The organism is Bacillus sp. AFS059628 (assembly GCF_002571225.1).
Classification (GTDB): Bacteria; Bacillota; Bacilli; order Bacillales; family Bacillaceae_G; genus Bacillus_A.
The window spans coordinates 1-57,671 of sequence record NZ_NVEC01000034.1; the positions used below are offsets into that span (position 1 = coordinate 1).

Below are 57,671 nucleotides of genomic sequence, written 5' to 3' on the forward strand. Positions count from 1 at the left end.
CTAAATTCTTTGCTTTCGCTGCATTTTGAGGCGTGGGTCTTACTGCCCATTAAAGCGGGATAAAAACACCCTCAAGATTTCACTCTTGAGGGTGTTTCTTATGCCTTCTTAAGCAACAGATACATAAAGTAAGGAGCACCAATTAAAGCAACGACAATACCTGCTGGGATGCCATTAGGTTCAACGATGTTTCTTCCGATTGTGTCTGCTAATAGCAATAGCCATCCACCGATTAAAACGGCGATAGGCATGAATATTTGATGTCTCGGACCTACTAAAGATTTTGCGATATGAGGAGCCATTAGTCCGATAAAGCTAATTCCTCCTGTTACGGAAACTGCTGCAGCAGCAAGTGCAACGGCTGCAACTAATAAATATCTACGCTCCTTTTCAATTTCAATTCCAACACCGATTGCAACTGGCTCGTTTAATGCTAGAATGTTTAATCGATTTGCTTTATAGAAAACGAACGGAATGAATACGATTAACCACGGGAGCATTGCTAAAACGAAGACCCAGTCATCTCCCCAAATGTTTCCGGCAATCCATTTGGCGATAAAGTCCACCTTCATACGATCAGCCGATGAAATAAGAACAATCATCATTCCAGATAGTGCAAATGAAAAACCAATACCAGTTAATGTTAGTCGGATTGGTTGAAGTCCAGTTGATTTACTGTATGAAAATACGTAAATTAGAACAGCTGTCAGAAATGCTCCGATAAATCCAACGACAGGTAGTAAGTAAAGAAATGAACCTACATCTATTGGAAAGTATAAAAAGAAAATAGCAACAGCAACACCGGCCCCAGAGTTGATTCCGAGAATACCAGGTTCAGCTAAATCATTTCGGGTAATTCCTTGCAGAATAGCCCCTGATAAAGCGAGAGCCATACCAGCTAATAATGTAATGACAAGTCTAGGTAGCCGTAAAGAGTATAAAACGAACTCCTCTTTAAAAGTCCCTTGTCCCATTAATGTTGGGAGTAATCGATCATAAGATAAAGATGCTGAACCGAGTCCCATTCCAACTACAATGGTTGTGATGGTTAGTAAAAGTAAAGCAAGTATAATAAGACGTTGTTTTCTTAGAATAGATTGCATCATGAGAATGTTTTTCCTCCTTTACGTACAATGAATAGGAAGAATGGTAACCCTACAATTGCGACAATAGCAGCAACTGGTGTTTCATATGGAGCGTTAATAGTACGTCCAATTGTATCTGCAAGTAGCATAAAGGAGGCCCCAGCAATTGCTGACATCGGTATAACAAATCGGTAATCTGGACCGACAATTGGGCGTACCATGTGAGGTATCATTAAACCGATAAATGCCATATTTCCTACAAGCGCTACAGACGCACCTGCAAGTAAGATAATAATGATAAATAGAATGGTTTTAATAACAATAATTTTTTGACCTAGTCCAATAGCCACTTCTTCACTGAAACTAAGAACCGTTAATTTTTTTGCTAGTAAGATAGCGATAAAGATGCTGATTGAAATGATTGGAATAATAATTTTTAATTGGCCCCAAGTTGTTCCAATTACGCCCCCAGCAGTCCAAAGTGATACCTCTTGTGAAATTTTGAAGTAAATGCCGACGCCTTCTGAAATGGCAAGTAGAAATGCGGAAACGGCAGCCCCTGCTAATACAATTCGAAGAGGAGAAAGTCCGCCTTTTTTCACCATACCAATGCCAAATACCATAACTGCACCAATTGCAGCACCGATAAAGCAAGCAAATGTTAAGTAAAGATAGCTGATGGAAGGGTTGAAGGCCAGCGTTAACGCAAGTGCAGCATTTGCTCCACCAGATAATCCTAATAATCCAGGATCCGCAAGTGGATTTCGTGTTAATCCTTGCATAATTGCTCCAGAAACAGCAAGTCCAGCTCCTACAAAAATAGCAGCTACTTCACGTGGTAAACGAATTTCGCGAATAATAGATAGTTTGTCCCCTTTAGCGGAAGAAGTGAGTGCTAACCATACATCTTTTATTGAAGTATCTGCAGCCCCTAATACCATTGCTACCATAAAAATAAGAAAGAATGCAATTATGCTTAAAATAAGCTTGTATGTAAAAGCTATAGAACGTGGATTGTCGTGATCTTTTGTCATTCGTTTCACATCTTTTCTGTTCATAGAATAAAGGAAGAGGAATTCTTAATTTAAGAATTCCTCATGTTTGTATTATTTACCAAGAAAGCTTTTCTTGAAGAAGTCTAGTTGGAAGTCCAATGTAAGTGGATCATTGAAATAGAATTCCATCATGTTCGCTTCGTATACACGATTATTTTTTACTGCTGGGATGTTTTTATATGATTCTGTCTCTTGGAATGAGTTATCAGTATCTTTGTTTTTACTTACGATTAAGTAATCACCAGCAAACTCAGGTAATACCTCAGTAGATAATGCGTAGTAACCTTCTTTTAATGCTTTTTCTTTTACTTTTTCAGGCATTTTTAATTTCATTTCTTGGTACAGAATTTCTGTTCCACGGCCCCAGTTCTCGCCGTATACATAAAGCTGCTTGTTGAAGTTTTCTACAACAGAAACTGTTGCATCTTCACCAATTTTTGCTTTAATTTCTTTACCAGCATCTTGTGCACGTTTCTTGAAGTCATCAACCCAAGTTTTTGCTTCTTTTTCTTTGTTTAATAACTTACCGATTTCTAAATGTTGTGTTAAGTAATCAACTTTTCCGTAAGTGTACGTTACAGTAGGCGCGATTTTCTTTAACTTATCAACATTTTTAATATTTGATAAACCAATGATTAAATCTGGATTTAGTTCAGCGATTTTTTCAACATTTTCATCTGATACTTCAGCAACATTTTTAAGTTTGCTATCAAAACGTGGGTTTTGTTTAGACCATGAATCTACCCCAACAAGATTTACTCCTAATGACATTACGTTACCAGCGAATGATGATAAAACAACAACGCGTTTTGGATTTGCAGGAACTTCTACTTTTTTACCATCTTCAGATTGGTATGTAATTGTTTCTGATTTGCTACCTTTTGCATCGTTCTTTTTGTCCGTAGAGCCATTGCTACAAGCACTCATAACAAAAACGAAAAGAACTGTTAGTGAAATAAATAACTTTTTCATCGTCTGTCTCCTTTAAATAGATGATATGTGTATACAATAAGTTGTTTAACTGCAATCTTTTTGAAAGAGTAGTGGTAATGCAAAATACTTATTAAAAATCTTGAATATGAGATTTTACAATATAGTATTAACCATAGTAATGAAAGAAGATGTAATCTCAAATTTGCTAATTATTAACAAGTTGATAATGATTATCACTATTGATTCTTTAAATAATATAATTTTATATAGGTGTATTGTCAATAGTAATTTTAATTGTAAATTTTGCGGAAACAGGTTATATTTTATTGAGAATGATAATCAATGATTAGTAGCTGAGGAGTGAAGGTTAATGAATAGAGAAGAATTATTTGATGTAACCGTGATAGGCGGGGGACCTGCAGGGCTTTATTCAGCTTTTTATAGTGGACTCAGAGAGATGAAAACAAAAATAATAGAATTTCAACCACAGTTAGGTGGAAAAATACATGTTTATCCGGAGAAAATGATTTGGGATATTGGCGGATTATTACCGATTACTGGTGAAAAGTTAATTGAGCAACTTGTACAACAAGGGTTAACATTTCAGCCGGAAGTTGTATTGAATACAAAAATAGAATCCATTATTCGTAATAAAGATGGTATTTTCACGTTAAAAACAAGCACTGGAGAAGAACATTTTTCAAAAACAGTGATCGTTGCAACAGGAAGTGGTATATTAAATCCACAAAAGTTATCAATAGAAGGTGCGGAGCGATTTGAAGTATCAAATTTAAATTATACAGTTAAATCGTTAAAACGTTTCAAAGATAAAACGGTCATTATTTCAGGCGGAGGTAACTCTGCAATTGATTGGGCAAATGAGTTAGAACCAATTGCGAAAAAAGTTTATTTAACATATAGAAAAGAAGAATTATCGGGTCATGAGGCGCAAGTAAAACAACTTATGAATAGTTCGGCAGAATGTTTCTTTAATACATCGATTACAACATTAATTGCTGGTGATAACCATGAAACGATTGAATATGTAGAATTAACAAATCATGAAACAGGTGAGGTTTCTCAGTTAGCTATTGATGAAGTTATTATTAATCATGGATATGAACGTGACATTACATTGTTGGAAAATAGTGAGCTAGATGTCGCAATTGTAGATAATTACTTTATTGCTGGTAATGCAAATAGTGAGTCTTCAGTAGATGGATTATATGCTGCGGGAGATATTTTAAAGCATGAAGGGAAATTACACTTAATTGCGGGAGCATTCCAAGATGCTGGAAATGCTGTAAATAAAGCGAAACAATTTATTCAGCCAGATGCAAGCGAGTATGGAATGGTTTCTTCGCACAATGAAGTATTTAAGAAAAGAAATCGTGAATTGATCAAGCAGATGATGAAATAATAAAAAACAAGCAACCCCCCATTTACTTCTCTATTCGAATGATAAGAGAGGCAAATGGGGGTTTTCCTGTTTACTATATTTTCAATCATTATAATGACACCGGTTTCATTAGTTCATGTGAAATGAACGTTTTATTTGTAAATTTGCCTAGAAAACAATGAATCTATGTTTTGCTGACGCAGAACAGTATTACATCATGCTGTCCCTTTAGCTTTTTCGTTAGGAAATGGCATATTTAATATAGAAGCAATGTACTGTTTGCCATGCATACGAGCTAGTGATTCTAATATTTGACGGACGCGTTTTGTAAGATGTCCTTGTTCCTTTATAGCTTCACAATATGCGTCATAGAAAGCGTATTTAGCCCAAAGGAAATCATCTTGTTGGAATAAGAAATGATTTTTGTACCATTCCCTAATTGTATGGTAACAATTGTTTTCATGTATTGCTGTGCTTTGAGAAAGAATACGATCAGATAAAGATGTAGTTAAATGAGAAATTGTGTTTTCTGTTTCAGCTTGTAATGTTTTTTCTAACATTGTAATGATGTGACGAGTAGCCATATGTTAACTCTCCTTTGTGTAAATGGGTAATACCATTCTATATTTAAAAAAATCTTTACTATATTATTATACAATAAATGGAATGCATCCACCTTCTTTTTAAATTGCATTTACAAAATCTTTTTTATTTGTTTACAAAAATAAAGTAAGATACAGTATATAGGAAAAAATGATAAAGGAATGAACGCGTTGTATATAACAGTAGAAGAAGCTGCGGAGTATTTGAATTTACCAAAGTCGTATATTGAAGAGCTAATTCAGCAAAAGAAAGTTCGTGCGCTATTTGATGGAGAGCAATATTTATTAAATAAAGAACAATTCAATACACATTTAGAACAAATGGAGAAATATAAGCAATTAGTGGAAGAAATATTAAACGAACCAATTCCAGAAGATATGGATGTTAAAGACGAAGATTAAACGATGGGAAATCCCGTATGAAGATATGCAGAAATGTATCTTCATATGGGATTTTTTGTCTAAAGCTATCAAAAGCCTAAAGAGCCCTCCGGCGTTCCATGAAATTTTGATAGGTAGTAGTCTACCATGTCAAAAGCATATTTTTTTCTAGCTAGGACAAACATAGAGAACGTAACCTGTACAGATACATATACTATCAGTGCAAAAGCTTATAAATTAATGGAAGGAGTTTTCTCGTGAGTTTATTTCATTGGGATTTTTTGAAAGACTTAATTGGATCTTATGTAAGAGTAAACAGAGGTGGACCAGAATCTCAAAAAGGAACAATAGTATCATTAGGTGCGGACTACTTCGGATTAGAGAATGAAAAAGGAGAAAACCATTATTACCAACTTCGTCATCTGAAAAGCATTACCCAAAATACGAAAGATGGTGGAATAGGTGATTTTGGATGGGCGGAAGAAGACATTGCAGAAGACTTTGAAACGTTACTTCAAAATTTTAAATACCGCTGGGTGAAAATTAACCGTGGTGGACCAGAGAAAATTGAAGGTATTTTACAAGATGTTTCTGACGAGTATGTAACATTGATTATTAAAGAAGAAGTTGTATTAATTGCACTATCTCATATTAAGAGTGTTAATTATAATGCACCAGTAAGTGGAGAGAGTGATGAGGGTAGCGATGAGAGTAGCAATGAGAAAAGTAATGAAAACAGCAATAATTCAAGTCGAGCTCGCGCACTAAGACAATCAAGTAGAGGAAGATAAAACAGAAAGGAGGGTATGAATTTGGAGGATGTATTATGTTGTGATCAAATCAAAGGGTTAGTCGGTGAGAATGTAAAAGTAAATCTTCGCGGACCGGAAAGTCGAGTAGGTGTACTATTATTGTTAGGAAAAGATTACCTTGCACTACAATTACCTCATGGAGAATTAGTGTATTATCAGCTGAAACATGTGAAGAGTCTAGTCAGAAAAGTGAAAGAAGCACAAGAAGAATATGGTTCATGTTTCTATGCGGAAGAAGATACTTTTTTAGATGTATTAAATGACTTGAAGTATAAATGGATAAAGATTAATCGTGGTGGACCAGAGTGTGTGGAAGGTTTATTAAGTGATATACATGATGGAAATATTACACTAGTAAACGGTCATGAGGTTATTTATGTAATTAATTCTCATGTTAAGAGTGTGAGTCAAATAGTTAAGAACAAAAAGAATGAAGAAGAATAATGTTTAATAAATAAAAGGGGCATTATGATTGAAAATAAAGAATGATTTCATATTTCTCTGTAATTATTTTGGGGTATATGAAAAGGGATTTCTTACTATTAAAAAACAGAGCATTGCCCCTGATTATTTTTAGAATAAAATACAGGAAAATTGCAATTTCATAGAAAGGAGGATATAGATGAACGAATTAAACAAAAATATTGGAGAAAATATATATGTTAAACTAATCGGTGAAAAAAGATTTAAAGGTGTATTAATAGACGTAGGAAATGATATCGTTGTTCTTTACAATGGACAAGACTACGTATATATATCTTTATACCATGTACAATATTATAAGTTTTTACGACCATATGATGAAGAAATCTCAAAACCAGATGTGGATTCTGTAATTAAGAGAGAATCCCCTTCCATTTCTTTGAGGAAAGTATTAAGTACTTCTAAAGGGATTTTTACAGAAATTTATGTAGCCGGAAATGCTCCAATACATGGGTATGTTACAAGTATAATGAACGATTATATCGTTTTTTATAGTCCAGTTTATAAAACTGTATATATATCTTTAAAACACTTGAAGTGGTTAATTCCGTATAAAGAGAATCAAGTGCCTTATGCCCTCAATAAAAATGAACTCCCTGTGAATCCGTTAAATATTACGTTAGCTCGAACGTTTGAAGAACAACTTATTAAAATGGCTGGAAAAATCATGGTGTTCGATTTAGGTGAGGAATCTAATAAGATCGGAAAGATGGCGAAGATTGATGAGGGGCATATTGAAATATTAAAAGCGCGTGATGCGAAAATGTATGTAAATATTCAACATGTAAAATCTGTCCACTGTCCGTAAGCGAGTTGAAAGGGCTGGCTTTTTCTTTTATATGTAGAAGAAAAGGTCGAGCCTATTTGTTTAGCTCGATTTGAATATGAGGGGAAAAATGAACTGAATATAAATATGTTAGCTTTATCTATGGAGTGATAATCTTGTGCGAAATTACAAATATATGTACGAGCTATCTTTTCATATATTCAATTTATTTTTTTGAGGGAGAACTGCTTAACTAATATATTAAAGGGGTTTTGTTGGTGGAGCAGTTTCCGAATTCGTTATCGATTACATTACTTGGTAGTGCTGGTGGAGCAGCAAAAGCAGTTTTAGCAATTTTAAATCAAGCGATAGTAAATGAAAAAGACCCGATTTATGAAACGATAAAGAATGTGACATTTCATTTAGTTGATATAAAACAAAAAGATAGGAATTATTATGATGAGTTGTTTCCAAATTTAAAAGAGCAATTGTTTTTATCTGAAATAAATCTCCAAGATGTAGTGACATTTAAACAGCATTTAAAAGAAAGTGGTACGAGCGTTGTTATTGATGTTTCAGGGGCAGATACAATTAGAGTATTAAGCTGTTGTAATGAACTTGGAATTTGCTATATTAATTCAGCTTTGGAAAATGAGGTAGTAGATCAGGACGATAGTTTAATTGGCTTTCAACTTACGGAAAGATATACGCGGTTTGAGAAGGAAAAAGAGAAATTTACAAATACAAAAGCAATTATAGGCTCAGGTATGAACCCAGGTGTTGTTCAATGGATGGTTGTTGAACTTATGAAGGAACGTCCAAATGAAAAGCCAAAAGCATGTTATATAGTAGAACATGATACGTCATTTTTACATGATGCAGCACTTATAAAGCCTCATACACTTTATGCTTCATGGGCAGTAGAGCGATTTTTAGATGAAGCGATATGGAGTTATCCGATGTATATGAGTCATCATCGTCCTCTTTATTTTTATGAAGATGTATATGCTTCAGAGTATAAAGTAAAGTTAGGGGAGAAAGAGTTCTATGGTTGTTTAATGCCACATGAGGAAGTTTTAATTTTAGGGAAAAACTTTAACATGGAAGTTGGGTTTCTTTACCGAATTAATGAGTATACAACAAATATAATTAGGGAAAATTTAGATAAGGTAGAAGATTTATGGAATTGGAATCGTAAAGTATTTAATCCAGCCGAAGAAGAGATTGCGGGCGAGGATCTAGTCGGTGTATTACTCGTTTATGAAAATAGCGAGACATATATGTATAACGTAATGAATAGCAGTCAAGTTTTTCATAAATATAAAACGAATGCGACTTACTTCCAAGTAGGATGCGGAATTTATGCTGGCTTGTGTAGTTTGCTGTTCGATGACTTTAAACAAGGTGCTTATTATGTAGAGGAATTATTATTAAATACAGAAAGTAAGTATGGAGAATATTTGAAATTATATATGAATGATTTTGTAGTTGGTAAAAATGACTTTGCGGATGGGTTGCTGCATGACCGGGTAAGATGGATATAAGTTGTGATGAAAAGGAAGGGGAGATCTCCTTCCTTTTCGTATGATAAGGTTACATATTGCCTTGAAAGCAATTTTATACTTATATGAACAACTACTTTAAAAGTTAGATATATAAGGAAAGAGGAGCTGTAAAAGGATTTACACAAATGCAAAAAGAAAGAAATCCTGCCGATACGATATTATGTTATATGTTGTACAGCTTGTGGAAAGTTATGCAGCACAATATAGAGTGAATTTTCAATTGCAAATAGATGGGAATAGGAACGAAGGTGAAGATTTTTTATCGATAGTATGATGGGCTAGAAGAAAAAATTCAGAAAAGTGTTCTTGTTGTGTAAATATAAACATTTTATAAAATGTTTCAAGAAGGGTTTTTTTTATAAAATACTTCGTTTATAATGGAGGAAAATATCGACATGAGATTTGTTATTCATGTAACGGTTCGGTAGTGTCAGAAAAAGAAGGGGTGCACGCGCATCCTTTTTTCTATGCAGATATTATGAAAGAGGTGGTATGATGGAATTAACATTAAATTCGACTGTATGCTTACACACGATTCAATTTCGAAAAGAGCAAAAGAATTATATTGTAAAAGATACAATTACAGGAGAAAAATATGAAATGCCGCCACTTTGGATTGATGCATTGGCAATGATGCGTGACGGTTTTTTATTAGGGGAAATTGAGGAGAAATTAAAAGAAGAGTATCCGGATGAAGAAATAAATATGTTAGCATTTACGAGGCAACTGTTAGAGCTAGAGCTTGTTGGAATGGTAGATGGGGAAGAAATAGCTTGTACAAAGAAGAAAGAGAAAGATTATTTAGCTTGGTTACGTCCTCGTGTCGAGCAATTCTTTCTTAGTTTAAATAAAAGAAATAGAAGCAAAGGTCAATGATGATCTTTGCTTTTTTGTATAGTTTGTTTAAAAAATTACAGCGAATGCTCTTGCAAAAGCACCGTCGCTATTTTTAATTTTTAAAGGTGCTGCTGAGAAAAAGAAACGTTTCGTGTGAATGGCATCTAAGTTTGTTAAGTTTTCGATTAAATAAATATTATTCCCAAGTAGTATGTGATGAATTGGCGATGTTTCTGTCGTTACTTCATCAGGAGAGATGAAATCTAAACCGACAGATTTTACTTTTAATTGAACGAGTTCTTCAGCTAATTCTTCCGAAAGATAAAAAGCTTCTTTCTCATATGCTTCTGTATTCCATTTAGTAGATAGATTGGAATGGAAAATGACAATATCATCTTCTCTTATGTCAGCGTTTTGTAATACTTCTTTAGGTAGCTTCCGTTCTTGTACATGAGTAACATCGATAAGAACAGCTTCACCTACAAATTGATCTAAAGGTAATTGGTCAATCGTCGTTGCGCCTGAAATGAAATGAGCAGGAGCATCACAATGCGTACCAACATGAACGACAGAATGAAAGTCTGTAACTTGATAGCCTGTCTCTTCAACACTTGTAATGGCTTCTAGATTGATTTTTGGTGTTCCAGGAAATTGAGACATACTGTTTTCAAATGTTTGCGATAGGTCAATTACTTTCACTTTAAATACCTCCAAGTATATGTTTTGAAATATAAAAAACTCACCTTTCATAGTCAAGAAAGATGAGTTTTGCACACAATAGTTACGTTTTATCTTTCAAAATGCAATGCATTTTGCAGGAATTAGCACCTATTCAGTTTGTATAAACTGAGGTTGCTGGGCTTCAAAGGGCCGGTCCCTCTGCCTCTCTTGATAAAGGTATATTTAATTTAAAGTTTGGAATTTTCTTTATAATAAAATTGTAATTCATTTCCTTTTTATGTGCAACACAAAATAGGTATTCACCCAAATAAAGTTGCTCGCATATTGTAGCTTATGTAAATAGAATGCTGCGAAGGAGTGAGTGCAGTGACAGGGAATGTATTGAATTATTATGCTGGTGGAAATACAGCTAGAGGATTTCATAATTTATACGAAGAGAATTTAAAAGGACTAAACAGATTATTTATTTTAAAGGGTGGACCTGGAACGGGAAAATCTTCTTTAATTAAGGCAATAGGTCGTGAATGGGTTGAAAAGGGATATAATATTGAATTTTTACACTGTTCTTCTGATAACAAATCGGTTGATGGTGTCATTATCCCGAAGTTAAAAGTAGGAATTGTTGATGGAACATCACCGCATGTTATTGAGCCGAAAATGCCAGGAGTTGTCGAGGAGTATATCAATTTAGGTGTTGCGTGGGATTCAGATAAATTAAGAAAGCAGAAGGTGGAAATTGAACGATTTGTTTCAGAAGCAAGCAAAGCTTTTCAAGCTGCTTACGCTCGTTTTAACGAGGCATTGGTTATACATGATGAGTGGGAGAAAATATATATTGATAATATTAATTTTGATAAAGCAAATGAACTAACAGATCAGCTCATTCAGAAATTATTTACAGATAAAGTTGGGAAACAATCGCTTGTGAAACATCGCTTTTTAGGGGCAGCTACACCGAAAGGTGCAGTTGATTTTGTTCCTAATTTAACAGAAGGATTATCACATCGTTATTTTATAAAAGGACGTCCTGGCTCTGGAAAATCAACAATGCTCAAAAAATTAGCTAACGCAGCAGAAGAAAAAGGATTTGAAGTTGAAGTATATCATTGTGGATTTGATCCAAATAGTCTTGATATGGTGATCGTAAGAGAATTAGGATTTGCAATTTTTGATAGCACTGCGCCACATGAGTATTTTCCGAGCCGCGAAGGTGATGAAATTATAGATATGTATGCATTGATCGTGACACCAGGGACAGATGAAAAGTATGCGACAGAAATTCGTGATGTGTCGATTCAATATAAAGCAAAAATGAATGAAGCAATGTCTTTCTTAGCAAAGGCAAAATCAGTTCGTGATAAATTGGAACGAATTTATATTGCTGCTATGGATTTTTCAAAAGTAGACGCATATAAAGAGGAGATTCAAAAAGAGTTTGAACGAATTGCGGTTAGTGTAACAGAAAAGAACAAGTAAAAATAAGAGGTTTTGACAAGCTGTCGGGAATTTTCTGACAGCTATTTTAGTATGTAGTAAACTTAGTAGTATATTTGTCGAATTTCCAAGGAAATAATCAAAAAATGGAGAGGGTATGAAATGAGAGAAAAAATTAAGTTGGAGTTAGACAGAATTGAAAAAGAGAATGATGTGAAAATTTTATTTGCAGTAGAATCAGGGAGTCGTGCTTGGGGATTTCCATCAAAAGATAGTGATTATGATGTTAGATTTGTTTATATGCATCCGGTAGAGTGGTATTTATCAATTCATGATAAACGAGATGTAATTGAGTATCCGATTAGTGATGATTTAGATATAAGCGGATGGGATATTAAAAAGGCATTACAACTATTCGCAAAGTCAAATCCAGCTTTACTCGAGTGGATTCGATCACCAATTTTTTATTCGAAAAACTCTAATTTCCCAGAGCAACTTCAACAAATGAGTGAAAAGGATTTTGATCCAAAAGCAACGATATATCATTACTTACATATGGCTTCAAAAAATTATCGTGAATTTTTGCAAGGTGAGAATGTAAAGTTGAAAAAGTACTTCTACGTATTACGTCCTATTTTAGCTTGTAAGTGGCTAGAGGAGAAAGAGACTTTACCACCTGTAGAATTCGATCGATTGATTACAGAATTATCATTAGAACGTAGCGTATTAGATGAAATTGAACAATTGTTAATAAAGAAAAAGGCAGGTACTGAGCTAGATATTGGATTAAAAATTGAGGTGTTGAATCAATTTTTAGAAGAGCAAATTCATTACTATCAGCAATATGTAAAAGGAATTGAAAAGGGATCAGGAATTGATATTGAGAGTTTAAATACGTTGTTTCGAGATATGTTGTTTGCAGTATATAAAACAGAGCACAAGTAAGATTGTGCTCTGCTTTATTTTGTAGGAATAAAGAAAACAGATATAGCTGCAAGAAGACCTGCAAATGAGAATAAGTAAAAATTCCATGCTAAGTCGTATTGCATTGTCATAATAATACCGACAAGAATAGGACCAGCTATTGCACCAACTCGGCCAAGTCCAAGTCCCCATCCTAACGAAGTAGCCCGAATATGGGATGGGAAGTATTGTGTTACATATGCATTTAATATTTGAGTAATGCCAACTGATCCAATTCCAGCAAGGCCAATTAAAAGATAGATGATTGTAACAGATGGTTTAATTGTTAATAGTCCAATACATATAGCTGCCATAAGATAGGAGATGCTAATAACAATTTTAGCTCCTATACGATCGGCGATTGCTCCAGCAAATAATGCACCGATAGCGGCAGTAATATTTAACATAAGTAGAAATGATAAACTAGATCCAAGAGGGTATCCCGCTTGGCGCATCATCTGCGGTAACCAAGTATTTAAACCATAAATTAAAAACATACCCATTATATAAGTGATCCAAAAAAGCAGCGTTGCTTTTCTGTATTCTTTTGAGAATAAAGTAAGGAATCCATTTTTCTTTCGTATATTAGATGGCGGTTGATGAGTTTCATCGTTTTTATGGAATTCAATTTGAAAACGATGAAGGATTTTGTCTACTTCTTCCTGGCGATTACGTGATAATAAAAATTGAATGGATTCAGGTAAATAACGAATAATGAAAGGAATGAGGAGTAGTGGAATCATTCCGATGCCAAACATAGTTCTCCATCCGAAATCTTCTAACATAAACATAGACAAAATAGCGCCTAATACGATCCCTAAAGGATAGCCAGTAAACATAAGAGCATAAATAAAAGATTGTCGCTTTTTTGGTGAATATTCAACGGTAAGTGCTGAAGCTGTTGGAATAACACCACCTAATCCGATTCCTCCGATAAACCGAGATAAACCAAATAATTCGGGAGAAGGCGCAAGTGCAGCTATACCCATTGTGATAGAAAAAAGTGCTAAACAGCATATAAGAGTCCATTTTCGTCCAATTAGATCTGTAATGGTTCCAACTAGAATAGCGCCAATAAACATACCAAATAAAGCATAGCTAGCAATTGTACCAGCGTGTGCCGGTGAAAGTGCCCAACTTTTGTCTTCTAGGAGCTTTGGCAGAACGGCACCGTAAATACCTAAATCATATCCATCAGCTAGAATAGCTAGCCAACAAATAAAAACAACAAGTTTTGTAATAGAGCTCGAAAAGATAGTTTCTGTAGATTCTAGGTGAGGTGGAGCTGAAGGTTGCATAATGTTCACCCCTTTTAATTTGTAGATGAATATATTATTTTATTTGATATTAATATTTTCCTTCTTGTATCGGGATTTACCTGAAAAGGTTTATAACAAATAAAGAAGTTCAACAGGAAACCTGTTGAACTTCTTTATTTACTCATTATCAACTCGTTTTAACGGTTGATCTGCCGGACCTTCAATAACATCTCCCTCAATTGAAAAGCGGGAACCGTGGCAAGGACAGTCCCAAGTACAATCACCATTATTCCATTCAACTTCGCAGCCGAGATGTGTACAAGTTGTATCAACAATATGTAATTTTCCATCTTTGTCTTTATAAGCACCTGCTCGTTTCCCGTTAACATGTACGACAGATCCTTCACCAACTTCGAGGTCTTCTGGTTTACGTAATGCAGTTTCAATCTTTCCTTCAATTAAATGTTTCGCAACATCAAGGTTTTGGGAGAGGAACGTTTTTATATCTGGATTTGCATGGAAGCGTGATGGTGCATACAGTTCTTTATACGGACTGTGTACTTTTAGAATGGAATCCTTCAGTAAATGAGCGGCAGCAGTTCCAGTTGTCATTCCCCATTTACGATATCCAGTTGCAACAAATATATTTGGATTGCTCTCGTTAATATGTCCAATATAAGGGAGCTTATCTAGCGTGATTAAATCTTGTGTTGACCATCTATAAGGAACTTCATCTATTCCAAACGTTGCTTCCGCAAAAGAATAAAGTGCTTCGTAATGAAGCATCGTGTTTATTCCTTGTCCTGTTTTATGACTTTCTCCGCCAATTAAAATTAATTTTTCCCCATTGTTTGTTGTGTAACGTAAGGAGCGTTTTGGGTCATCAATACTTAAATACATGCCACCTGGATAATCTGTTTTTGCTTTAATAGCAAGAGCATAAGAGCGTTCTGCGTACATTCGCGTAAAGAAAAAGCTATTCGCATCATAAAAAGGAAAATGTGAACAAGAGACAATATATTCACAAGTGATGCGATGTCCGCCTTTTGTAATGACTTGTGGATAATTACCCTTTTCTACATCAATAGCTGTAGTTTGTTCATAAACTTTTCCGCCCATCTCCACAAACTTTTCTAAAAGTGTTTTCAAATAAAGAAGGGGATGGAATTGTGCTTGATTTTTCATGACAAGTGCAGATTGTACTGGAATTGGAATCGATAGAGATTGAACATAGTCACAAGGTATATTTAATTTTTGATAGGCTTCATATTCTTTCGATAAATTTCTTAATCCATTATCGGTAGTTGTATATAAATATGAATCTTCATTTGAGAAATTACAGTCGATTTTATATGTTTGCACAGTTTCATTAATAAATTGTAGAGCATGATTATTTGCTTCATAGTAAAGACTGGCTTTTTCCAAACCGAAATGATTTATGAATTCATCATAAATTAGATCATGTTGAGCTGTTACCTTTGCTGTTGTATGCCCAGTTGTTCCGTTTAAAATAAGACCAGAATCAATTAAAACAACATCGATGCCTTCTTTCGCAAGTAAATAAGCAGTAGTAATACCTGTAATACCAGCACCGATAACAGCGACTTTCGTCTTTACATTTTCGGATAAAGGGGGAAAAGCAGGGATTTGAGTAGATTCAATCCAATAAGATAATGGAAATTGTGGAAATGTATCGCTTGTCATTATAGAAACCTCCCGATTTTAGAACAATTTTCCTTTTAATATTTCCATAAGATATGAAATTCATGTGTGCTGTTTTAGAGAGGGCCTATTTTTATTAAAAGAAAGATAAAATTATTTTAATATAATTTTAAGTGTTGTCGGTATGAAGAGATAGGAGTTGTGCAAAGCTAGATTCAGGTGAGTTTATTTGTTATTTACACAGAGAGTTATTGAATAAGATAGAGTCTATAGTATATAAGTGTATGTATATAGATAATGGATGAAACCTTATAAAGTCTATGTTTTTTCTTTAGTGAAATAAAATATAATTATAAAAATATAACCAACTTTTATTACTAGGTCATAAAAGTTGTTGACAATATGGAAATTCTATTGATATGATTTATCATGTGGAAAGGTTGATAGAGAGTAAAAAGAGAAATGTTTTTCATTGATAATAAAAGCGAAAAAATAAGTGACGATAGAGTGAGTATATTTTCCTTATACATAGATGCTTTTTAATCAGCTAGTAAAATCAATCTGGAAGCAAGAATTGATATATGTAAGTTGCGTAAGACGCGGCATAAGAAAGGGGCAAAAGGATGAAGGAGCTTCATACGTTTGGGTGGTATGCAGCACGTGTATCACCACATTTGCCGAAAAAAGCATTCAAACCAGTTCCTACTCGTTTATTTGGTGGACTGGCTTATTTGCTTGTGGCATTGGCGGGATTAATATCGATTGGTGTATTTGAATTGAATGTGTGGGCGAATCTAGGAATTGCGATTGTTCTTGGATTATGTTTTGCTTCACTTGGGTTTTTAGGGCATGAAATTTTACATGGAACTGTTGTAAGAAAGGCATGGCTTCGAGATTTCTTAGGAGCAATTGCGTTTATGCCATTATCGACGGGTCCTAAACTTTGGAGAAAGTGGCACAATGCAACGCATCACGTTCATACACAACATGAAGAGAATGATCCAGATGCATGGCCTACACTTGAGAAGCTGAAAAAGAGTAAGTTTTTGAGCTGGGTATATCGTATGCCTCTTCATGTACGTTCATTCTTTAGTTTTCTGTCACTAACCATTCAATTTACATTACATTCGACTCGAATGTTCTTTCATTTTATAAAAGAATTTAAGTCATCCAATCAAAAATCTGTATGGCTTCAACTTCTTTTGCCTTGGACAGTTTGGATTAGTTTATTGTTTATTATGGGACCAGGAAAATGGTTATTTGCATATGTGATTCCGTTGTTAATTGCTAACTTTATTGTAATGGCATATATCGCAACAAATCACCGCTTAAATCCAATTGTTCCAGTAAATGATCCATTAGCAAACTGTTTGTCAGTAACAGTGCCGCGTTGGGTAGACGTTTTACATTTCAATTTCTCATATCATACAGAACATCATCTGTTCCCTGCTATGAGCTCTAAATACTATCCATTAGTAAAAGAGAAAATTAAAGAAATGTGGCCGGAACGCTATCATGAGATGCCAATGACAAAAGCTTTGGCAGCGCTATGGAATACACCACGTGTGTATTATCAAGGAAGTGAATTAGTGGATCCGCATAGAGAGCATTTCTATGGTTCTTTAGGAAATGGACTAGATCCTCATAATATTTCATATCGTGAGGAACATATAGAGGAAGAAGAAAGTATTAAAAAAGTAAATCAGTAAAAATAGATATATGTTGCAGTGAAAAAGCAAGCCATCTCAGGCTTGCTTTTTCTTATAAAGAAACTGCCTTTTTCTTCTTTGTATGGACCTGGACAGAGTTAGTTTCTTTTCTTTGTAGTCGTTTTTCCAAAAGGTTAACAAGGTAAGTGAATAGGAGAACAAGCACGAGATAATATAAACCAACGATTATGTATGTTTCTAATTGTTGGAAGTTACCTGCAGCAATAGATAAACCTGATCCCCATAATTCGGACATTCCTACGTAAGCAACAAGTGAAGAATCTTTTAATCCAATAATAAATTGATTTCCTAAAGGAGGAAGAGATTGACGAAATGCTTGCGGTAGTACAATACGGCGCATTGCTAAAGGATAAGGCATACCTAGAGAACGAGCAGCTTCCAATTGTCCACGGTCAATAGATTGGATGGATCCGCGGAAAATTTCAGTAATATATGCACCGTTATGGATTGCTAAAGCAATTGCTCCTGCCCAAAAAGGAGTAAAAACAACAACGGATGTAATCCCGAAATAGAGAATGGCAATTTGAACAATTAAAGGTGTACCACGAATAATGGCGATATATACATGAGCAATACTATTTAAAACTTTATTGTTAGAAATCCGAAAAAAAGCGAATAGTAATCCAATTAGTGAACCCAGTAATAGGGATGTTAGTGTTAATTGTAATGTGACAATAGTAGCTTTTAAGAGTGTGGGATAAGTAGACATAAAAATTTCAAACATATGTGTCACCTCATATTGTATGGATTTTGGTAGGGAATGAAATACCCCACTGATTAGTATCTCGCACTAATTGGGAGTTTTACTGCCCATAAATAGCGGGATAAAAAGTGGGGTGTAATGGATGAAACTTTTGAATAACTAATTTACTTCGTTTTTTCCTCCTCACCAAGAATATTACGTCCAAACCATTTTTTACTAATCTTTTCATACGTACCATCTTTAATAATTTCATCTAAAGCTTTATTTACTTTCTCAACCATTTCTTTATCATCTTTACGAATAGCAATTCCCATTTCATCAAGATTTAATGGTTTTCCAGCTTCTTTTATATTTGATTTACCTTCTTTAATCATTCTTAAACCAACCATTTGATCAGTGATTACCGCATCAATACGTCCAGGCTCTAAATCCATAAGTGCAGTAATATCGCTATCGTATTCTGTAATTTGATCTGTATGTTTTGCAACAAGGTTTTTAAAGGTACTGGCTTTTACAACACCAACTTTCTTACCTTTCAAATCCTCTGGAGAAGAGATAGATGCATTCTTTTTAGCCACAAAAATTTGGGCACCAGAACGGTAATAAGGATTGGAGAAATTAACAGCTTTTAAGCGTTCTTCTGTAATTGCCATACTTCCTAGTATTACATCATACTTTTTCGCCTTGAGACCTTGGATTAGCGTTTCCCATGGATTTGTAATAGGAGTGGGTTTCATATTCATTTTTTTCGCAAGTGCCTCACCTATTTCTACATCAAAGCCGACAAGCTTTCCGTCATTTTCTTTATAGTTAAAAGGTTTATATAAGCCACTCATCGCATAACGAAATTCTTTTTCACCATTTGAAGAAGTAGTAGAGCTTTCCTTACTACATGCTCCTAGTATGAAAGATGTACATAATGTAATACTCGCAACAATGGTTAATAGTTTTCTTTTCATAAAACCCCTCCTATATATTGATCATACGGATGGCTTTAAGTATGTTATTGAAATATTGTATTTAGATGATTAGTTGTGCACCGTATGAATGTATTTCTTTTCGTTTGAAACAGAAGTTACACTATAAAACGTTGCGTAAAAATTGTTTTGCTCGTTCGTGTGATGGAGCTGAAAAGAATTGCGCTGGCGGAGCGTCTTCTACAATTTTTCCGTCGTCCATAAAAATGACGCGATCAGCTACATCTCTCGCGAAATTCATTTCATGAGTAACAATAACCATGGTCATTCCTTCTTCAGCAAGTTCTTTCATAACTTGCAGTACTTCTCCAACAAGTTCAGGGTCTAAGGCTGAGGTAGGTTCATCAAATAGCATAATTTTAGGATTCATAGCAAGAGCCCGTGCAATAGCAATGCGCTGTTTTTGACCACCTGAAAGGAGGTGGGGCGTTACATCTGCTTTGTCTTGTAAGCCGACTTTTTGCAGGAGCTGATTTCCGATTTCCTTTGCATTTGCTGTTTCTAATTTTTTCACATGAATAGGTGCTTCTATGATGTTTTCTAATGAGGTCATATGGGGAAAGAGGTTAAAGTGCTGAAAAACCATACCGACATTTTCACGGACTTTATTTAAATTTGAGTGCTTGGGATCGATTTGTTCACCTTGTAAGTGAATTTCACCTTCATCGTACATTTCTAAAAAGTTAAGACAGCGAAGTAATGTACTTTTACCAGAACCACTGGCACCAATTAAAACAACAACTTCTTTTTCTTGTACTTCTAAATCAATTCCTTTTAAAACATCAAGTGAGCCAAATGATTTTACTAGATTTCGAACCTGAATCATACAAAACCCCCAGTCAAAAATATATTTTACAAATGTTGCTCCTTATTTCTGTTATTAGTCACAAATTGTCAGAATCCTTTATTTTTTTTAGTGGATTTGATATTCAAGGAAATAATAATTTTTTAAATCCCTATATCCTTCTATAATGAAAATATGGATAATAATATATAGGTAGTACTTATATTACTTATAAAAAGGGGGAAAGAAGAGATGGAAAAAGAAAGGAAGACATTTTCCTTTGGCTTACGTACACAACTTATGCTATTCACTACAGTTTTAGCTTTAATTACATATTCAACAAGTATATTTTTTATTTATGTGATATACGATTATTTTCAAAGTTATGTAAGTCAAACTGCATATAATATTATCGTTATGTTATTAGGGGTAGTATGGTCTGGAATTTTAGCATATGGAGCAGCGGTATTTTTAATTAAACCGCTTCGAAAGTTAGAGGAGGCGGCGAGAAAAGCGGCTGAAGGAGATATTCGTGAAGATGTTCCATTACCAAACACTGATGATGAAATTAAATCTTTAAGTGTTGCATTTAATATGATGCTAGGGAACTTAAGGGGCATGGTAAAAAATATTGATACAACATTTTCATATACAAACAATCAAGTACAGCAAATTAGAAAACAAACAGGCGAAGCAACGAAACAAGCACAAGGTGTTTCTGAAACACTTGCAGAGATTTCTTCTGGAGCTGAGCAATCAGCGGCATCCATTCAGGCAATTGTTTCTGCTGTTGATACAACAACATCAATTGCAAGTGAAGTAGAAGAGAAAGCGAAACAGTCTGATGAGTTGTCTTCAGAAATGGTTCAAGCTTTAGGGCATAGTACTCGTGTCTTTACGTCTTTAATTCAAGGTATTCAAACATTGGCGAAAGAAAATGAAGATTCAATGCAAAATGTACAGAAGTTAGAGGAAAGAATGAAACAAGTAGAACACATTGTATCTGTTGTGAGTGAGATTGCTAGCCAAACAAATTTATTAGCACTAAACGCTTCTATTGAGGCTGCTCGTGCAGGAGAGCATGGAAGAGGCTTTGCGGTTGTTGCTGAAGAAGTACGGAAACTTGCTGATGAAAGTGATCATTCTGCAAGAAACATATCGCAGTTATTACGAAATATGCAAGAGGAAGTACAACAAGTTGCAATGAAAATGACAGAACAAGTGAAAATAGCTAAAGAAGAGGCGAAACGTGGGGAAGCTACGGAATTAATTTTAAAAGAAATGTCATCAAGCATTATGGAAGTTGCTGATGCAACGAAGCAAATTAGTGGCTATATGAACGAACAAGTGAGCCACATTCATCAAACAGGAGCACAGACGAAAGCTGTGGCAGCAATTGCTGAGGAAACATCAGCTGGTTCACAAGAAGTGGCGCGTGTGACGTTGCAACAATCTAAAAATATGGTAGTAATTGATCAATTATTAAAGGATTTAGAGCAACAAGCAGAGGACTTGAAACAAACAATTGAACGATTTTCAATGTAAAAGAGAAGAACAGAATACTGTTCTTCTCTTTTTTAGCTAGATTTAATATCTATAGTTAAAAGATATAAACTATGAACGTTTCCGCAACATTCTTTTCTGTCCCTTTCGGATGAAAATTATAGCGAGCTATAATATTAAAAGGGGTGTCTTTTATGAAAAAAGAAAAAAGACAACGATTAATTAAACAATTTGTAAAAGAGTATGAAATAGAGAAACAAGAAAGATTAGTAGAATTGTTAGCAAAAAAGGATGTATTAGTAACACAAGCTACGGTTTCTCGAGATATTCGTGAGTTAAACTTAACGAAGGTACCTTCTCAAGAAGGATTGATGATATATAAAATTTTCTCAGAAGAGCATTTACAAACTGATATAAAGTTAAAGAAAAAATTACGAGAGGTTGTTGTGAAAATTGATTGTGTAGATCAATTAATAGTTATTAAAACATTACCTGGAAATGCACATGTTATTGGTGCTTTGTTTGATGAGTTAGATTGGAAAGAAAAAATAGGATGTATATGTGGAAATGATACATGCCTTATAATTTCTCAGTCGAAATCAGATAGGGAGATTTTAGAAGAAAGATTAAATTTAATTATTTAGATGCAAAGTCCTGTTTTTAATTTTTATTAAAAACAGGATTTTTGTGTAAATACGGAAGGTAAATATTCAACATATATGCGTAATATATGTATTTTCTATTGAAAAATCGGGATGGATTATTATAAAAATACAAATTAATATGATTTTAAAAAAATAACTTGTTTAATATTTCACAATGATAATGTGGATGATTTCACAAAGGTGAAAGAGCGTAACATTTATTATGTACTTGTAAGACATCAAACATATTTAAAAGGAGGTACAACAAATGAAGCATCCGATACATGTTACGTCAGAAATTGGGGAATTACAAACGGTTTTATTAAAACGACCTGGTAAAGAAGTGGAAAACTTAACACCAGATTATTTGCAGCAATTATTATTTGACGATATTCCATATTTACCAATTATTCAAAAAGAGCATGATTACTTTGCACAAACGTTACGCAATCGGGGTGTTGAAGTTCTTTATTTAGAAAAACTAGCCGCTGAGGCGTTAGTAGATAAAAAACTTCGAGAAGAATTTGTTGATCGTATTTTAAAAGAAGGACAGGCCGACGTAAATGTTGCACATCAAACTTTAAAAGAATATTTACTTTCCTTTTCAAATGAAGAATTAATTCAAAAAATTATGGGCGGTGTACGGAAAAACGAAATTGAAACAAGTAAGAAGACACATTTATATGAATTAATGGAGGATCACTATCCGTTTTACTTAGACCCAATGCCTAATTTATATTTTACTCGAGATCCAGCAGCTAGCGTGGGTGATGGCTTAACGATAAATAAGATGAGAGAACCAGCGCGTAGACGTGAATCATTATTCATGGAGTACATCATTAAATATCATCCAAGATTTGCAAAACATAATGTACCAATCTGGTTAGATCGTGATTATAAATTTCCAATTGAAGGTGGCGACGAGCTAATTTTAAATGAAGAAACAATTGCGATTGGAGTATCTGCTCGTACTTCAGCTAAAGCAATTGAACGTTTAGCTAAAAATCTCTTTAGTCGACAAAATAAAATTAAGAAAGTATTAGCAATAGAAATTCCAAAATGCCGAGCATTTATGCATTTAGATACAGTATTTACAATGGTTGATTATGACAAGTTCACAATTCATCCAGCTATTCAAGGGCCAAAAGGGAATATGAATATTTATATTTTAGAAAAAGGACCAGATGAGGAAACCCTCAAAATTACACATCGTACTTCTTTAATGGAAGCATTAAAAGAAGTATTAGGCTTAAGTGAATTAGTTCTTATTCCATGTGGAGGAGGAGATGTAATTGCTTCTGCTCGTGAACAATGGAATGATGGCTCGAATACATTAGCAATCGCGCCAGGTGTGGTTGTTACATATGATCGCAACTATGTATCTAATACGTTATTACGGGAACACGGTATAGAAGTGATTGAGGTGCTAAGTTCGGAATTATCTCGTGGTCGTGGGGGTCCACGTTGCATGAGTATGCCAATTGTTCGTAAAGATATCTAGTATAAATAATGGAGAAAGTAGGGATGAAGTATGTTAATGACGAGACCAAATTTAAAAGGAAAAAGCTTTCTAGCAGAAAAAGATTTTACACAAGAAGAATTGTTATATTTTCTAGATTTGGCAGCAGAATTAAAAGAGAAAAAGAAAAATGGTATCCCTCATCATTATTTAGAAGGTAAAAATGTAGCGCTCTTATTTGAAAAAACTTCCACTCGTACGCGTTGTGCATTTACAGTAGCATGTACAGATTTAGGAGCGAATCCTGAATATTTAGGGAAAGGTGATATTCAGCTTGGGAAAAAAGAATCTGTAGAGGATACAGCAAAAGTGTTAGGGCGTATGTTTGACGGAATTGAGTTTCGTGGATTTAATCATGAAACTGTAGAATCTTTAGCACAAAATTCTGGTGTGCCAGTTTGGAATGGATTAACAGACATGTGGCATCCAACACAAACATTAGCAGATTTATTAACAATTAGAGAACATGTAGGGAAATTGAAAAATGTGAAGCTCGTTTACGTTGGAGATGGACGAAATAATGTTGCTAATAGCTTACTAGTTGGTGGCGCAATCGTTGGAATGGATGTACGTATTTGTACACCGGAAACTTTATGGCCTGCACAAGAAGTAATAGATTTAGCAAAAAAATATAATGAACAGGTAATGATAACAAGTAATGTGGAAGAAGCTGTTGCGAATGCAGATGTAATTTATACAGATGTATGGGTGTCTATGGGGGAAGAAGAAAAATTTGCTGAACGTGTCGAGTTATTGAAACCTTATCAAGTAAATATGAAAATGATTAAAGAAACAGGGAATGAAAACGTGATTTTCTTACATTGTTTACCTGCATTTCATGATGTCGAAACGATGTATGGCGAAGAAGTTTATGAGAAATATGGGTTGAAAGAAATGGAGGTAACTGACGAAGTATTCCGCAGTAAACATTCAAAAGTATTTGATCAAGCTGAAAATAGAATGCATACAATTAAAGCGGTTATGGCAGCTACTTTAGGAAACATGGAGTAAAGAAGAAAGGGAGTATTCCTTTCTTCTTTCTCCTCCTTTAGACACTATCATTCACTATTGCTTTTGTATTGTTATTGCAATTAAAGAGAGGTGAGTGGAATGGGTGAAGATAAGAAACTAGGATTGTTTACATTAACGGCTCTTGTAGTGGGGTCTATGATTGGCGGTGGAGCCTTTAATTTAGCGAGTGATATGGCAAAAGGAGCTGGAGCTGGAGCCATTATTATTGGCTGGGCTATAACAGGAATTGGGATGATTGCACTTGGATTATCTTTTCAAAATCTAACTGTAAAACGGCCAGATTTAGATGGTGGTATTTTTAGCTATGCAAAAGCAGGGTTTGGTAATTTTATGGGGTTTAATAGTGCGTGGGGATACTGGCTATCTGCTTGGCTTGGGAATGTAGCTTACGGCACATTATTGTTTTCTTCATTAGGATATTTCTTCCCGATCTTTGAAGGCGGGCAAAATGTAGCGTCCATTATTGGTGCAAGCGTATTATTATGGTGTGTTCACATGTTAATTTTACGTGGAGTTCAATCAGCAGCACTTGTGAATTTAGTAACTACAATCGCAAAATTAGTACCTGTATTTGTATTTATTGTCATAGGAATCTTCGCGTTTCATATTGATACGTTCTTAGATGGATTTTGGGGGCAAACTGGTTCTTTTTCATGGGGAGCAGTTGGCAGCCAAGTTAAAAGTACAATGCTTGTAACTTTATGGGTATTTATTGGGGTAGAAGGTGCTGTTGTTTTATCCAGTCGAGCAAAAAATAGAAGTGATGTAGGGAAAGCAACGGTTATTGGCTTAATTGGTACACTCATCATTTACATTTTAATCACATTATTGTCTCTTGGACTTATGCAGCAAGCAGATATTGCTGGTTTGAAAAATCCGGCTATGGCTTATTTATTTGAAAGTGTTGTTGGAAAATGGGGTGCTATCTTTATTAATTTAGGTTTAGTCATCTCTGTATTAGGTGCTTGGTTAGGTTGGACTTTGCTCGCTTCTGAAATTCCATATTTAGCGGCTAAAGATGGAGTATTTCCAAAATGGTTCGCAAAAGAAAATAAAAATAAGGCTCCAGTAAATTCATTATGGATAACAAATGGTTTAATTCAAATGTTCTTGTTAACATTCGTCGTTTCTGATCAGGCGTATAACTTTGCATTCTCTTTAGCATCTTCAGCTATTTTAATTCCATATGCTTTTTCAGCATTTTATCAACTGAAGCATAGCTTAAAGTCTGAGGAAATAGATCGAAATAAAAATATAGTAATTGGCTTGATAGCAAGTATTTATGGCGTTTGGTTAGTTTATGCAGCTGGTTTAGAGTATCTACTATTAACAATGACTTTATATGCGCCAGGTATTTTTATTTTTTACAATGTTCAAAAGCAAAAGAGTTCGAAGCAAATATTTACTCGAGTGGAATTAGCATCATCCGTAGCAATTGGTGCTTTAGCATTTTTTGCGATTTATGGATTAATTACAGGCAGCATTACTTTATAAAGCTCTGTGAAAACGAAATAAACTGGAGGGCTGAAATATGGCACGAAGAAAAATTGTAGTTGCACTAGGGGGAAATGCGATACAGTCTGGAAAAGCTACTGCGGGAGCGCAGCAAGAAGCGTTGGAAAAAACAGCGGAACAACTTGTGAAAATAATGGAAAATGATGTAGATATAGTAATTGCACATGGAAATGGCCCACAAGTGGGGAATATTTTATTGCAGCAAAAAGCTGCAGAAACGGAAAAGACACCTGCAATGCCATTAGATACTTGTGGGGCAATGAGCCAAGGAATGATTGGATATTGGATGGAAAATGCGATTGAAAAGGCATTGAAAAAACGGAATATAAAAAAAGATGTAGCAACGGTTATAACACGCGTTGTTGTGGATAAAAAAGATGAGGCATTTAAAAATCCAACTAAACCAATTGGTCCTTTTTATACAGAAGAAGAGGCCAGAAGATTAATGGAAGAAACAAAAGCAGTGTTTAAAGAAGATGCGGGTAGAGGGTGGAGACGTGTTGTTCCATCACCGAAGCCTGTAAGTATTCATGAACATAAAGTGATTAATTCTTTGGTCGAAGATGGAAATATAGTGATAGCTGTTGGTGGTGGTGGAATTCCAGTAATTGATTCTGAAGAAGGACTAAAAGGAACTGAAGCGGTTATCGATAAAGATTTCGCTGCGCAGAAATTAGCAGAATTAGTAGATGCCGATACGCTCGTTATTTTAACTGCAGTTGATCATGTGTATGTAAATTATAATCAACCGAATCAAAAAAAATTAGAGCATGTCACAGTGAATCAATTAGAAGAATACATTGAGGAACAGCAATTTGCTGCGGGAAGTATGCTTCCAAAAATTGAAGCTGCTATCAATTTTGTTAATACAAATCCAGAACGAAAAACAATTATTACGTCTTTAGAAAAAGTATATGAAGCATTAGAAGAAAAAGCTGGTACTATTATTTCAAAACAGAATGTATGCATGTATGTTTAAGTAATTATGTACGCTACTTATTAGTAAAAAGAATGAAGTTAGTAACTTCATTCTTTTTATTTATTAATATTTTTTGTGCTCATTGTTCATAAAGTTTTCATGATGAAATCCGAATATATAAGTTAATTGTGATAAAATTCAAATTGAATGCGCTTTCTTGATTTTTCGATCCAACATACAGCAAGAGAGAGGGAATTTTATGAATAGACGCAACGTAGTTAAAGATTTAAAGCAGTTTGAATTATTTGCTCATTTAACAGAAAAGAAATTGAAAGGTTTGACGGAGTTTGTCTATTGGCGAACTTATAAAAAGGGTCAATTTTTATTTTTAGAAGGGGATTCAAGAGAAAGAATTTACTTCATGTTAGATGGATTTGTAAAGTTAGAGCGGGTAAATCAAAGTGGGAATTTATTATATGATGACTATGTAAAGAGGTATTCTATTTTTCCTTATGGTGGTATGTTTACAGACAGAGGATATAACTATACAGCAGAAGCGATGACAGATGTAGAGGTCTATTATATTCCGACAGTAATTTTTGAAGATATGGTGAAATCTAGTAGGACACAATTAATGTATGTTGTTCAGCAATTATCATCCATATTAAAGCTAAACGAAAATCGAGTACAAAATATTACAATTCCTAATGCACAAGATCGGGTCATTCAAACATTAAATTATTTAATGCAGGATTTAGGAGAACAGAGTGGCGAAACGATTGTAATTTCCTGCCCACTTACAACAATTGAAATATCGAAAATATCTGGTACGTCTCGAGAGACGGTTAGTAGCGTATTAAAACAATTAAAAAATGATAGTATTGTTACAATTATAGATAAAAAAATTACAATACATAATCCAACATATTTTGAGGAAATCTCTATGTGAAAATTGTAGATTGATTTTTTAATTCATATTGTATATTAATAAGGTTCTTTATATATTTATAAGGAACTTTTTTACGTTATCCTCTATAAAAAGATTGTATAGTATAGTAATAATGGCTAAAATCGATAATAAAAACAAAGTGAAGGGGAGAAGGAATGATTCGCATTGAGTATGATCGATTAGTAGCTATTTTTTACAGTATAGGGGTTATATTATTATTAAAAATTCCAAATGATAATGAATTAATAGGGGAAAAGCTATTTAATCTCTATAAGGTTCCGATACATACGGATATTTATATGAATTACAAAGTTTCAAATATATTGATTGTTTCTTTCTTACTACATGTAATTGCATTTATATTATTTTTAAAATGGCTAGGAAAAAAGGAGCCTAGTACATTTAGAAAAATGAATAAGATAAAAGTAGTAGGTATTAGTATTTTGATTTTAATGATGCCGTTTATTTTAAATAACATCCTCCAGACATTGAATAAAACATGGTACTACGCAGGAAAAACAGGCTTAGAAGCAATAGAATATAAAAAAGACGATAGCCAGTGTAGAATGGAGAAAAATGGAGAGGATATCGAACGAAAGTGCATTGTTACTTTAAAAAATTATCGTAATCATTCACAAGCATTAAAAGTTGTTTTATATGAGGATTCAAAAAGTTATCCAGTACCAAATCCAATCTATTTACAAAAACATGAGACAAAGCAAGTCGAATTTCAAATTCCTGTTGTTTATAGTAGCGGTATTGAAAAAGATGAAGTTCCCAATATTAAAATACATTCATTGCATGAAAATGATACGAAATAAAATTAATCCGTAAGTAAAAGTTTATGAGTAGGAGCAATAATTTGAAACGATATAGAAAATCAACTTGAATCATCCGACATGCTACGAGGTAATGGCATATTGGATGATTTTTTATTTTATACCCTTTTTACGTATGAAAAGGTGGGATACAAAAGAGAAAAATTTTCGTAACTATGATGTAAGCTTCTTAACCGAAATGGTATACGACGTTCGCGTGCTCGTTTTAAAGTGTTACAGATATCATTTTTATTTTGACAAAAAACAATAATACAAGGTAGTTTTAGAATCCTTAAATTTAAATTCATTTGGGCTACGTCATAGCAGGGTCTGAGAGAACAATGTTACGACCTGTTAATTTTGTTTGTTTGAATTTATCGATACTTTCTAAAATCAGCAGTTCTTTTTATTAATGTATGAAAATCGTATGTAACGTGCGTGGACAAGAGTAGGTGAGGAATGAGATTTGCTTTTGTGAGAAATAAATAAGGCATAAGAATAAGGAATCTACATAGAGTTCAATGAAAACAGTTGCAAACTATTCATATTTTGTTATGATAGTGTTACGAAAACGTTTGCATAAAATTATGATGAGATGCAAAAGGAGAGAATGACTATGAATAAGACATGGTGGAAAGAAGCGGTTGCTTATCAAATTTATCCACGTAGCTTTATGGATTCAAATGGCGATGGTATTGGAGATTTACAAGGTATTATTGCAAAACTGGATTATTTAAAAGATTTAGGTATAGATGTAATTTGGATTTGTCCAATGTATAAGTCACCTAATGATGATAATGGTTATGACATTAGTGATTATCAAGATATCATGGATGAGTTTGGTACGATGGAAGACTTTGATGCTTTACTAGATGAAGTTCATAAGCGTGATATGAAGCTTATTATTGATTTAGTTATTAATCATACAAGTGATGAACATCCATGGTTTATTGAGTCTCGTTCATCTAAAGACAATCCGAAGCGTGATTGGTATATTTGGCATGATGGTAAAGATGGTGCGGAACCAAACAACTGGGAAAGTATTTTTAACGGTTCGGCATGGGAATATGATGAAGTAACAGGACAATATTATTTACACTTATTCTCGCGTAAACAACCAGATTTAAACTGGGAGAATAAAGAAGTTCGCGAAGTGTTATACGATACAGTTAATTGGTGGCTTGATAAAGGAATTGATGGTTTCCGCGTGGATGCAATCAGCCATATTAAAAAAGAAGATGGCTTCAAAGATATGCCAAATCCAAAAGAACTGAAGTATGTACCATCTTTTGATAAACATATGAATGTAGATGGTATTCAACCTTTACTAGAAGAGTTAAAAGAAAATACATTTTCGAAGTACGATATTATGACTGTTGGTGAAGCGAATGGCGTTAAGATTGAAGATGCTGAGCTTTGGGTTGGAGAAGAACAAGGCAAGTTCAATATGGTATTCCAATTCGAACATTTAAGCTTATGGGATGCAGAAAAGAAGAAAGATCTTGATGTTGTAGGACTGAAAAAAGTATTAACGAAATGGCAAAAAGGTCTAGAAAATAAAGGATGGAATGCTTTATATATTGAGAATCACGATAAGCCACGTATCGTTTCAACTTGGGGAGATGATAAACAATATTGGCGTGAAAGTGCAACAGCTCTAGGGGCAATGTATTTCTTTATGCACGGTACACCATTCATTTACCAAGGACAAGAAATTGGGATGACAAATGTTCAATTCCCAAATATTGAAGATTACGATGATGTAGCAATTAAAAATTTATATCGCGAGAAAATTGCAGAGGGCGTATCACATCAAGATATGATGGAAATTATATGGGCTTCTTGCCGCGATAATTCACGTACACCTATGCAGTGGAACGATGAGATGAATGCTGGCTTCACAACAGGTGCACCTTGGTTTGGTATGAATCCAAACTATAAAGAAATTAATGTTGAAAAGCAAAAGAATGAAGAGAACTCTATTTTCAATTTCTATAAGAAAATGATTGCCTTGAAAAAAGAGTACGATGTACTGAATTACGGTACGTACGATTTACTTTTAGAAGATGATCCGCAAATTTATGCATATACTCGTACATTAAGCGATGAAAAAATCGTTGTAATTAGTAATATCTCAAAAGAGGAAGCTGTATATAATGAGGGTTTATTCGCACTAGAACGCAAACGTTTGCTTTTAAATAACTACGAAGTTGCGGAACATGAACAAGTAACTACAATCACGTTAAAGCCTTATGAAACAAGGGTTTATCGCATTTCATAATAAAAAAGGATGCTCCTAGAGCATCTTTTTTATGAAAAAAAATAAATTTCTATTGCAAAGTGAAAACGCTTTTATTAAAATAGATTTATGAAAACGGTTGCGTAAAGATAAAAATGAAGTAACATAAGGAATCGTTTTCACAATAGAAACAGAGATTATAATTTAAATTATTATGTTGTTATAAATAAAGGGGAGGAAGAACAGATGAAAATTACGTCTTTTGATTTTTGGCAAAAGTTCGGGAAAGCATTATTAGTTGTTGTAGCTGTAATGCCAGCAGCTGGTTTAATGATTTCTATCGGTAAGTTAATTGGGATGTCTGCTGGGGATATTAACGCAGTTCATACGATCGCTCGCGTAATGGAAGACATCGGTTGGGCAATTATTACAAATCTGCACATCTTATTCGCGGTAGCAATTGGGGGATCTTGGGCGAAGGATCGCGCAGGTGGTGCATTCGCAGCGCTACTAGCATTTGTCTTAACGAATAGAATTACAGGAGCTATATTTGGCGTAAACGCTGAAATGTTAGCGGATTCAAAAGCGAAAGTTTCTTCAGTATTAGCAGGAGATTTAATTGTAAAAGATTACTTTACTTCTGTACTTGGTGCACCAGCATTAAACATGGGAGTTTTCGTAGGGATTATCACAGGTTTCTTAGGAGCTACTTTATATAACAAATATTATAACTATAACAAACTGCCACAGGCATTAGCATTCTTTAACGGAAAACGATTCGTACCATTCGTTGTAATTGTTTGGTCTACAGTCACTGCAATTGTATTATCACTTTTATGGCCATTCATCCAAAGTGGATTAAATGAATTTGGTCGCTGGATTGCAGCTTCAAAGGATAGTGCACCAGTTGTTGCACCATTTGTATATGGAACATTAGAGCGTTTACTATTACCATTCGGTTTACATCATATGTTAACGATTCCGATGAACTACACAGAGCTAGGCGGAACATATACGATGTTAACTGGCTCAAAAATTGGACAAGTTGTAGCAGGACAAGATCCTTTATGGCTTGCATGGATTACAGATTTAAATAACTTATTAGCAAATGGAGATACAAAAGCATATAACGATTTATTAAATAATGTTGTACCAGCCCGATTCAAAGCTGGACAAGTTATCGGTTCATCAGCAGCGTTAATGGGTATTGCATTCGCAATGTTCCGTAATGTTGATAAAGAAAAACGTGCAAAATATAAACCAATGTTCTTATCAGCAGCGTTAGCAGTATTCTTAACAGGTGTAACAGAACCAATTGAATTCATGTTCATGTTTATTGCTCCAGTATTATATGTTGTATATGCAATTACAACAGGACTTGCATTCGCATTAGCGGATTTAATTAACTTACGTGTTCACGCATTTGGATTTATTGAATTAATTACTCGTACACCGATGATGGTTAATGCAGGACTAACAAGAGATTTAATCAATTTCGTTATCGTTTCATTAGTATTCTTCGGTCTGAACTTTACATTATTCAATTTCTTAATTAAAAAGTTCAACTTACCAACACCAGGACGTGCAGGTAACTACATTGATAATGAAGATGAGTCATCAGAGGGAACAGGAAATGTACAAGATGGTTCATTAGCAACAAAAGTTATTGATTTATTAGGTGGAAAAGAAAATATTGCTGACGTAGATGCTTGTATGACACGTTTACGTGTAACAGTAAAAGATTTAGATGTTGTTGCACCAGAAGCGCAATGGAAACAAAATGGTGCTTTAGGACTTATCGTAAAAGACAAAGGGGTACAAGCAGTATATGGTCCGAAAGCTGACGTATTAAAGTCAGACATTCAAGATATGTTAGGTGCGTAATAATATGAAATTGCTAACTTTAAACTGTCACTCTTGGCAAGAAGAAAATCAAATAGAAAAGATAAAATATCTTGCTAAAGTCATTCAAGAAGAAGAGTATGATGTCATCGCATTGCAAGAAGTAAGTCAGTCGATAGGGGCTAAAAATGTATGCGGTAACAAGAAAGAAGATAATTTTGGACTTTTACTATTAGAAGAGTTAAAAGCGTTACATGTAAAAGATTACAATATTACTTGGGATTTCTCTCATATTGGTTATGATGTGTATGAAGAAGGATTAGCGATTGTAACGAAACATAATGTTATAAAAGAAGATACGTTCTTTATTTCAGAAAATAAGGACACGGCGTATTGGAAAACACGCAAAATTGTAAGTGCAACAATTGCTTATAATGGTAAGAACATCACGTTTTACTCTTGCCACCTCGGTTGGTGGAATGATGAAGAAGAATCATTTGAAGGTCAAGTTAATCGTTTGATGGAGCGTGTAGATAGCAATGAACTATCCTTCTTAATGGGTGATTTTAATAATAACGCCCGTTTGCAAGGTGAGGGTTATGAATATATGATGCAAAAAGATTTGTATGACACATATGAACTAGCAATAGAGAAGGATGAAGGAACAACTGTCCAAGGTGAGATTGCTGGTTGGGATGAAAATAAACATAATCTACGAATCGATTTAATATTGTGTAACCAAAGTGAAAAAGTTCGTTCTTCAAAAGTCATTTTTAATGGTACAAACCGAAATGTAATTTCAGATCATTTCGGTGTAGAAGTACAAGTAGATATATAATAGAAGAAATCCTCACAGATGATGAAAAGCTGTGAGGATTTTTTTGAGGAATACAAGTATTTCCAAGAGAAAATACTTGTATTTTTTATGACATTTCCTATATATTTGTTATTATTGAATGTAAAACCAATTTGGTCATTTTGTATTCATACTTTGACTGACTTCGTTATATAATGTAGTAAGTCAAAGTTAATGGGAAAAATAGTTCGTTTTTGGTTAATCCACGATGTAGAAAGTGATATAATTGCAAAATGTATGTATCATTTTCTAAAGAAGGAAAAATATATAATTAGGTGATAACTTCTATGAAACAAATTTGGCGTATTTATAAGACAGATTTACGGAATGTAGCTAAACATTGGGCTGCAATTGTTATTGTTGTAGGATTAATGATTTTACCATCGTTATATGCATGGTTTAACATTAAAGCTTCCTGGGATCCGTACGGAAATACAAAAGAGGTTCCCATTGCAGTTTCTAACCAAGATGCTGGCTCTAATTTAAGAGGAAAAGACATCAATATTGGTGACGAGATTGTAGATTCTCTTAAGAAAAACAAAAATCTTGGGTGGAAATTTGTAGACGAAAAACAAGCAATTTACGGAGTTGAGCGCGGGGATTATTATGCAAGTATTACAATTCCAAAAGATTTCTCTGAAAAGATTGCAACTGTTCTGGATGAAAATCCACAGAAACCAGAACTGGATTACTATGTAAATGAAAAAGTAAATGCAATTGCACCAAAAATTACAGCAAAAGGTGCATCAGGTATTACAGAAGAAATTAGTAAAAACTTTGTTAAAACAGCAAACGGTGAGATTTTTAAAGTTTTTAATGATCTTGGAATCGATTTAGAAACAAACTTACCAAGTATTGAGAAAGTAAAAGATCTTGTATTTAAGTTAGAAGCGCAGTTCCCAGAAATGAATACATTGATGGATAAGGCGTTAGATGATGCGACTCGAGCAGAAGATGTTGTGAAAGTGGCGCAAAAAGAGTTGCCGGTTGTAGAGAGTGTTATTAATGATGGGCAGGATACACTTAAGAGTTTAGATGCGTTCTTTGCGAGAAATGATGAAACATTGAATCGTGCTCCGGGAACTATTAAGAATAATTTAATTGTAACGAAGCAGGGCTTGGATGCTGCAGCGAAAATTACGGATTACTTAAAAAATCCTTCATTTGATTTTAATCTGACACTTCCAGATCCAGCTAAATTACCAGTGTTACCTAATATAACTCTTCCACAAATACCGCAAATACCAGAAATTCCAGCGTTACCGCAAGTGAATGGTGATGGGTATAAGAATATTGCTAAAAATATTGATCAAACTGTAAATAATGTTTTCAGCTCAATACGTGTTGGAACAACTTATGCACAAGGTGTTATAAACGGGTTACAAAATGGTAATTTTGATCCAGAAAAAGCGAAACAAGATCTTAATAATGTTTCTGAGACGCTGCAAGGACGTGCGGATAGTGTTTCATATGTAATTGATGTCTTTACTAAATTTAAAGAGTCGGCATCAACTGATTTTGGAAAAGAATTCTTCCAAAAGAGAATAGAAAGATTAACAAACCTTAAATCAGCTATCGAAAATGCAAATGGTGGCGTTAAAGATATTGCTAATATTATTGGTACAGGGCAAGAAGTGAAACAAGATGTAAGAGATGCTACTAATAAAAAGTTAGATGCAATAAATAACTTGGTAAATCAAGCAGAAGCAGATTATAATGCAACATTCGTAACTGATTTTGAAAAAGCAGTAAGTACAGCCGAGCAATTGAAAGATAAGGCTGAAGGTGTAAAAGAAGATGCGCAACAACTTAGAGGTAATTTAAATCAAGATATAAAAAAAGCGAATGAGTTAGTAAATCAAACAAATGAGGCATTAGACAATGGTAGAGAAAAGTACGATAAGGCTGTAAGTGATTACAGCAGAGTAAAAACAGAACTTGGAAAAGCAAGAGAAGACTTAAGCAACGCAGGTGTTAATGGATTAGACTCTACAAAAGTAGCCTTAAATGATTTAAATGGACAGTTCAAAGCAGCATGGAATTTAGTTAATGATATGATTCCAGTTCTGGAAAATACAAATAAAGTTTTAGCAGATGTAAATAGTGATAAGAACACGAATAACACTATTTCTAAATTAAATAAAGTAAAAGATGGTCTTCAAAAAGGAATCAATTTAACTGATAAAGGAATTGACTCTATTAATAAAGGGCAAAAACCAGCAGCAGATGTTATTGAGAGTATTAATGAAGTATCTAAGAGTGTTTCGGGTCAAATTGGTGACATTTTAGCTAAATATGATTCAGAAATCACTCCAAATTTCAATGCGGCTATTGCTCGTACGAAAGAGATGTCTAAAAACACATCTCAAATTTTAAAAGAAGCAGACAAAAAGCTTCCGGATGTTAAAAAAATACTAGAAGATTCATCAAAAGGCTTAGTAGATGGTAAAAAGAAATTAGCAGACATTAAAGCTGAAATGCCAGCTACTGAGAAAAAGATTAAAGAATTGGCAGATAAAATTCGTGATTTTGAATCTGAAGAGGATTTAAAAGACATCATACGCTTATTGAAAAACGATGTTGAGAAGCAAAGTGATTATTTTGCGAATCCAGTAAATTTAAAAGAGAATAAATTATTTGCGATGCCGAACTACGGTTCAGCAATGTCACCATTCTATACAGTGCTTGCATTATGGGTAGGCGCATTATTAATGGTTTCATTATTAACAGTAGAAGTACATGAAGAGGGCGCGAATTATAAGAGCCATGAAATTTACTTCGGACGTTTATTAACATTCTTAACGATAGGTCTTTCACAAGCGTTTATCGTATCGATGGGAGATATATTCTTACTTGGTACGTACGTAGTCGATAAGTTCTGGTTTGTGTTATTTAGTTTATTTATTGGTGGAGTCTTCGTTTGTATCGTATACTCACTCGTTTCTATTTTCGGAAACGTTGGGAAATCGATGGCGATCATTTTACTTGTACTGCAAGTAGCAGGATCGGGCGGAACATTCCCAATTCAAATGACACCAGCGTTCTTCCAAGCAATTTATCCATTCTTACCGTTCACATATGCAATTAGTGCAATTCGTGAAACAGTAGGCGGAATGCTGTGGGATATCGTAACGCGAGATTTACTTGTATTAAGTGCTTTCGTAGTAGTTATGATTGTTGCTGCGTTATTACTGAAAACACCAATTAACAAATCGAGTGAAAAATTCGTTGAGAACGCAAAAGGAAGTAAAATCATTCACTAAAATAAAAGGTTCCTACCGATAGAGGTAGGAACCTTTTTGTTTAATCAAATTTTAATTTCTTTAATGCTTCTGCGAACGGATTGTTTAATGGTTCTTCTTCTTTGTTCTGTTGTTTCATATATTTTTGAACGTCGCGCTTATCAGCTTTGTTTCCAGATTCTTTTTTACGTCTCTCTTGGAACGTGGAAAGTTTTTCGCGATAGCCACATTTACATGCGAAGATTTGTCCTGCACCTTCACCACGTAATTCTAATTTCTTCTTACATTGCGGACAACGAGCGTTTGTTGTACGAGATACATTTTTACGATGACCACATTCACGATCTTGGCAAACGAGCATCTTTCCTTTTTTGCCGTTTACCTCTAGCATTGGTTTACCGCAGTCTGGACAAGACTTTGTTGAAATGTTGTCATGTTTATATTTCTTATCACTCGATTTAATTTCAGATACAATTTCTTTCGTATAGTTCTTCATTTCTGAAATGAACACTTCTTTTTTTAGTTTACCTTTTGCGATAGCTTCTAGCTTTTGTTCCCACTCACCAGTTAGTGTAGGTGATTTTAACTCTTCTGGTACTAAATCAAGTAACTGACGGCCTTTTGAAGTAATGTGAATATCTTTACCACGTTTTTCAATTAAGAATGAATTGAATAGCTTGTCGATAATATCAGCACGTGTCGCTACAGTACCTAATCCACCAGTTGATTTTAGTGTATCAGCAAGTTGTTTGTTTTGCGTATCCATATATTTTGTAGGATTCTCCATTGCTGAAAGTAAAGTCGCCTCGTTAAAACGTGCTGGTGCTTTCGTTTGACCTGATGTTTGCATAATTAATTTTACAGTTAATGTATCGCCTTTTTCGATGCGAGGTAGAAGTTGCTCTTTTACGTCATCTGTTACATCATCATCTTCAAAGCGATTTTCGTATACTTCCTTCCAGCCGGCATGTAAAATTGTTTTTCCGCGTGCAATGAACGTTTCATTGCCAACTTTTGTGCGTAACGTTAGTTGTTCGTATTCGAATGCTGGGAATAAAACGGCTAAGAAACGTTTTACAACTAAATCATAAATTTTACGTTCTTTATCTGTGAAGGCAGAGAAATGAACGTATCCTTCTGTCGGAATAATTGCGTGATGATCGCTTACTTTACTATCATCAACAAATGACTTATTAGCCTTGATAGGCTTTTGTAATACTTTATGTGCTAAAGAACGATATTCTCCAACTCCGCACGCCTTTAGACGTTCTGGAAGTGTTCCAACGATATCAGATGAAATATAGCGTGAATCTGTACGAGGGTATGTTAGCACTTTATGTTGCTCATACAATTTCTGCATAATGTTTAATGTTTCTTTCGCAGAGTAACCGAACTTTTTATTTGCATCACGTTGTAATTCAGTTAAATCGTAAAGGCCAGGAGAGAATGACTTCTTCTGTTTTTTATCAATTTCTACAACAGTAGCATTTTGTTTATCTAGATTTTTTACAATACCGTCAATTTTGTCTTTATTAAAACTACGGCTATTACCGTTTGCATCTTGCCAAGTTAATTTTAACTTATCAGTTGTTTGCGCTTCGATACCGTAGTAAGTTTGAGCTTTGAAGTTCTTTATTTCATCTTCGCGATTAGCAATCATAGCGACAGTAGGTGTTTGCACACGGCCGCAATTCAGCTGGGCATTAAAGCGAGTCGTTAAAGCGCGAGTCGCGTTAAGACCGATATACCAGTCAGCTTCTGAACGTGCAACTGCTGAAGCGTATAAATTGTCATATGCTTTACCTGGTTTTAAATTTGCAAAACCATCTTTAATTGCTTTATCAGTAACGGATGAAATCCATAGACGTTTAATTGGTTTGTTAATTCGAACCTTATCAATAATCCAACGAGCGACTAATTCTCCTTCACGCCCAGCGTCTGTTGCTACAATAATTTCATTTACATCTTTTCTAAGTAGCTGACTTTTTACAGCATTAAATTGTTTCCCAGTTTGTTTAATAACCGTTAATTTCAAACGCTCAGGTAGCATAGGTAAATCTTCTAAATTCCACTTTTTATATTTCACATCATAGCTTTCTGGATCTGCTAATGTAACAAGATGACCTAAAGCCCAAGTTACAATATATTTACTACCTTCAAGGTAGCCATTTCCTTTTTTATCACACTTCAGTACACGCGCAATATCTCGTGCAACAGAAGGTTTTTCAGCGATTACAACGCTTTTTGACATATTAAAAACATCCTTTCAAATTTCCATACGTTAACTATAGCATACATCTTCTTGAGATTCAGTTTCGCTCTAGATTTGAACGTTTTTTAATGGGGTAACATCTGTTTGAAAGTGAATGATGGTGACAGAACATAATATGCACCATGATGAGACTGTGAGAAATAGATAGTTATTATGCGTATTGTTTTATTAGTTGCTTCTATATTGAATAGAAAAGTAAAGAACTTGTTATTTTACTAGAATAAGAGTAGACTTTGAAGTAGAAGAATACTAAACACATGGGAGTTTGTGGATGCAAACTGAGAGTATGACTAATCCGTCATTGACCATTTGAACCTGTTGGATAATGCCAGCGTAGGGAGAGTGTAAAAACACATGTTCAGGCACTTTGCGTACGCGCAAAGTGTCTTTTTGTGTATCTCCCATCACTATAGTTAGGAGATGAGAAGGATGAATATGAAAGAAATTAGTAAAGTAGTGGATTTGGTGAGAGAGTCTAATCCGCTCGTTCATAATATTACAAATGTTGTTGTCACAAATTTTACAGCTAACGGTTTGTTAGCGTTAGGAGCATCGCCTGTAATGGCATATGCAAAAGAAGAAGTAGCAGAAATGGCTAGCATTGCTGGGGCGCTTGTTTTGAACATGGGTACACTTCGTCCTGACGAGGTAGAAGCGATGTTACTTGCTGGTAAATCAGCAAATGTGAACAATGTACCAGTACTGTTTGATCCAGTTGGTGCAGGAGCAACATCGTATCGAACAGAAGTTGCGAGACATATTCCGGCTGAAATTGAGTTAGCGATTATCCGCGGAAATGCAGCTGAAATAGCGAACGTTATTAATGAGAGATGGGAAATTAAAGGAGTAGACGCTGGTGCTGGAAATGGTAATGTCGTAAGTATTGCAAAGCAGGCAGCCGACGAATTGAATACAGTAGCGGTAATTACTGGAAAAGAAGATGTTGTTACAGATGGAGAGCGAACGCTCCTTATTCGAAATGGTCACTCTATTTTAACGAAAGTTACGGGAACTGGTTGTTTACTAACTTCTGTAATAGGAGCATTTGTAGCGGTAGAAAAGGATTATGTAAAGGCAGCGGTAGCAGCATTAGCGTTTTATGGTGTAGCTGCAGAACTGGCAGCTGCTAAGACAGTGGAGAAGGGACCGGGTAGTTTCCAAATTGAATTTTTAAATCAGTTAGCGAATACTACTTCAGGTGATATAGAGAAGTATGGGAAGATTGAGGTTATATAGTAAGGAGGGAAAATAAATGTCGCGTATTTCAAAGGCAGAAATGTCTAGGTTGTTATCAGTATATTTTATTATGGGAAGTAACAATTGTACCAAGGATCCACTGCAAGTATTGAGAGATGCACTTGAAGGCGGTATAACAATTTTTCAATTTCGTGAAAAGGGAGAAGGCGCTTTGACAGGAGAGGAACGCATTTGTTTCGCAAAAGAACTACAAGCAACTTGTAAGGAGTACGGTGTACCGTTCATCGTAAATGATGATGTGGAACTAGCTCTCGAGTTAGATGCAGATGGCGTGCATGTTGGACAAGATGATGAAGGGATTACTTCTGTTCGTGAAAAAATGGGGGATAAAATTGTTGGTGTATCTACACATACAATTGAAGAAGCACGCTGGGCGATTGAAAACGGAGCTGATTATTTAGGTGTCGGCCCTATTTTCCCAACGAGTACGAAAAAAGATACGAAAGCTGTGCAAGGAACGAAAGGCTTAGCTCATTTTAGAGAACAAGGAATTACAATACCAATCGTCGGGATTGGCGGCATTACAATTGACAATACAGCTTCAGTTATAGAAGCGGGTGCAGATGGTGTTTCCATTATTTCTGCGATTAGTTTAGCGGAATCTGCGTATGAAAGTACGAAGAAGCTAGTAGAGGAAGTAAGTAAGAGTTTGTAGAAGAAGGCTATGTAGTATTAAAATGCTGCATAGCTTTTTATTTTTTGATATTGATATTTAGAAAAAGGGAGGGGATTGTTTGAAGCGGAAACAGTTTGTAGAGTTGCAAAATGAGTTGTTTCGTTTATTTAAACAAACATTTGATTAAAAAAGCACAAACCCTTTAAAATTGTCGGTTTGTGCTTTTTCTTTAAAACATAATTGATATTAAGAGCATTCCAATTCCGATAGAAGTGAATGTTGCGATTAGGCCTGGAATCATAAAGCTATGATTTAAAACATATTTACCAATGCCAGTTGTACCAGTGCGATCAAAGTTAATGGCAGCAACGATTGTTCCATAGTTTGGAATGAAGAAATATCCATTTACTGCAGGGAACATCGCGATTAGTAGTGCTGGTGGAATACCGAGTGATAATCCAAGTGGCATTAAAGCACGTACTGTTGCGGCTTGGCTATATAGTAAAATAGATAGAATGAATAATGCGATGGCAAATAGCCATGGTGCACTTGTTACTAGGTGCTGAATTGATCCTTGAATCATATTTAAGTTTCCGTTAAAGAAAGTATCTCCCATCCAAGCGATACCGAAAATAGCAACAACTGCTGTTGCCCCTGCTTTAAAGACGTTACCAGATACGATGCTTTCTACATTTGGTTTACAGAAAATAATAATAAGAGCTGCGATCGTTAACATAACCATTTCAATTGTGTTTGGCATGGAAAGACGAACTAACTTCCCGTCGACCATCCATCCTGGACGAAGTACTTCAAATGAACCGAGAAGTACGACAAGAAAAGTTCCTACTAGGAAAAGAATAACTGATAATTTAGCGCCTTTTACACCGGTAAATCCTTTTTTCTCTTCAATATTAGGAATCATTCCTTCTTTTAATCGTTTTAAGTATTCAGGGTCTTCATTTAATTCTTTCCCCATTTTGCTAGCAACAAATGCAGCTATCATACAAGCGATAAAAGTAGAAGGGATACTTACTTTTAAAATATCTAATAAGGTGATTTTATAGTCAGCTAGCATTGCTAAAAGTGCAACCGTTGCAGCTGATATAGGACTAGCTGTAATTGCTTGTTGAGAAGCAATTACGGCAATTGACATTGGTCGTTCCGGTCTAATCCCCGATTCGCGAGAAACTTCTGCGATAACAGGAAGTACAGAATAAGCAACGTGACCAGTTCCTGCGCAGAGTGTAAATAAATAAGTAACAATTGGAGCAAAGAATGTAATGCGCTTTGGATTTTTTCGTAATGCTTTCTCAGCCAGATGAACAAGGTAGTCCATTCCTCCAGCAGCTTGAAGTGCACCGGCAGCTGTAATCACCGCTAAAATCATAAGCATTACATCAATAGGAGGAGCTGTAGGTTGTAAGTGGAAGACGAAAACAAGTATTGCCATACCAACGCCACCCATCACTCCTAGACCAACTCCGCCTAGACGTGCGCCAATAAAAATGCAGAGTAGTAACGTAAGAAATTGTAGCCAAAACATGATAAACTACCTCCGAAATTCATTAGTTAAGATATATTTGAATAATTTAATTTGAACGAAAATTAAAATAAATACTCAAAATAATCCTTGTATTTCATACATTTTTTATTATATAACACAAGAAATGTAACATTCACATACTTTGTTAAATTATTTCGAAAAAATAATTCATTGAAACTATACATCTACATCTCTAAATAGGTAGACATTTTAATTTTTATGTTGTAATCTTTGATAGAGAATAATTTAATTCTCATAGAACTCCCATATCGTTCAACTCGTTCAGCGAGAAAGGCAAACTGATGGAAACATTAGGACGCAAAACTACAGGAGCTAAGGTCGAAAGGCTATGCTAGCCAGTTACCGGACGGATAGGGTTGGTCTTGACCAATGCTCTTTTCATTGGTCTTTTTTTTATTTACAAACAAATGAGAACCTTAATCAATTATTAATAAGGTTTATATTTTAATAGTTTCACTTTATATTAAGTTAATTAAGAAAGGTGATGGTAATGAAAAAATATTGGCACAAGCTATCATTTCTTCAAAAAAATGTATTGTTAACTGTGTTAGTTATTTTGACGCTTGTTGGTACTATGGGAGCGTTAAGTTTTAACATGTTTCAAAATAGTATGATGTCTATGTTTGAAAGGCATTCTTTTGAAACAGGAGATACGGTATTACATAAATTAGACGAAGAAATAGTGAGAGATGTTACAAAAGACCCAGTGGCACAAAGAGAAAAGAGAGAGAAGTTAACAGAGAAATTAGATGAAGCAACGGAAGAATTGAATAGTGTTGGACAAACGTATATTGTTGGAGCAAAAAAAAATGAAAAAGGTGAGTTACTAATCGTCGACTTGTCTACAGACTTAGCGAGTGTTGTTGAAGTAAGGCCGGGAGAATATTATAAACAACCAGATCTTTGGATGAAAGCATACGATAAGGTAATGAGCACGAAAAAAGCAAACATGACAGTAGTATATGAAGATCTATTAGGAACATGGGTAACGATATTAGAGCCAATTAAAGATGGAGATGGAAATATTGTGGCAATTGTTGCAGCCGATGTAGATGCTTCTATTGTTCCTATTACAAAAGAAAAATTCATTATACAAGGTTTAATGTTTATTTGTATTTCTGTTTTAATTGCAACTGTTATTCAATTTTTGATTGTACGTAACGCACTTGCTCCATTACGGGATTTACGTGAAGGATTGCGCAGAATCGGTGAAGGTGATTTGAGTATTAAATTGGAGGAAAGACCAGATGATATTGGTATTATTAATTCGTATTTTAATAATACTATCGAGAAGTTTAAAGGAATTATAGATAAAGTGAAGCAGACAGCAGAACAGGTTTCCTCATCTTCACAAGAATTGTCAGTGAGTACGAAAGAAAATAGCATGGCAGTCCAAGGAATCGTAAGTTCTATAGTCGAGTTAAGGGCTGGCGTTCAATTACAAGAAACGTCAGTACCAAAGTATTTAGATATTGTATATGAAATGGAAGATAGGATGGAAGAGATAACTAATATTGCAAAACAAATGACGAAAGAGTCTGAAGGTACTAAGCATCATTCAGTAAAAGGAAATGGTATTATTGAACAGACGATGAATCAAATGAACATAATACAAAATGCAGTACAAAATTTATCTTCTATCATTCATTCTTTGGAAACGAGATCAAAAGAAATTAGTGATATTGTAAATGTAATTACGAGTATTTCAAATCAAACGAATTCGCTAGCTTTACATGCTTCTATCGAAGCTTCACATGGTGAGGCAACCGGAAAGGGATTTGCCGTTGTTGCTGATGAAGTACGTAAATTAGCAGAGCAGACGGAAGTATCAGCAAAAGATATAGCGAAATTAATAGAGGAAACACAAGTTGAAACAGAAGAAGCTGCTGTTTCAATACAAAAAGCTTCAAAAGAAGTAGAATCCGGAATGAAACTTTTTCAAAGTAGTGGTGCTTTCTTTGAAAAAATTTCAAAATCTGCACAATCTGTTACAAATCAAGTTAGAGTTGTTTCTAGTAATTCAAGTGATATATTGCAAAATAGCCAAAATATTGTTCGTGTTGTAAATGAACTATCACTTATTGCAAAAACGTATGCAAATAGTAGTAATAATATTGAAGAAAGTATGAAAGAACAGGAAATGTCTGTACAAGATATTGCTGAATTAGCTAGTTCTTTAAGCTGGCTTTCACAGGAGTTACAAGAGTTAATAGGGGAATTCAAAAGTTAATTGAAATGATTATACGTGCTTTTGTTTGTTCAATAAAATAAATCATGCTACAATGAAAACGAATTAAGGACCGGGGAGCCAATTGGCTGAGAGGATGTAAACAAACATCGACCCTCAACCTGATCTGGATAATGCCAGCGTAGGGAGTTACTTAAAGTAATGTAGCATATGTTATTCTATAATAACTTGCATACAAGGCTTTCCTACGCAGTAGGAAAGCCTTTTCTTGTTTTAATATTTCATTTTATAAGGGGGATTTTACTATGTCACAACAAGTTACAATTTCATTTTCAGTAGTACCACAAGCGAAGAACAAAGATGTGTATTCTGTTGTTGATAAAGCAATTGAGGTTGTACAACAATCGGGAGTTCGTTATGAAGTAGGGGCAATGGAAACAACGCTGGAAGGAGAATTAGATGTACTTCTTGATGTCATTAAACGTGCACAACAAGCATGTGTGGATGCTGGAGCAGAAGAAGTAATTACTTCTATTAAAATCCACTATCGTCCAAGCACTGGTGTAACGATAGATGAAAAAGTTTGGAAGTACCGTGATGAATATGCAAAACCAGAAGCAATCTAAACTAATTACAACAATTTGGCTTATCCTTCTCATTGCGATATGGGAAGGATCTGTTTCATTATTTAAAATTGAACCTTGGATTTTACCGAAGCCTTCAGCCATTGTTCAAGAATTAATTGGAATGAAAGATTTACTATTACCAAATACGATACAAACGCTGCAAGAGGTTATAATTGGACTGTTCTTTGCGATTTTAATTGGAACAAGTATTGCAATTATTATGGATGTTATCCCTTTATTTCGTATTTTAATAAATCCGTTGCTTGTTATTTCACAGACAATTCCAATCGTTGTACTTGCACCGTTATTTATTATTTGGTTTGGATATGGAATGCTACCGAAAGTAATGGTAGTCATACTCGTTTGTTTCTTTCCGATTGCGCTTAGCATTTTAGAAGGTTTTCAAACGGTAGATAAAAATATGTTGAAGTTGTTGCAAACGATGAAGGCAACGAAATGGCAAGTTTATCAGAAAGTAAAGTTTCCAGCAGTGCTTCCATACTTTTTCTCAGGGCTAAAAATTGCAGTTACATATAGCGTAATGGGAGCGATTATTGGAGAATGGCTCGGTGCCAGTGAAGGATTAGGAGTTATGCTTACGAGGGCTACGAAATCCTTTTTAACAGCCCGAGTATTTGGTGTTGCAGCAATTATTGTTATCGTGACATTATGTCTGTATTTTATCGTGGAGTTTATGGCAAGAATAACAGCACCATGGATATATAGAAAGGACGGCAGAAAATGAAAAAAGGTTTAAAAGTTATGTTGGCTGCCTTATTAGCGGTAGGTGTGGTTGGATGTAATCCGGCCAAGAAAGAAGAAAGTGCAAGTAAAGATCAAAAAGTAAAAGTAGTATTAGATTGGTTTCCGAATACGAATCATACTGGCTTATATGTAGCGCAAGCGAAAGATTATTATAAAAAACAAGGATTAGATGTAGAAATTATTCAGCCTGGTGATAATGTGACAGCGGAGCAAATGATAGCTTCAGGAAAAGCTGACTTCGCAATAAGCGCACAAGAAAATGTAACGCTGGCTCGTGTGGAAGGTATTCCTGTTGTGTCTGTAGGAGCGATTATTCAGCATAACACTTCAGCTTTTGCATCGCTTAAGAAAGATAACATGACTTCACCGAAAGATTTTGAAGGCAAACGTTACGGAGGCTGGGGAGGACCAGCAGAAGAAGCTACATTAAAGACAATTATGGAGAAAAATCAAGCTGATTTTAATAAAGTTGAAAAAATCATCTTAGGACAAACAGATTTCTTTAAATCAATCGGTCGAGATGCAGACTTTGAATGGATTTATTACGGATGGGATGGAATTGAAGCGAAGCGCCAAGGAAAAGAGTTAAATACGATTATGGTGAAAGACCTAGATCCAGCGCTTGATTTCTATAGTCCTGTTATGATTACGAGTGAAAAACATACGAAACAAGATAAAGACTTTGTGAAAAAATTTATGAGTGCAACGACAGAAGGTTATAACTTTGCAATTAAAGAACCGAAAGAAGCTGCTGATATTTTAATTAAAGCTGTTCCAGATGTAAATAAAGACTTAGTACAAGAAAGTCAAAAGTGGTTAAGTACGAAGTATCAAGATGATGCAAAAGCATGGGGAGTACAGAAGGAAGAAGTTTGGACGAATTACATGAATTTCTTATATGATAACAAAGTTATTAAGAAGAAAATTGATGTGAAAGATGCCTTTACAAATGAGTTCCTTCCAAGCGAAAAATGAGCGGATTACAAATAAAAGATATTGTAAAATCTTTCGATGGAAAGAATGTATTAGCAAATATTAGTGCTTCTATACAAGAAGGAGAGTTTGTTTCCTTTGTAGGACCGAGTGGTTGCGGGAAAAGCACATTATTAAATATGATTGCAAATGTTGAAAATCCAACAAGCGGGAATGTAACGTATAAGGATAAGCACGTACAAGAGCAAGATGTCGTAAGTTATATGCCCCAACAAGATTTATTACTACCGTGGCGATCAGCTTTGCAAAATATAGTGCTGCCATTGGAAATCGAAGGGAAACCGAAAAAACAAAGGCTCACAGAAGGAATGGAAGCATTAAAGCAGTTTCAGCTAGATGAATATGCAGACCATTATCCAGATGAATTGTCTGGTGGTATGCGCCAAAGGATTAGTTTTCTGCGCACATATTTATGTGAAAAACCAATTATGCTACTTGATGAGCCTTTTGGAAAATTAGATGCCTTTACAAAAATGGAAGTACATAGCTGGCTTTTGAACTCTTGGTATCAAGAGAAGCAAACAATTGTTATGGTTACACATGACTTAGATGAGGCAATCTTGCTTTCGGATCGCGTATTTATTTTATCTCAAAGACCAGCATCGATAGTTGGTGAGGTACAAGTGAAATTACCTAGACCACGAACGATGGATATGTTAACATCACTGGAGTTAAAGAAGGATAAGGAAGAAATTCTGAGGGTATTAGCTCCTTATATGAAAAAATAGAAAAAGTCTTTTAACAGTTTTTGGTATAATTACTGTTAAGAGGCTTTTTTTATAGGGGGAGAAAGATGAAATCTATAGAGCAAATAGTTGATTCGTTAACAGCTGATAATCTTGAAGAAGGAAAGTCCTTATTAAAAAATTATATTTTATTAATGAAGTATGGTATGGAACATCATGAATTAAAAGAAGAAGAAATGATAGAAGTTTTAAAGTGGGTTCAAGGCCGGGATCAATTGAGAAAAGATGTTCCAGAATTATGTGATTTACATTTAGTTAAAAAGTTTCAAGCGTTATTAGATGAATTTATTCATTCTATAATTACAAATGGTTATGTGGAAGATGCGGTAGAAATTCTAGAGAGTGTATTAAAAAGTATGGGAGCAGTCGCTCATATTGTAAAAATTATGTTTGTTGGCAAAAGAAAAGTTAATAGAAATTCTTTAGAAATGGTAGAAGAGTTAAAACGAGAGTGCTACAACTTAATGGAAAAGCGTGCTGCTGTCGGGTTGCATGCTCAAATCTTTCACGTTTTAGGTTTCGTTCATTCGATTCAGTTTGATTTAGAAGAAAGGTCACAGGAACATGGGCGAAGTGTAATAGGATTTTTAACAGATTTTAAAACGAATGAATTGAAGTCTGTGCAACAATTTCAAACTGAAGATCATATCCCAGAAGTGAAAAATATAGTGAGTAAAGAGTATGGGATAGAATTACAAAGAAGAATTTATATGTGGAAATCGTTAACAATTATCTTTACAAGTCCATATGCATTAGAAAAGATGTATAAAGAAATTTATGCAGAGAACGATAAAACGGAGAAGGAACAAAAAGAACAATAGAGAATAGAATATAAAAGAGTAGTTTATACTCTTAATATAACAAATGTTAAAGGAGTGAAAGGATAAAATGACTTTATCAACTGTTCTTCAAATGGTTTTAGCTTGATAAGGGAGAAGTCTGCCCATTTTTAACGATTAAGCTAAATTGAAGACAGCAGGTAAAGAACCTTAATCCTTTTTTACGATAATATGTAATGGGTAAGGTGTATTCACCTTACCCATTTTTTATATGCACAATTAAATAAGGCGTTATACTGTTGCTTTCTCTATTTAGCTTATGAACCATAAGTAAAGGAGAGAAAAACATGAGTATATTAACAGTAGAAAATTTAAGTCATTCGTATGGTGAGAAGACCATTTTATATAATGCGTGTTTCCGACTATTAAAGGGTGAGCATGTTGGGTTAGTAGGTCAAAATGGAATTGGAAAATCAACATTGTTAAAAATTTTAACAGGAGAACTTATACATGATGATGGGAACATTGAGTGGTTTCCGCATGTGAAGGTAGGTTTCTTACAGCAGCATATGGATTTACAAGAGGGAATCACAGTTGAAGGATATTTACAAAGCGCATTTTCGGATTTGTATACGATTGAATGCGAAATGTTAAAAATTGCAGAAGAAATGGATGGAGCAGAAGAAATAGAAAAACTGTTAGTAAGGTATGGAGAATTACAAACTATATTGGAAAGTTCTAATTTCTATCAAATTCATACAGAAATTGATGAAGTAGCAATCGGTTTAGGTTTACTTGAAATAGGTTTGAAAAAGGATGTTTCACAGTTAAGCGGAGGACAACGAACAAAGTTATTACTTGGGAAGCTCCTTTTAGAAAAAGCTGATATTTTATTGCTAGATGAGCCAACAAACTATTTAGATACAGCTCATATAGAATGGTTGCAATCGTATTTGAGATTGTATGAAAAAGCTTATGTGATTATTTCTCATAATGAAGTATTTTTAAACAGTATTACAAATATTATTTATCATCTAGAAGGAGGGAAAGTGAAGCGATACGTAGGGAATTATGAACAGTTTATGCAAAGTTACCAAGTGCAAAAGAAACAATTACAATCGGCGTATGTGAAACAACAAAAAGAAATCTCTCAGTTAGAAACATTTATTCAAAAAAATAAAATTCGAAAAGCGAAACAGGCTAAAAGCCGAGAGAAAGTATTGGAGAAAATGCAGAGGGTTGAAAAGGTTAATCCTGTAACTCGATCACGTTTTGATTTCAATGTTTATGAGGAGCCAGTGAGTCGTATACTACAAGCTGAGAAACTAAGGATAGGTTATAGTGATCCGTTATGTCCAGAGTTGAATTTACAAGTGAAAAAAGGAGAAAAGATAGCGATTGTTGGTCATAATGGAATTGGAAAAACGACGATGTTAAAAACGTTATTAGGCCAAATAAAACCGCTAAGTGGTTCAATTTCTATTGGAGAACGAGTAAATCCTGCTTATTTTGCCCAGGAAGAGTTTGCTTCAGAAATAACAACATTAGAGAAAATTTGGGCAGAACGACCAGATATGACAAAGAAAGAAGTGCGCCAAGCATTAGCGAAGTGTGGATTAAAAGAAGAACACGTATTAAAACCGATTCGTTTATTAAGCGGCGGGGAACAAACGAAAGTACGTTTATGCGAACTGATTGTAACGAAAAGCAATGTTTTAATTTTAGATGAACCAACTAATCATTTGGATATAGAAACAAAGAAGTCTTTACAAGAAGCGTTACAACAATATAAAGGAACAGTTTTACTTGTCTCACATGAGCCTTCTTTCTATGAAGCGTGGATAACAAAAGTATGGAATATAGAAGAATGGAACGCTGAAAAATATGAATAAAGAAAAGGCATTAGCTTGTATAAGCTAATGCCTTTTCTTTGTGATTAACATGATTTTCGAGAACTCTTACATGAGAATTGTATGAAGAAGCACTCTTATGGTGCGCTTATAAGCGTGCTTTTTCTTTTGTTATGTTTATATTTATAATAATACTAGATGCCTTTCCCTAATAGGCGACTATCTTTTTTTATATATGTAGATAGTTTGAAATGGAATAAAAATAATTCCTATATGTAAAGGATAATGTGATTAGTATAGGAAGACAATAGAAATTAAAGGAAATTCATGTAAAATTCAGATGAACTTCACGCAAACTTCATATTGGAAACTAAATATGATTATAATAGGTTATTATAATGTTCATTTGTGATTTTTCATAAAATTAAAAGTTTGAATTTAGGATAGAGTACTTAAACCTAAATTCAAACTTTAGTGAAATAATTAATGGAGGTTACGTTTAGTTTTCGCTAATGGATACATTTACAAGTTCAGCAGGATTGCCTGTTCCTGCCCCTCCGATTGTAACGGATCCTCCAGGAGGAATTTCACCATTCCATCCTGCATTCGTAATTACGTAATGATTATTTATTTTACTACTAATTTTAGAATCCCAAACTTGTGTTAAATTGCCGTTGTAATCAAATTCTAATTTCCAATTTTTAATAGGGGTCGTTCCACTATTTTTAATTACAATCGAGAAGTTGTAACCACTTCCCCAGTTTGAAGTGACTGAAAAGGTAGCAGTCCCATTTCCATCAGGAGGTGTTGTGTTCGTATCATCTGTTTTTACAAGAATAGAAGTAGGCTGTGATTTATTCCCAGCAGCATCTTTTGCTATTATTGAAAATGTGTATTCTGTATTAGATTTTAAGTTTTTAATTGTAATGCTATTTGTTGTTGTACTCCATTTCTCTTCTCCGGCAGTAATTTCATATTCCGTAACTCCTACGTTATCAGTAGATGCAGTCCAATTTAATTGAACGGAGTTTGAATTTTTATTTGTAACAGCAATATTTTTTACGTTTGTTGGTGATTCAGTATCTTTTTGAGTAATAGGTCCACCAAGTAGCTCTTTTACTAACGTATCAAGTAATTTAGGTCCACTACAACTATATTTTGGACTTGTACGGCAATCCCCGCTTAGCTCCCAAAACATTGCGCCACTTAAACCCTTTGTTTTTATATAGTCTGTTTTATATTTCATAGATTCGCTGTCATCATAGCTAATAAAGGTTCCTGTAGTCGCATTATATAAATAAGGTACCTTCGCTACATCGTTCCAATAGCGAACAAAACCATTCTTATTAACATAATTAGCTGCTAAATCACCATAATCGTACACACCTGTGTCACCGGTAGAATAATCATCCCAAGTACCTTTAGAAGCGAGTTTTCCATCACTACCTGGTTTACAAGGTTGGTATTGTCCGTTATTTTCTTTTCCGCAACTTTTCCATCCACGCCCGTAAAAAGGTACGCCTAATACGAGTTTATCTGCTGGAACACCTTCATTTGTATAAATATCTATTGCACCATCTACGTAAAAATTCGTATCCGCAGCTGGGTCATTTGGGTCTTTGTATAGAGCTGCATTATGGTTAGAAGTAGCTTCCCATCCACCGTGGAAATCATATGTCATAATATTAATCCAATCCAGTATTTGAGAGATTTTCTTTAGCTCTGTATGATCCGCATAACGTTGGCTTGCACCTGACGCGATTGTTAGTAAATATTGTTTCCCATCTTCTGCAGTAGCTTTCGTTAATGCATTTCGAACATCTTGAAGGAGTAGGGTGAAGTTTTGCTTATCTTCAGGACGGTAACTACCACCAGGAATCGTCTCAACGCCCGGGTATTCCCAATCTAAATCAACACCGTCAAATCCATATTCGCGAAGAAAAGCAACTGTGGATTCAGCGAATACTTTTCTTGTTTTTTCATCAGCGGCCATATCAGAAAAGCGGTTAGACCAAGTCCAGCCACCAACGGAAATAATTGTTTTTAAGTGAGGATACTTAGCTTTTAATCGTTTCAGTTCTCCAAAATTTCCACAGCGGGCGTATTTATCACAATCTTCCCAAGTTGTACCTGATCCCGGATAAGATTTTGTGACATCAGCCCATGGTTCACCGAGTACGAGAGTACCATTAGGAACCTCTTTATTTTGCAGTGGTACACCAGATTCTTTACAGTTCCACGTTTGTTTATTTGGATTATCGGGGTGAGTAGAAGGGTTTCCATGTTTTCCATTCCAGCAAATATCAGCGAAAGCATAGTTTAAATGAGTTAGCTTTGATGCATCAATGTCTGCAACTTGATAATTACGCCCGTAAATGCCCCAAGAAGGAAAATACCCAACAATTTTTTGACCTTGCTTTGGTGAATCTGCTAATGCGAAATTTGGATTAATAAAGTTTGTGAGAAAAAGAGGTAAGAAGAGTAGTAGGGATAGTAATAGCAGCGTGAATTTTTTTGATCTCATAGTCATTTCTCCTTTCAAAATAAAAGATATATTTAAAGGCTTACGCCAATAAACCAAAATGAATCTAGACGTATGAAACGTCTAGATGAAAATGATCAGACATCACGAAGTCTATACAAGGGAGCTGGGGATGATTAAATCGTAGCAAATGTAAGATTTTGTGTAAACGCTTTATTGGATTCGAAAAGACTTTCTCAATATGAAGTGGCTCTAATACGGATTACACATGAAAATAAAATATTGATTAGGGAGGAAAAGGCTTCTTGGAATTAAATTTGAGAAAAAATTGTATGAAATCAATTTGTAATAGCGTAGCGAGATGAGAAAATATCATGTAAAATAATAGTAAAAATATGTAAAGGAGCGAATGGTGTGGATGTCTTTTTGAACATTGCTGAAGAAAAAATTCGACAAGCAATACGGAATGGAGACCTTGATCATATTCCGGGAAAAGGAAAACCACTACAATTAGAAGACCTTTCAACGGTACCTCCAGAACTGAGAATGAGTTATAAAATTTTAAAAAATGCGGGCATGATTCCGCCAGAAATGGAACTACAAAAAGATATATTAAAAATAGAAGACTTAATTGCGTGCTGTTATGATGAAGCGGAGAGAAAAAAATTACAAGAAGAGTTAACAGCAAAAACGCTGCGTTTTCAGCAGGTAATGGAAAAGAGAAAAATTAAAGATAGTTCGGCTTTTCGTATGTATCAAGATAAGGTATTTCGTAAATTACGTTAAGAGGGATAAGATGAATACATTTGAAACGATAGAAGAATTAGCAACATATATTGAAAGACAACAATTAGTACTGCTCTTTATTAAAACAGAAAATTGTGGTGTCTGTGATGTTATGCTAAGAAAAGTAAATGGTGTATTAGAGAATTATGATTACGTAGAGAAAGTAGAACTATTACTACAAGACATGCAAGAAATTGCAGGGCGATATGCAGTATTTACAGGACCAACAGTTTTATTATTTTATAATGGAAAAGAGATCCTTCGTGAATCTCGTTTTATTTCACTTGAAAATTTAGAGAGAACAATTCAATTATTCGAAGATTAAGGGAGGTTTTTATATGGAATTTATTATTTTCATACTATTATTTGTTGTAGTTGGAATAATTGTAACAGCAGTTCGATCGAACAAAAAGAAGGTAAATCTTACGAAACAAAATAACATTCATAATTCATCTAACAATTCATCACCATTATTTTTCTTTGCTGGATCTGATAATGATAGCTCGCACGATGGAGGCTCACATGATTGCGGAGGATCTTTCGGTGGAGATAGCGGAGGGAGCTGCGATGGAGGCGGAGGTGGCGGTGATTGATGAAAATGCGCTTTATATAGGCGTATTTCTTTTTAAAACAAACGTTTGATTAGTTGGCTTACATATGCATAAAAACAGTTAAACAAACGTTTGATTACATATCTTTAACGTACTAAGGGGAATGGAAATGAAAAGGGAACCGAAAGTGAAAAACAAGGGGAAAGTAATGTTGTTTTTATTAGCTGCGGGAGGTGTATTTCTTGTTAAATTAGGATTTAAAATTGGAATAATACATATGATTCGAACGTGGTTTGAAAGTACGTTTTCTTAAATAAGGAATATAGCCTCTTGCGATAGAGGTTTTTAATTTGTTATCATTAGACTGAACGGTCGGTTTAAAGAGGTGTAAATATGAGAAGAAGCGCAGAAGAGATAAAGAAAGAAATTGCATATAAAGCAGAAAGTCTGTTTTCACAGAAGGGCTATGCAGCTACATCTATGGAAGAAATTTGTGAAATTACAGAGAGAAGTAAAGGAAGCATTTATTATCACTTTAAAAGTAAAGAAGAATTATTTTTATTTGTAGTAAAACAGCATACGTATGATTGGCTTGAAAAATGGAATGAAAAAGAGAAGTTGTATAGTACGAATACTGAAAAACTATATGGTCTCGCGGAATATCATGTAGAGGACATACAGCAACCCATTTCAAATGCAATAGAGGAATTCTCTATGAGCCAAGTTGTAAGTAAAGAGATTTTGGATGAACTATTGGCTTTAACTAGAGAGTCATATGTTATGTTTGAGAAACTAATTGAAGCAGGCATACAGTCTGGAGAGTTTCGTGAAGATAATACGCGCGACCTTATGTATATTGTGAATGGATTATTATCGGGGCTTGGAGTACTTTACTACGAGTTAGATTATAAAGAGCTACAACGTATTTATAAAAAGGCAATAGATGTATTGTTAAAGGGAATGGCAGCTGAATAATAAGTCGGTTGCTTTTCTTACAAAATAAATTAGACCGAACGGTCGGTTTATGGAAGGGGAATGAAAATGAACGCTTTATTTAAAAACCGAGCATTTATGCTCGTTATGGCATCTGATATTTTACAACAATTTGCAATTTGGATCAGAAATATGGCTCTTTTATATTTCATAATGGAGCGAACGAATAATGATCCAGTTTCAGTTTCGTTGTTATCGGTTATGGAATATGCACCTATTTTTATTTTCTCGTTTATCGGTGGTGCACTAGCTGATCGCTGGAACCCGAAAAGAACGATGGTTGCTGGAGATGTATTAAGCGTACTGTCTATTATAGGAATTGTCTTGTTGTTAAAGCTAGATTATTGGCAGGCTATATTTTTTGCAACACTCATTTCCGCGATTGTAGGTCAGTTTTCTCAGCCATCATCTTCTCGTATATTTAAGCGCTACGTAAAAGAGGAACAGGTAGCAAATGCGATTGCATTTAACCAAACATTACAGTCATTATTTCTGATTTTTGGACCAGTGGTAGGATCGCTTGTGTATACACAACTTGGTTTATTTACGTCACTATATAGTTTAATCATTTTATTTTTGTTATCTGCTATCGCCCTTTCGTTCTTACCAAAATGGGTTGAAAAAGAGCAAGTGGCGAGGGATTCATTAAAAAATGATATAAAAGAAGGTTGGAAATACGTTCTTCATACAAAAAATTTACGTATGATTACGATCACTTTCACCATTATGGGCTTAGCTGTTGGACTAACGAATCCATTAGAAGTGTTTCTTGTAATAGAACGGCTTGGAATGGAAAAGGAAGCAGTTCAATATTTAGCCGCAGCTGATGGGATAGGTATGTTAATCGGTGGTATTGTTGCTGCAGTTTTCGCTTCAAAAGTGAATCCGAAAAAGATGTTTATATTCGGTATGAGCATATTAGCGATGTCATTTTTAGTAGAAGGGATATCTACATCATTTTGGATTACTAGTTTTATGAGATTTGGAACAGGTATTTGTTTAGCTTGTGTTAATATCGTTGTCGGTACGCTTATGATTCAACTTGTACCAGAAAATATGGTTGGAAGAGTAAATGGAACAATCCTGCCACTGTTTATGGGGGCAATGTTAATTGGAACTTCACTAGCTGGAGGATTGAAGGAGATGACCTCACTAGTTACTGTATTTTGTATAGCGATGGCACTTATTTTATTTGCTATAGGACCGGTTCTACGCATGCAAATAAATAAAGAAGATGTCGAGAATAAAGAGGAACTAACAAGTTCGTTAGCCTCGAAATAACTATTGTAAGGGAGCAAAATTGCTCCCTTTTTTTGTGGTAGTCTTTTGACAATGAAATGTCCCGATTATATACTAATGTTGTAAAAACGATTTTACATGTTAGGAGAAAAGATGTGAAAAATCAAATTTATGAATTACGCACTGAAAATAATATTTCACAAGGTGCATTAGCTGATAAATGTAAAGTTTCAAGACAAACGATAAATGCAATTGAGAATAATAAATATGATCCAAGCTTAGCATTAGCTTTTCGTTTAGCGGAAGTATTAGGAACAACTGTTGATAAACTATTTTTGTATAAGATGTAGCGTCTTTCATTGTGGGACGTTATTAATAAAAGTATAGAAAAGATCCTCTTCTTATGTGAAGAGGATCTTTTTCTTATAGTGTTTTAGTCTTTGGATTAGGTGGTGTAACGGATGTATGATTTTCTGGAACTCTAGTTAGTAAGAATCCCCCGATAAGGAACAGTACAATAATGCTAAGGACACCAGCGTTTGTTTTTCCTGTTAATTGCGTTGTGACACCGACTAATACTGGACCCATAATTGCGGCAAACTTGCCAAATATGTTATAAAATCCGAAGAATTCATTTGCCGATTCTTTAGGTACTAGTTTTGCAAAATAGGAACGGCTAAGTGCTTGAATCCCCCCCTGAGAAGTGGCAACTAACATTGCTAAAATCCAGAAATCGAGTGTCGTTTTTAAGAAATAAGCATATGTGCAGATAATG

General features: G+C 34.6%; 52 protein-coding genes, 3 pseudogenes and 4 riboswitches (1 of these 59 running past the window's edge). Of the genes and pseudogenes, 40 read left to right on the top strand and 15 right to left on the bottom strand.

Annotated elements, in window-relative coordinates:
- Positions 1 to 98: 98 nt before the first annotated feature.
- The 3 genes from COL05_RS11955 to COL05_RS11965 are packed head-to-tail and all read right to left on the bottom strand — an operon-like array spanning position 99 to position 3,112.
- Positions 99 to 1,106, bottom strand: a complete 1,008-nt coding sequence (locus COL05_RS11955) for a FecCD family ABC transporter permease (RefSeq protein WP_098668767.1) — start codon at positions 1,104 to 1,106, stop codon at positions 99 to 101.
- On the bottom strand, positions 1,103 to 2,143 hold the full coding sequence (locus COL05_RS11960; protein ID WP_142337446.1) for a FecCD family ABC transporter permease: 1,041 nt from the start codon (positions 2,141 to 2,143) through the stop codon (positions 1,103 to 1,105). The genes COL05_RS11955 and COL05_RS11960 overlap by 4 nt, the downstream gene beginning before the upstream one ends.
- 48 nt (positions 2,144 to 2,191) lie before the next feature.
- Complete coding sequence (locus COL05_RS11965) at positions 2,192 to 3,112, bottom strand: iron-hydroxamate ABC transporter substrate-binding protein (RefSeq protein ID WP_098668769.1); 921 nt, start codon at positions 3,110 to 3,112, stop codon at positions 2,192 to 2,194.
- Between the two features lie 331 nt (positions 3,113 to 3,443).
- On the opposite strand from COL05_RS11965, the gene COL05_RS11975 reads away from it, so the two are divergent.
- The gene (locus COL05_RS11975; protein WP_098668770.1) at positions 3,444 to 4,493 is read left to right on the top strand and encodes an NAD(P)/FAD-dependent oxidoreductase; all 1,050 of its coding nucleotides are present in this window, start codon (positions 3,444 to 3,446) and stop codon (positions 4,491 to 4,493) included.
- Positions 4,494 to 4,687: 194 nt separating this feature from the next.
- Here COL05_RS11975 and COL05_RS11985 read toward each other — a convergent pair whose 3' ends face one another.
- Positions 4,688 to 5,056, bottom strand: coding sequence for a hypothetical protein (locus COL05_RS11985; RefSeq protein WP_000235467.1), 369 nt, complete (start codon positions 5,054 to 5,056; stop codon positions 4,688 to 4,690).
- 180 nt (positions 5,057 to 5,236) lie between these two features.
- Here COL05_RS11985 and COL05_RS11990 point away from each other — a divergent pair, with 180 nt between their 5' ends.
- The 7 genes and pseudogenes from COL05_RS11990 to COL05_RS12020 all read left to right on the top strand — a co-directional run bounded on the left by COL05_RS11990 (position 5,237) and on the right by COL05_RS12020 (position 9,957).
- Positions 5,237 to 5,476 (top strand): helix-turn-helix domain-containing protein, encoded by a 240-nt coding sequence (locus COL05_RS11990; protein ID WP_000993177.1) that lies wholly within the window; start codon positions 5,237 to 5,239, stop codon positions 5,474 to 5,476.
- Positions 5,477 to 5,712: 236 nt separating this feature from the next.
- Positions 5,713 to 6,246, top strand: coding sequence for an LSm family protein (locus tag COL05_RS11995; RefSeq protein WP_098668771.1), 534 nt, complete (start codon positions 5,713 to 5,715; stop codon positions 6,244 to 6,246).
- A gap of 21 nt (positions 6,247 to 6,267) precedes the next feature.
- Positions 6,268 to 6,711, top strand: coding sequence for a hypothetical protein (locus tag COL05_RS12000; protein ID WP_000390383.1), 444 nt, complete (start codon positions 6,268 to 6,270; stop codon positions 6,709 to 6,711).
- Positions 6,712 to 6,889: 178 nt separating this feature from the next.
- Positions 6,890 to 7,558, top strand: coding sequence for an LSm family protein (locus tag COL05_RS12005; RefSeq protein ID WP_098668772.1), 669 nt, complete (start codon positions 6,890 to 6,892; stop codon positions 7,556 to 7,558).
- A 236-nt stretch (positions 7,559 to 7,794) separates the two neighbouring features.
- Positions 7,795 to 9,060, top strand: a complete 1,266-nt coding sequence (locus COL05_RS12010) for an S-adenosylmethionine decarboxylase related protein (protein ID WP_098668773.1) — start codon at positions 7,795 to 7,797, stop codon at positions 9,058 to 9,060.
- 125 nt (positions 9,061 to 9,185) lie between these two features.
- Positions 9,186 to 9,319, top strand: a pseudogene (locus COL05_RS12015) (ATP-binding protein); the annotation flags it as partial.
- 257 nt (positions 9,320 to 9,576) lie between these two features.
- Entirely contained in the window at positions 9,577 to 9,957 is a 381-nt protein-coding gene (locus COL05_RS12020) for a hypothetical protein (RefSeq protein WP_097844133.1), read from the top strand.
- A gap of 27 nt (positions 9,958 to 9,984) precedes the next feature.
- Here COL05_RS12020 and COL05_RS12025 read toward each other — a convergent pair whose 3' ends face one another.
- A complete protein-coding gene (locus COL05_RS12025; protein WP_000862993.1) occupies positions 9,985 to 10,617 on the bottom strand; it encodes a cyclase family protein in 633 nt (210 codons plus the stop codon).
- A gap of 86 nt (positions 10,618 to 10,703) precedes the next feature.
- Positions 10,704 to 10,816, bottom strand: a riboswitch (SAM riboswitch).
- Between the two features lie 149 nt (positions 10,817 to 10,965).
- On the opposite strand from COL05_RS12025, the gene COL05_RS12030 reads away from it, so the two are divergent.
- Both COL05_RS12030 and COL05_RS12035 read left to right on the top strand, forming a co-directional pair.
- The gene (locus tag COL05_RS12030) at positions 10,966 to 12,075 is read left to right on the top strand and encodes a PRK06851 family protein (RefSeq protein WP_098668774.1); all 1,110 of its coding nucleotides are present in this window, start codon (positions 10,966 to 10,968) and stop codon (positions 12,073 to 12,075) included.
- 120 nt (positions 12,076 to 12,195) lie between these two features.
- Positions 12,196 to 12,978 carry a nucleotidyltransferase domain-containing protein gene (locus COL05_RS12035; protein ID WP_098668775.1) on the top strand — a complete coding sequence of 261 codons (783 nt, stop codon included), beginning with the start codon at positions 12,196 to 12,198 and terminating at the stop codon, positions 12,976 to 12,978.
- A gap of 14 nt (positions 12,979 to 12,992) precedes the next feature.
- On the opposite strand, the gene COL05_RS12040 is transcribed toward COL05_RS12035, so the two are convergent.
- Together COL05_RS12040 and COL05_RS12045 are read right to left on the bottom strand one after the other, a co-directional pair.
- Positions 12,993 to 14,294, bottom strand: coding sequence for an MFS transporter (locus tag COL05_RS12040; RefSeq protein ID WP_097844129.1), 1,302 nt, complete (start codon positions 14,292 to 14,294; stop codon positions 12,993 to 12,995).
- 138 nt (positions 14,295 to 14,432) lie between these two features.
- Positions 14,433 to 15,959, bottom strand: coding sequence for an FAD-dependent oxidoreductase (locus COL05_RS12045; protein ID WP_098668776.1), 1,527 nt, complete (start codon positions 15,957 to 15,959; stop codon positions 14,433 to 14,435).
- 581 nt (positions 15,960 to 16,540) lie between these two features.
- On the opposite strand from COL05_RS12045, the gene desB reads away from it, so the two are divergent.
- Positions 16,541 to 17,626: a Delta(10) desaturase DesB gene (gene desB, locus COL05_RS12050; RefSeq protein ID WP_000661225.1), complete on the top strand. Its 1,086-nt coding sequence runs from the start codon at positions 16,541 to 16,543 to the stop codon at positions 17,624 to 17,626.
- A gap of 52 nt (positions 17,627 to 17,678) precedes the next feature.
- Here desB and COL05_RS12055 read toward each other — a convergent pair whose 3' ends face one another.
- The 3 genes from COL05_RS12055 to COL05_RS12065 all read right to left on the bottom strand — a co-directional run bounded on the left by COL05_RS12055 (position 17,679) and on the right by COL05_RS12065 (position 20,153).
- The gene (locus COL05_RS12055; RefSeq protein WP_098668777.1) at positions 17,679 to 18,371 is read right to left on the bottom strand and encodes an amino acid ABC transporter permease; all 693 of its coding nucleotides are present in this window, start codon (positions 18,369 to 18,371) and stop codon (positions 17,679 to 17,681) included.
- A 143-nt stretch (positions 18,372 to 18,514) separates the two neighbouring features.
- Positions 18,515 to 19,309: an ABC transporter substrate-binding protein gene (locus COL05_RS12060; RefSeq protein ID WP_000823758.1), complete on the bottom strand. Its 795-nt coding sequence runs from the start codon at positions 19,307 to 19,309 to the stop codon at positions 18,515 to 18,517.
- 121 nt (positions 19,310 to 19,430) lie between these two features.
- On the bottom strand, positions 19,431 to 20,153 hold the full coding sequence (locus tag COL05_RS12065; RefSeq protein ID WP_000616941.1) for an amino acid ABC transporter ATP-binding protein: 723 nt from the start codon (positions 20,151 to 20,153) through the stop codon (positions 19,431 to 19,433).
- Between the two features lie 375 nt (positions 20,154 to 20,528).
- Between COL05_RS12065 and COL05_RS32440 the strand changes: the two are divergent.
- The 9 genes and pseudogenes from COL05_RS32440 to COL05_RS12105 form a co-directional block, all read left to right on the top strand.
- A pseudogene (locus COL05_RS32440) lies at positions 20,529 to 20,714 on the top strand (HAMP domain-containing protein); the annotation flags it as partial.
- A gap of 15 nt (positions 20,715 to 20,729) precedes the next feature.
- Positions 20,730 to 21,656, top strand: a complete 927-nt coding sequence (locus tag COL05_RS12070) for a methyl-accepting chemotaxis protein (RefSeq protein ID WP_483861167.1) — start codon at positions 20,730 to 20,732, stop codon at positions 21,654 to 21,656.
- 152 nt (positions 21,657 to 21,808) lie between these two features.
- The gene (gene argR, locus COL05_RS12075) at positions 21,809 to 22,258 is read left to right on the top strand and encodes an arginine repressor (RefSeq protein WP_098668779.1); all 450 of its coding nucleotides are present in this window, start codon (positions 21,809 to 21,811) and stop codon (positions 22,256 to 22,258) included.
- A gap of 268 nt (positions 22,259 to 22,526) precedes the next feature.
- Positions 22,527 to 23,759, top strand: a complete 1,233-nt coding sequence (gene arcA, locus COL05_RS12080; RefSeq protein WP_097844125.1) for an arginine deiminase — start codon at positions 22,527 to 22,529, stop codon at positions 23,757 to 23,759.
- A 30-nt stretch (positions 23,760 to 23,789) separates the two neighbouring features.
- The gene (gene argF / locus COL05_RS12085) at positions 23,790 to 24,788 is read left to right on the top strand and encodes an ornithine carbamoyltransferase (protein ID WP_097844124.1); all 999 of its coding nucleotides are present in this window, start codon (positions 23,790 to 23,792) and stop codon (positions 24,786 to 24,788) included.
- 99 nt (positions 24,789 to 24,887) lie between these two features.
- A complete protein-coding gene (gene arcD, locus COL05_RS12090) occupies positions 24,888 to 26,303 on the top strand; it encodes an arginine-ornithine antiporter (RefSeq protein ID WP_098668780.1) in 1,416 nt (471 codons plus the stop codon).
- 37 nt (positions 26,304 to 26,340) lie between these two features.
- Positions 26,341 to 27,303, top strand: coding sequence for a carbamate kinase (arcC, locus tag COL05_RS12095; protein ID WP_070805138.1), 963 nt, complete (start codon positions 26,341 to 26,343; stop codon positions 27,301 to 27,303).
- Positions 27,304 to 27,502: 199 nt separating this feature from the next.
- Positions 27,503 to 28,192 (top strand): Crp/Fnr family transcriptional regulator, encoded by a 690-nt coding sequence (locus COL05_RS12100; RefSeq protein WP_098668781.1) that lies wholly within the window; start codon positions 27,503 to 27,505, stop codon positions 28,190 to 28,192.
- Positions 28,193 to 28,347: 155 nt separating this feature from the next.
- The gene (locus tag COL05_RS12105) at positions 28,348 to 29,013 is read left to right on the top strand and encodes an ABC transporter permease (RefSeq protein ID WP_098668782.1); all 666 of its coding nucleotides are present in this window, start codon (positions 28,348 to 28,350) and stop codon (positions 29,011 to 29,013) included.
- A 149-nt stretch (positions 29,014 to 29,162) separates the two neighbouring features.
- Here COL05_RS12105 and COL05_RS12110 read toward each other — a convergent pair.
- Positions 29,163 to 29,392 (bottom strand): annotated as a pseudogene (locus COL05_RS12110) (FAD-binding oxidoreductase); the annotation flags it as partial.
- 234 nt (positions 29,393 to 29,626) lie between these two features.
- Here COL05_RS12110 and COL05_RS12115 point away from each other — a divergent pair.
- The 4 genes from COL05_RS12115 to COL05_RS12130 all read left to right on the top strand — a co-directional run bounded on the left by COL05_RS12115 (position 29,627) and on the right by COL05_RS12130 (position 37,210).
- Positions 29,627 to 31,291, top strand: coding sequence for a glycoside hydrolase family 13 protein (locus COL05_RS12115; protein WP_098668783.1), 1,665 nt, complete (start codon positions 29,627 to 29,629; stop codon positions 31,289 to 31,291).
- Between the two features lie 204 nt (positions 31,292 to 31,495).
- Positions 31,496 to 33,133 carry a PTS transporter subunit IIBC gene (locus COL05_RS12120; RefSeq protein WP_000705540.1) on the top strand — a complete coding sequence of 546 codons (1,638 nt, stop codon included), beginning with the start codon at positions 31,496 to 31,498 and terminating at the stop codon, positions 33,131 to 33,133.
- A 4-nt stretch (positions 33,134 to 33,137) separates the two neighbouring features.
- Complete coding sequence (locus tag COL05_RS12125) at positions 33,138 to 33,929, top strand: endonuclease/exonuclease/phosphatase family protein (RefSeq protein ID WP_098668784.1); 792 nt, start codon at positions 33,138 to 33,140, stop codon at positions 33,927 to 33,929.
- A gap of 305 nt (positions 33,930 to 34,234) precedes the next feature.
- Positions 34,235 to 37,210 carry a YhgE/Pip domain-containing protein gene (locus COL05_RS12130; protein WP_098668785.1) on the top strand — a complete coding sequence of 992 codons (2,976 nt, stop codon included), beginning with the start codon at positions 34,235 to 34,237 and terminating at the stop codon, positions 37,208 to 37,210.
- Between the two features lie 40 nt (positions 37,211 to 37,250).
- Here the strand turns inward: COL05_RS12130 and topB are convergent, their stop codons facing one another.
- A complete protein-coding gene (topB, locus tag COL05_RS12135; RefSeq protein ID WP_098668786.1) occupies positions 37,251 to 39,440 on the bottom strand; it encodes a DNA topoisomerase III in 2,190 nt (729 codons plus the stop codon).
- Between the two features lie 268 nt (positions 39,441 to 39,708).
- Positions 39,709 to 39,818, top strand: a riboswitch (TPP riboswitch).
- Positions 39,819 to 39,890: 72 nt separating this feature from the next.
- On the opposite strand from topB, the gene thiM reads away from it, so the two are divergent.
- Complete coding sequence (gene thiM / locus COL05_RS12140; RefSeq protein ID WP_098668787.1) at positions 39,891 to 40,697, top strand: hydroxyethylthiazole kinase; 807 nt, start codon at positions 39,891 to 39,893, stop codon at positions 40,695 to 40,697.
- 16 nt (positions 40,698 to 40,713) lie between these two features.
- A complete protein-coding gene (gene thiE / locus COL05_RS12145) occupies positions 40,714 to 41,373 on the top strand; it encodes a thiamine phosphate synthase (RefSeq protein ID WP_098668788.1) in 660 nt (219 codons plus the stop codon).
- Between the two features lie 190 nt (positions 41,374 to 41,563).
- Here thiE and COL05_RS12150 read toward each other — a convergent pair whose 3' ends face one another.
- The gene (locus COL05_RS12150; RefSeq protein WP_098668789.1) at positions 41,564 to 42,877 is read right to left on the bottom strand and encodes an anaerobic C4-dicarboxylate transporter family protein; all 1,314 of its coding nucleotides are present in this window, start codon (positions 42,875 to 42,877) and stop codon (positions 41,564 to 41,566) included.
- Between the two features lie 283 nt (positions 42,878 to 43,160).
- A riboswitch (cyclic di-GMP riboswitch) is annotated at positions 43,161 to 43,245 on the top strand.
- A 143-nt stretch (positions 43,246 to 43,388) separates the two neighbouring features.
- Here COL05_RS12150 and COL05_RS12155 point away from each other — a divergent pair.
- From COL05_RS12155 to COL05_RS12185, 7 genes are all read left to right on the top strand, one after another.
- Positions 43,389 to 45,128, top strand: coding sequence for a methyl-accepting chemotaxis protein (locus COL05_RS12155; RefSeq protein ID WP_098668790.1), 1,740 nt, complete (start codon positions 43,389 to 43,391; stop codon positions 45,126 to 45,128).
- Positions 45,129 to 45,189: 61 nt separating this feature from the next.
- Positions 45,190 to 45,291: riboswitch (TPP riboswitch) on the top strand.
- Positions 45,292 to 45,391: 100 nt separating this feature from the next.
- Positions 45,392 to 45,712 (top strand): MTH1187 family thiamine-binding protein, encoded by a 321-nt coding sequence (locus COL05_RS12160; RefSeq protein WP_000082898.1) that lies wholly within the window; start codon positions 45,392 to 45,394, stop codon positions 45,710 to 45,712.
- Positions 45,684 to 46,457, top strand: a complete 774-nt coding sequence (locus COL05_RS12165) for an ABC transporter permease (RefSeq protein WP_142337451.1) — start codon at positions 45,684 to 45,686, stop codon at positions 46,455 to 46,457. The genes COL05_RS12160 and COL05_RS12165 overlap by 29 nt, the downstream gene beginning before the upstream one ends.
- The gene (locus COL05_RS12170; RefSeq protein WP_098668792.1) at positions 46,454 to 47,452 is read left to right on the top strand and encodes an ABC transporter substrate-binding protein; all 999 of its coding nucleotides are present in this window, start codon (positions 46,454 to 46,456) and stop codon (positions 47,450 to 47,452) included. The genes COL05_RS12165 and COL05_RS12170 overlap by 4 nt, the downstream gene beginning before the upstream one ends.
- Entirely contained in the window at positions 47,449 to 48,198 is a 750-nt protein-coding gene (locus COL05_RS12175) for an ABC transporter ATP-binding protein (RefSeq protein ID WP_098668793.1), read from the top strand. The genes COL05_RS12170 and COL05_RS12175 overlap by 4 nt, the downstream gene beginning before the upstream one ends.
- Before the next feature lie 65 nt (positions 48,199 to 48,263).
- Positions 48,264 to 49,037, top strand: a complete 774-nt coding sequence (locus COL05_RS12180) for a hypothetical protein (protein ID WP_098668794.1) — start codon at positions 48,264 to 48,266, stop codon at positions 49,035 to 49,037.
- A 305-nt stretch (positions 49,038 to 49,342) separates the two neighbouring features.
- Positions 49,343 to 50,887 (top strand): ABC-F family ATP-binding cassette domain-containing protein, encoded by a 1,545-nt coding sequence (locus COL05_RS12185; protein ID WP_098668795.1) that lies wholly within the window; start codon positions 49,343 to 49,345, stop codon positions 50,885 to 50,887.
- Positions 50,888 to 51,344: 457 nt separating this feature from the next.
- On the opposite strand, the gene COL05_RS12190 is transcribed toward COL05_RS12185, so the two are convergent.
- Positions 51,345 to 53,369, bottom strand: a complete 2,025-nt coding sequence (locus COL05_RS12190; RefSeq protein WP_098668796.1) for a glycosyl hydrolase family 18 protein — start codon at positions 53,367 to 53,369, stop codon at positions 51,345 to 51,347.
- A gap of 372 nt (positions 53,370 to 53,741) precedes the next feature.
- Here COL05_RS12190 and COL05_RS12195 point away from each other — a divergent pair, with 372 nt between their 5' ends.
- The 7 genes from COL05_RS12195 (at position 53,742) to COL05_RS12225 (ending at position 57,246) form a co-directional block, all read left to right on the top strand.
- Positions 53,742 to 54,113 (top strand): DnaJ family domain-containing protein, encoded by a 372-nt coding sequence (locus COL05_RS12195; RefSeq protein WP_098668797.1) that lies wholly within the window; start codon positions 53,742 to 53,744, stop codon positions 54,111 to 54,113.
- A 10-nt stretch (positions 54,114 to 54,123) separates the two neighbouring features.
- The gene (locus tag COL05_RS12200; RefSeq protein WP_098668798.1) at positions 54,124 to 54,438 is read left to right on the top strand and encodes a thioredoxin family protein; all 315 of its coding nucleotides are present in this window, start codon (positions 54,124 to 54,126) and stop codon (positions 54,436 to 54,438) included.
- Positions 54,439 to 54,451: 13 nt separating this feature from the next.
- Positions 54,452 to 54,706 carry a hypothetical protein gene (locus COL05_RS12205; RefSeq protein WP_071729602.1) on the top strand — a complete coding sequence of 85 codons (255 nt, stop codon included), beginning with the start codon at positions 54,452 to 54,454 and terminating at the stop codon, positions 54,704 to 54,706.
- A gap of 127 nt (positions 54,707 to 54,833) precedes the next feature.
- On the top strand, positions 54,834 to 54,977 hold the full coding sequence (locus COL05_RS12210; protein ID WP_000817976.1) for a hypothetical protein: 144 nt from the start codon (positions 54,834 to 54,836) through the stop codon (positions 54,975 to 54,977).
- A gap of 80 nt (positions 54,978 to 55,057) precedes the next feature.
- Complete coding sequence (locus COL05_RS12215; RefSeq protein ID WP_001254436.1) at positions 55,058 to 55,639, top strand: TetR/AcrR family transcriptional regulator; 582 nt, start codon at positions 55,058 to 55,060, stop codon at positions 55,637 to 55,639.
- Positions 55,640 to 55,705: 66 nt separating this feature from the next.
- Positions 55,706 to 56,938 (top strand): MFS transporter, encoded by a 1,233-nt coding sequence (locus tag COL05_RS12220; protein WP_098668799.1) that lies wholly within the window; start codon positions 55,706 to 55,708, stop codon positions 56,936 to 56,938.
- 56 nt (positions 56,939 to 56,994) lie between these two features.
- On the top strand, positions 56,995 to 57,246 hold the full coding sequence (locus COL05_RS12225; RefSeq protein ID WP_098668800.1) for a helix-turn-helix transcriptional regulator: 252 nt from the start codon (positions 56,995 to 56,997) through the stop codon (positions 57,244 to 57,246).
- Between the two features lie 73 nt (positions 57,247 to 57,319).
- Here the strand turns inward: COL05_RS12225 and COL05_RS12230 are convergent, their stop codons facing one another.
- Positions 57,320 to 57,671: the end of an MFS transporter gene (locus COL05_RS12230; protein ID WP_098668801.1), read on the bottom strand. The gene runs 932 nt beyond the window's last position; 352 of the gene's 1,284 nt are visible here — the last part of the coding sequence; the start codon falls outside the window, past its right edge; its stop codon occupies positions 57,320 to 57,322.

Excerpts from the sequence above, each read along its gene's own strand:
- COL05_RS11955 (WP_098668767.1), bottom strand. The coding sequence starts at position 1,106 with ATGATGCAATCTATTCTAAGAAAACAACGTCTTATTATACTTGCTTTA.
- COL05_RS11960 (WP_142337446.1), bottom strand. The coding sequence starts at position 2,143 with ATGAACAGAAAAGATGTGAAACGAATGACAAAAGATCACGACAATCCA.
- COL05_RS11965 (WP_098668769.1), bottom strand. The coding sequence starts at position 3,112 with ATGAAAAAGTTATTTATTTCACTAACAGTTCTTTTCGTTTTTGTTATG.
- COL05_RS11975 (WP_098668770.1), top strand. The coding sequence starts at position 3,444 with ATGAATAGAGAAGAATTATTTGATGTAACCGTGATAGGCGGGGGACCT.
- COL05_RS11985 (WP_000235467.1), bottom strand. The coding sequence starts at position 5,056 with ATGGCTACTCGTCACATCATTACAATGTTAGAAAAAACATTACAAGCT.
- COL05_RS11990 (WP_000993177.1), top strand. The coding sequence starts at position 5,237 with ATGAACGCGTTGTATATAACAGTAGAAGAAGCTGCGGAGTATTTGAAT.
- COL05_RS12005 (WP_098668772.1), top strand. The coding sequence starts at position 6,890 with ATGAACGAATTAAACAAAAATATTGGAGAAAATATATATGTTAAACTA.
- COL05_RS12020 (WP_097844133.1), top strand. The coding sequence starts at position 9,577 with ATGGAATTAACATTAAATTCGACTGTATGCTTACACACGATTCAATTT.
- COL05_RS12035 (WP_098668775.1), top strand. The coding sequence starts at position 12,196 with ATGAGAGAAAAAATTAAGTTGGAGTTAGACAGAATTGAAAAAGAGAAT.
- COL05_RS12040 (WP_097844129.1), bottom strand. The coding sequence starts at position 14,294 with ATGCAACCTTCAGCTCCACCTCACCTAGAATCTACAGAAACTATCTTT.
- COL05_RS12045 (WP_098668776.1), bottom strand. The coding sequence starts at position 15,959 with ATGACAAGCGATACATTTCCACAATTTCCATTATCTTATTGGATTGAA.
- desB (WP_000661225.1), top strand. The coding sequence starts at position 16,541 with ATGAAGGAGCTTCATACGTTTGGGTGGTATGCAGCACGTGTATCACCA.
- COL05_RS12055 (WP_098668777.1), bottom strand. The coding sequence starts at position 18,371 with ATGTTTGAAATTTTTATGTCTACTTATCCCACACTCTTAAAAGCTACT.
- COL05_RS12060 (WP_000823758.1), bottom strand. The coding sequence starts at position 19,309 with ATGAAAAGAAAACTATTAACCATTGTTGCGAGTATTACATTATGTACA.
- COL05_RS12065 (WP_000616941.1), bottom strand. The coding sequence starts at position 20,153 with ATGATTCAGGTTCGAAATCTAGTAAAATCATTTGGCTCACTTGATGTT.
- COL05_RS12070 (WP_483861167.1), top strand. The coding sequence starts at position 20,730 with ATGGTAAAAAATATTGATACAACATTTTCATATACAAACAATCAAGTA.
- argR (WP_098668779.1), top strand. The coding sequence starts at position 21,809 with ATGAAAAAAGAAAAAAGACAACGATTAATTAAACAATTTGTAAAAGAG.
- arcA (WP_097844125.1), top strand. The coding sequence starts at position 22,527 with ATGAAGCATCCGATACATGTTACGTCAGAAATTGGGGAATTACAAACG.
- argF (WP_097844124.1), top strand. The coding sequence starts at position 23,790 with ATGTTAATGACGAGACCAAATTTAAAAGGAAAAAGCTTTCTAGCAGAA.
- arcD (WP_098668780.1), top strand. The coding sequence starts at position 24,888 with ATGGGTGAAGATAAGAAACTAGGATTGTTTACATTAACGGCTCTTGTA.
- arcC (WP_070805138.1), top strand. The coding sequence starts at position 26,341 with ATGGCACGAAGAAAAATTGTAGTTGCACTAGGGGGAAATGCGATACAG.
- COL05_RS12100 (WP_098668781.1), top strand. The coding sequence starts at position 27,503 with ATGAATAGACGCAACGTAGTTAAAGATTTAAAGCAGTTTGAATTATTT.
- COL05_RS12105 (WP_098668782.1), top strand. The coding sequence starts at position 28,348 with ATGATTCGCATTGAGTATGATCGATTAGTAGCTATTTTTTACAGTATA.
- COL05_RS12115 (WP_098668783.1), top strand. The coding sequence starts at position 29,627 with ATGAATAAGACATGGTGGAAAGAAGCGGTTGCTTATCAAATTTATCCA.
- COL05_RS12120 (WP_000705540.1), top strand. The coding sequence starts at position 31,496 with ATGAAAATTACGTCTTTTGATTTTTGGCAAAAGTTCGGGAAAGCATTA.
- COL05_RS12125 (WP_098668784.1), top strand. The coding sequence starts at position 33,138 with ATGAAATTGCTAACTTTAAACTGTCACTCTTGGCAAGAAGAAAATCAA.
- COL05_RS12130 (WP_098668785.1), top strand. The coding sequence starts at position 34,235 with ATGAAACAAATTTGGCGTATTTATAAGACAGATTTACGGAATGTAGCT.
- topB (WP_098668786.1), bottom strand. The coding sequence starts at position 39,440 with ATGTCAAAAAGCGTTGTAATCGCTGAAAAACCTTCTGTTGCACGAGAT.
- thiM (WP_098668787.1), top strand. The coding sequence starts at position 39,891 with ATGAATATGAAAGAAATTAGTAAAGTAGTGGATTTGGTGAGAGAGTCT.
- thiE (WP_098668788.1), top strand. The coding sequence starts at position 40,714 with ATGTCGCGTATTTCAAAGGCAGAAATGTCTAGGTTGTTATCAGTATAT.
- COL05_RS12150 (WP_098668789.1), bottom strand. The coding sequence starts at position 42,877 with ATGTTTTGGCTACAATTTCTTACGTTACTACTCTGCATTTTTATTGGC.
- COL05_RS12155 (WP_098668790.1), top strand. The coding sequence starts at position 43,389 with ATGAAAAAATATTGGCACAAGCTATCATTTCTTCAAAAAAATGTATTG.
- COL05_RS12160 (WP_000082898.1), top strand. The coding sequence starts at position 45,392 with ATGTCACAACAAGTTACAATTTCATTTTCAGTAGTACCACAAGCGAAG.
- COL05_RS12165 (WP_142337451.1), top strand. The coding sequence starts at position 45,684 with ATGAATATGCAAAACCAGAAGCAATCTAAACTAATTACAACAATTTGG.
- COL05_RS12170 (WP_098668792.1), top strand. The coding sequence starts at position 46,454 with ATGAAAAAAGGTTTAAAAGTTATGTTGGCTGCCTTATTAGCGGTAGGT.
- COL05_RS12175 (WP_098668793.1), top strand. The coding sequence starts at position 47,449 with ATGAGCGGATTACAAATAAAAGATATTGTAAAATCTTTCGATGGAAAG.
- COL05_RS12180 (WP_098668794.1), top strand. The coding sequence starts at position 48,264 with ATGAAATCTATAGAGCAAATAGTTGATTCGTTAACAGCTGATAATCTT.
- COL05_RS12185 (WP_098668795.1), top strand. The coding sequence starts at position 49,343 with ATGAGTATATTAACAGTAGAAAATTTAAGTCATTCGTATGGTGAGAAG.
- COL05_RS12190 (WP_098668796.1), bottom strand. The coding sequence starts at position 53,369 with ATGAGATCAAAAAAATTCACGCTGCTATTACTATCCCTACTACTCTTC.
- COL05_RS12200 (WP_098668798.1), top strand. The coding sequence starts at position 54,124 with ATGAATACATTTGAAACGATAGAAGAATTAGCAACATATATTGAAAGA.
- COL05_RS12205 (WP_071729602.1), top strand. The coding sequence starts at position 54,452 with ATGGAATTTATTATTTTCATACTATTATTTGTTGTAGTTGGAATAATT.
- COL05_RS12210 (WP_000817976.1), top strand. The coding sequence starts at position 54,834 with ATGAAAAGGGAACCGAAAGTGAAAAACAAGGGGAAAGTAATGTTGTTT.
- COL05_RS12215 (WP_001254436.1), top strand. The coding sequence starts at position 55,058 with ATGAGAAGAAGCGCAGAAGAGATAAAGAAAGAAATTGCATATAAAGCA.
- COL05_RS12220 (WP_098668799.1), top strand. The coding sequence starts at position 55,706 with ATGAACGCTTTATTTAAAAACCGAGCATTTATGCTCGTTATGGCATCT.
- COL05_RS12225 (WP_098668800.1), top strand. The coding sequence starts at position 56,995 with ATGTCCCGATTATATACTAATGTTGTAAAAACGATTTTACATGTTAGG.